General features: G+C 32.2%; 46 protein-coding genes. 22 read left to right on the top strand and 24 right to left on the bottom strand.

Going from position 1 to position 57,671, the window contains the following annotated elements:
- Window positions 1–117: 117 nt before the first annotated feature.
- Entirely contained in the window at window positions 118–1,362 is a 1,245-nt protein-coding gene (locus tag B4A23_RS01210) for a GTP-binding protein (RefSeq protein ID WP_291115901.1), read from the bottom strand.
- A 266-nt stretch (window positions 1,363–1,628) separates the two neighbouring features.
- Here B4A23_RS01210 and B4A23_RS01205 point away from each other — a divergent pair, with 266 nt between their 5' ends.
- Window positions 1,629–2,750 carry a metallophosphoesterase gene (locus tag B4A23_RS01205; RefSeq protein ID WP_349679931.1) on the top strand — a complete coding sequence of 374 codons (1,122 nt, stop codon included), beginning with the start codon at window positions 1,629–1,631 and terminating at the stop codon, window positions 2,748–2,750.
- Between the two features lie 102 nt (window positions 2,751–2,852).
- Complete coding sequence (locus B4A23_RS01200) at window positions 2,853–3,170, top strand: GNAT family N-acetyltransferase (RefSeq protein ID WP_125350400.1); 318 nt, start codon at window positions 2,853–2,855, stop codon at window positions 3,168–3,170.
- Between the two features lie 82 nt (window positions 3,171–3,252).
- On the opposite strand, the gene B4A23_RS01195 is transcribed toward B4A23_RS01200, so the two are convergent.
- The 4 genes from B4A23_RS01195 to kbl all read right to left on the bottom strand — a co-directional run bounded on the left by B4A23_RS01195 (window position 3,253) and on the right by kbl (window position 9,171).
- A complete protein-coding gene (locus B4A23_RS01195; RefSeq protein WP_286500825.1) occupies window positions 3,253–4,521 on the bottom strand; it encodes a dicarboxylate/amino acid:cation symporter in 1,269 nt (422 codons plus the stop codon).
- A 138-nt stretch (window positions 4,522–4,659) separates the two neighbouring features.
- Window positions 4,660–7,347 (bottom strand): PD-(D/E)XK nuclease family protein, encoded by a 2,688-nt coding sequence (locus B4A23_RS01190; RefSeq protein WP_291115897.1) that lies wholly within the window; start codon window positions 7,345–7,347, stop codon window positions 4,660–4,662.
- 67 nt (window positions 7,348–7,414) lie between these two features.
- The gene (locus tag B4A23_RS01185) at window positions 7,415–7,903 is read right to left on the bottom strand and encodes a hypothetical protein (protein ID WP_291115895.1); all 489 of its coding nucleotides are present in this window, start codon (window positions 7,901–7,903) and stop codon (window positions 7,415–7,417) included.
- Between the two features lie 68 nt (window positions 7,904–7,971).
- A complete protein-coding gene (kbl, locus tag B4A23_RS01180) occupies window positions 7,972–9,171 on the bottom strand; it encodes a glycine C-acetyltransferase (RefSeq protein WP_286477768.1) in 1,200 nt (399 codons plus the stop codon).
- Between the two features lie 95 nt (window positions 9,172–9,266).
- Here kbl and B4A23_RS01175 point away from each other — a divergent pair, with 95 nt between their 5' ends.
- Window positions 9,267–10,178, top strand: a complete 912-nt coding sequence (locus B4A23_RS01175; RefSeq protein WP_291115892.1) for a GNAT family N-acetyltransferase — start codon at window positions 9,267–9,269, stop codon at window positions 10,176–10,178.
- Between the two features lie 323 nt (window positions 10,179–10,501).
- Here B4A23_RS01175 and B4A23_RS01170 read toward each other — a convergent pair whose 3' ends face one another.
- Genes B4A23_RS01170 through queA form a run of 4 tightly spaced genes read right to left on the bottom strand, consistent with a single transcriptional unit; the run spans window position 10,502 to window position 14,563 of the window.
- On the bottom strand, window positions 10,502–11,434 hold the full coding sequence (locus tag B4A23_RS01170) for a polyprenyl synthetase family protein (protein WP_052217896.1): 933 nt from the start codon (window positions 11,432–11,434) through the stop codon (window positions 10,502–10,504).
- Window positions 11,435–11,490: 56 nt separating this feature from the next.
- Window positions 11,491–12,444, bottom strand: coding sequence for a hypothetical protein (locus B4A23_RS01165; RefSeq protein ID WP_291115888.1), 954 nt, complete (start codon window positions 12,442–12,444; stop codon window positions 11,491–11,493).
- A gap of 12 nt (window positions 12,445–12,456) precedes the next feature.
- Window positions 12,457–13,506, bottom strand: a complete 1,050-nt coding sequence (rlmN, locus tag B4A23_RS01160; RefSeq protein ID WP_038336309.1) for a 23S rRNA (adenine(2503)-C(2))-methyltransferase RlmN — start codon at window positions 13,504–13,506, stop codon at window positions 12,457–12,459.
- A 7-nt stretch (window positions 13,507–13,513) separates the two neighbouring features.
- A complete protein-coding gene (gene queA, locus B4A23_RS01155; RefSeq protein WP_038336356.1) occupies window positions 13,514–14,563 on the bottom strand; it encodes a tRNA preQ1(34) S-adenosylmethionine ribosyltransferase-isomerase QueA in 1,050 nt (349 codons plus the stop codon).
- A 158-nt stretch (window positions 14,564–14,721) separates the two neighbouring features.
- Between queA and B4A23_RS01150 the strand changes: the two genes are divergently transcribed.
- Entirely contained in the window at window positions 14,722–15,306 is a 585-nt protein-coding gene (locus tag B4A23_RS01150) for a TlpA family protein disulfide reductase (RefSeq protein WP_291115884.1), read from the top strand.
- Window positions 15,307–15,347: 41 nt separating this feature from the next.
- Here B4A23_RS01150 and B4A23_RS01145 read toward each other — a convergent pair whose 3' ends face one another.
- The 3 genes from B4A23_RS01145 to B4A23_RS01135 are packed head-to-tail and all read right to left on the bottom strand — an operon-like array spanning window position 15,348 to window position 17,671.
- Window positions 15,348–16,430, bottom strand: a complete 1,083-nt coding sequence (locus B4A23_RS01145) for a glucosaminidase domain-containing protein (protein WP_291115881.1) — start codon at window positions 16,428–16,430, stop codon at window positions 15,348–15,350.
- Window positions 16,427–17,344, bottom strand: a complete 918-nt coding sequence (locus tag B4A23_RS01140; RefSeq protein ID WP_291115878.1) for a 1-aminocyclopropane-1-carboxylate deaminase/D-cysteine desulfhydrase — start codon at window positions 17,342–17,344, stop codon at window positions 16,427–16,429. The genes B4A23_RS01145 and B4A23_RS01140 overlap by 4 nt, the downstream gene beginning before the upstream one ends.
- Entirely contained in the window at window positions 17,345–17,671 is a 327-nt protein-coding gene (locus B4A23_RS01135) for a hypothetical protein (RefSeq protein WP_291059533.1), read from the bottom strand.
- A 161-nt stretch (window positions 17,672–17,832) separates the two neighbouring features.
- On the opposite strand from B4A23_RS01135, the gene B4A23_RS01130 reads away from it, so the two are divergent.
- A complete protein-coding gene (locus B4A23_RS01130) occupies window positions 17,833–17,994 on the top strand; it encodes a DUF5522 domain-containing protein (protein ID WP_180906370.1) in 162 nt (53 codons plus the stop codon).
- Window positions 17,995–17,998: 4 nt separating this feature from the next.
- Window positions 17,999–18,733, top strand: a complete 735-nt coding sequence (locus B4A23_RS01125) for a DUF2911 domain-containing protein (protein WP_291115876.1) — start codon at window positions 17,999–18,001, stop codon at window positions 18,731–18,733.
- Window positions 18,734–18,769: 36 nt separating this feature from the next.
- Here B4A23_RS01125 and B4A23_RS01120 read toward each other — a convergent pair whose 3' ends face one another.
- Entirely contained in the window at window positions 18,770–19,204 is a 435-nt protein-coding gene (locus tag B4A23_RS01120) for a potassium channel family protein (protein WP_286485474.1), read from the bottom strand.
- A 185-nt stretch (window positions 19,205–19,389) separates the two neighbouring features.
- On the opposite strand from B4A23_RS01120, the gene B4A23_RS01115 reads away from it, so the two are divergent.
- Complete coding sequence (locus B4A23_RS01115; protein WP_291115874.1) at window positions 19,390–21,009, top strand: glycoside hydrolase family 10 protein; 1,620 nt, start codon at window positions 19,390–19,392, stop codon at window positions 21,007–21,009.
- A gap of 359 nt (window positions 21,010–21,368) precedes the next feature.
- Here B4A23_RS01115 and B4A23_RS01110 read toward each other — a convergent pair whose 3' ends face one another.
- The 3 genes from B4A23_RS01110 to tsaD all read right to left on the bottom strand — a co-directional run bounded on the left by B4A23_RS01110 (window position 21,369) and on the right by tsaD (window position 23,548).
- The gene (locus B4A23_RS01110; protein ID WP_291115871.1) at window positions 21,369–21,722 is read right to left on the bottom strand and encodes a hypothetical protein; all 354 of its coding nucleotides are present in this window, start codon (window positions 21,720–21,722) and stop codon (window positions 21,369–21,371) included.
- A gap of 99 nt (window positions 21,723–21,821) precedes the next feature.
- Window positions 21,822–22,529: an RsmE family RNA methyltransferase gene (locus tag B4A23_RS01105; RefSeq protein WP_291115868.1), complete on the bottom strand. Its 708-nt coding sequence runs from the start codon at window positions 22,527–22,529 to the stop codon at window positions 21,822–21,824.
- Complete coding sequence (gene tsaD / locus B4A23_RS01100; RefSeq protein ID WP_291115865.1) at window positions 22,529–23,548, bottom strand: tRNA (adenosine(37)-N6)-threonylcarbamoyltransferase complex transferase subunit TsaD; 1,020 nt, start codon at window positions 23,546–23,548, stop codon at window positions 22,529–22,531. The genes B4A23_RS01105 and tsaD overlap by 1 nt, the downstream gene beginning before the upstream one ends.
- A 63-nt stretch (window positions 23,549–23,611) precedes the next feature.
- On the opposite strand from tsaD, the gene B4A23_RS01095 reads away from it, so the two are divergent.
- The 7 genes from B4A23_RS01095 (at window position 23,612) to B4A23_RS01065 (ending at window position 35,708) form a co-directional block, all read left to right on the top strand.
- Window positions 23,612–28,207, top strand: coding sequence for a translocation/assembly module TamB domain-containing protein (locus B4A23_RS01095; RefSeq protein ID WP_291115862.1), 4,596 nt, complete (start codon window positions 23,612–23,614; stop codon window positions 28,205–28,207).
- Window positions 28,208–28,419: 212 nt separating this feature from the next.
- Window positions 28,420–28,890, top strand: a complete 471-nt coding sequence (locus tag B4A23_RS01090; RefSeq protein WP_038336320.1) for an Lrp/AsnC family transcriptional regulator — start codon at window positions 28,420–28,422, stop codon at window positions 28,888–28,890.
- A gap of 33 nt (window positions 28,891–28,923) precedes the next feature.
- Window positions 28,924–29,625, top strand: a complete 702-nt coding sequence (locus B4A23_RS01085) for an NUDIX hydrolase (protein ID WP_125350221.1) — start codon at window positions 28,924–28,926, stop codon at window positions 29,623–29,625.
- Window positions 29,626–29,634: 9 nt separating this feature from the next.
- Complete coding sequence (locus tag B4A23_RS01080) at window positions 29,635–30,117, top strand: hypothetical protein (protein WP_219034200.1); 483 nt, start codon at window positions 29,635–29,637, stop codon at window positions 30,115–30,117.
- A 207-nt stretch (window positions 30,118–30,324) separates the two neighbouring features.
- Window positions 30,325–31,740 carry an L-serine ammonia-lyase gene (locus B4A23_RS01075; RefSeq protein ID WP_291115858.1) on the top strand — a complete coding sequence of 472 codons (1,416 nt, stop codon included), beginning with the start codon at window positions 30,325–30,327 and terminating at the stop codon, window positions 31,738–31,740.
- A 264-nt stretch (window positions 31,741–32,004) separates the two neighbouring features.
- Complete coding sequence (locus tag B4A23_RS01070) at window positions 32,005–33,894, top strand: DEAD/DEAH box helicase (protein WP_038336326.1); 1,890 nt, start codon at window positions 32,005–32,007, stop codon at window positions 33,892–33,894.
- A gap of 116 nt (window positions 33,895–34,010) precedes the next feature.
- Window positions 34,011–35,708: an AMP-binding protein gene (locus B4A23_RS01065; protein WP_291115855.1), complete on the top strand. Its 1,698-nt coding sequence runs from the start codon at window positions 34,011–34,013 to the stop codon at window positions 35,706–35,708.
- A gap of 66 nt (window positions 35,709–35,774) precedes the next feature.
- On the opposite strand, the gene B4A23_RS01060 is transcribed toward B4A23_RS01065, so the two are convergent.
- The 3 genes from B4A23_RS01060 to B4A23_RS01050 all read right to left on the bottom strand — a co-directional run bounded on the left by B4A23_RS01060 (window position 35,775) and on the right by B4A23_RS01050 (window position 36,864).
- Window positions 35,775–36,101 carry a hypothetical protein gene (locus B4A23_RS01060; protein WP_286500806.1) on the bottom strand — a complete coding sequence of 109 codons (327 nt, stop codon included), beginning with the start codon at window positions 36,099–36,101 and terminating at the stop codon, window positions 35,775–35,777.
- Window positions 36,091–36,441: a phage holin family protein gene (locus B4A23_RS01055; protein ID WP_280045764.1), complete on the bottom strand. Its 351-nt coding sequence runs from the start codon at window positions 36,439–36,441 to the stop codon at window positions 36,091–36,093. Before B4A23_RS01055 ends, B4A23_RS01060 begins: the two co-directional genes overlap by 11 nt.
- A 63-nt stretch (window positions 36,442–36,504) precedes the next feature.
- Complete coding sequence (locus B4A23_RS01050; protein WP_019974497.1) at window positions 36,505–36,864, bottom strand: YtxH domain-containing protein; 360 nt, start codon at window positions 36,862–36,864, stop codon at window positions 36,505–36,507.
- A gap of 100 nt (window positions 36,865–36,964) precedes the next feature.
- Here B4A23_RS01050 and B4A23_RS01045 point away from each other — a divergent pair, with 100 nt between their 5' ends.
- Window positions 36,965–38,167 (top strand): pyridoxal phosphate-dependent aminotransferase, encoded by a 1,203-nt coding sequence (locus B4A23_RS01045; RefSeq protein ID WP_280045765.1) that lies wholly within the window; start codon window positions 36,965–36,967, stop codon window positions 38,165–38,167.
- Window positions 38,168–38,180: 13 nt separating this feature from the next.
- On the top strand, window positions 38,181–39,200 hold the full coding sequence (gene murB / locus B4A23_RS01040; RefSeq protein WP_291115848.1) for a UDP-N-acetylmuramate dehydrogenase: 1,020 nt from the start codon (window positions 38,181–38,183) through the stop codon (window positions 39,198–39,200).
- Window positions 39,201–39,433: 233 nt separating this feature from the next.
- Here the strand turns inward: murB and B4A23_RS01035 are convergent, their stop codons facing one another.
- The 5 genes from B4A23_RS01035 to B4A23_RS01015 form a co-directional block, all read right to left on the bottom strand.
- Window positions 39,434–40,228, bottom strand: a complete 795-nt coding sequence (locus tag B4A23_RS01035; RefSeq protein ID WP_291115845.1) for a cobalamin-binding protein — start codon at window positions 40,226–40,228, stop codon at window positions 39,434–39,436.
- 97 nt (window positions 40,229–40,325) lie between these two features.
- Window positions 40,326–44,393, bottom strand: coding sequence for a glycoside hydrolase family 2 TIM barrel-domain containing protein (locus B4A23_RS01030; protein WP_291115842.1), 4,068 nt, complete (start codon window positions 44,391–44,393; stop codon window positions 40,326–40,328).
- A gap of 263 nt (window positions 44,394–44,656) precedes the next feature.
- On the bottom strand, window positions 44,657–46,147 hold the full coding sequence (locus tag B4A23_RS01025; RefSeq protein WP_291115839.1) for an aminoacyl-histidine dipeptidase: 1,491 nt from the start codon (window positions 46,145–46,147) through the stop codon (window positions 44,657–44,659).
- 648 nt (window positions 46,148–46,795) lie between these two features.
- Complete coding sequence (locus tag B4A23_RS01020) at window positions 46,796–47,284, bottom strand: hypothetical protein (RefSeq protein WP_291115835.1); 489 nt, start codon at window positions 47,282–47,284, stop codon at window positions 46,796–46,798.
- A gap of 175 nt (window positions 47,285–47,459) precedes the next feature.
- Window positions 47,460–48,485: a M28 family peptidase gene (locus B4A23_RS01015; protein ID WP_180906384.1), complete on the bottom strand. Its 1,026-nt coding sequence runs from the start codon at window positions 48,483–48,485 to the stop codon at window positions 47,460–47,462.
- A 140-nt stretch (window positions 48,486–48,625) separates the two neighbouring features.
- Here B4A23_RS01015 and B4A23_RS01010 point away from each other — a divergent pair, with 140 nt between their 5' ends.
- The 6 genes from B4A23_RS01010 (at window position 48,626) to B4A23_RS00985 (ending at window position 57,640) form a co-directional block, all read left to right on the top strand.
- Complete coding sequence (locus B4A23_RS01010) at window positions 48,626–50,527, top strand: amino acid permease (protein WP_291115832.1); 1,902 nt, start codon at window positions 48,626–48,628, stop codon at window positions 50,525–50,527.
- Window positions 50,528–50,618: 91 nt separating this feature from the next.
- Window positions 50,619–52,037: a hypothetical protein gene (locus B4A23_RS01005; RefSeq protein WP_291115828.1), complete on the top strand. Its 1,419-nt coding sequence runs from the start codon at window positions 50,619–50,621 to the stop codon at window positions 52,035–52,037.
- A 118-nt stretch (window positions 52,038–52,155) separates the two neighbouring features.
- Complete coding sequence (gene aspS / locus B4A23_RS01000; protein WP_180906386.1) at window positions 52,156–53,913, top strand: aspartate--tRNA ligase; 1,758 nt, start codon at window positions 52,156–52,158, stop codon at window positions 53,911–53,913.
- 140 nt (window positions 53,914–54,053) lie between these two features.
- Window positions 54,054–55,505: an MATE family efflux transporter gene (locus B4A23_RS00995; RefSeq protein ID WP_291115825.1), complete on the top strand. Its 1,452-nt coding sequence runs from the start codon at window positions 54,054–54,056 to the stop codon at window positions 55,503–55,505.
- 1 nt (window position 55,506) lies between these two features.
- Complete coding sequence (locus tag B4A23_RS00990; protein WP_038336082.1) at window positions 55,507–55,743, top strand: hypothetical protein; 237 nt, start codon at window positions 55,507–55,509, stop codon at window positions 55,741–55,743.
- A gap of 121 nt (window positions 55,744–55,864) precedes the next feature.
- Window positions 55,865–57,640: an AMP-dependent synthetase/ligase gene (locus B4A23_RS00985; RefSeq protein ID WP_291115822.1), complete on the top strand. Its 1,776-nt coding sequence runs from the start codon at window positions 55,865–55,867 to the stop codon at window positions 57,638–57,640.
- Window positions 57,641–57,671: the final 31 nt, after the last annotated feature.

Raw genomic sequence — 57,671 nt, 5'->3', positions numbered from 1 at the left:
CCGAGCCTTAGAAAAGAACAAGTGAATTTGATAAATGAAATAAATCTATTTAAATTTTTAGAACAAGGATGATAAGAAAAAGAGCCTTACTTCAAATCGAAATAAGGCTCTTTTATTTTAATTATGTTTTGCTTGCCATTCTGCAATTTCTTGCTCATTTAGCAAACAAGAATTTAATTCTTGTGTAACTTTTTCTTTATCCAAACCTTGTCCAATAAAAACAAGTTCTATCATTCGATCTCCCCATTCTTTCGACCATTTTGCATCAATCGTTTTTTGATTAAATTGATACGCTGCAAACTGAATTCTTTCGTCATATGGCATCGAGCACCACCAAGCCCCCGCAGGATCAATTCGGATACTACCACCAGCTTGACTCAAGAATATAGCTTCATCAGGACGATTTGCTAACCAAAATAAACCTTTCGAACGGTAAATAGTTGCAGGGAAATTATCATTCAAATACGTTAAAAAACGTTCTGCATGAAATGGAATTTTTTGTCTGTAAACAAAAGAAGTCATTCCATATTTTTCTTCCAAATGATCGTGGTGTTCGTGCGTACAATGTTCACCACATTCGTGATCATGGTCGTGATGATGATGGTGATGTTCCTCTTTTTCTTGCTCTTCTAATAATTTTACCCAAGCATCCATATCCTGAATTTTCTCAAAATCAAATAAATTGGTATTCAAAATTTCAGTTAATTCAACGTGAGAAAAACTTGCAGGAATTATTTTAGCAGAAGGATTTAATTTAGTCACAAACGCTTCAATATTCATCAACGTTTCTTCTTCAACCAAATCCATTTTATTTAGGATAATCACATTCGAAAATTCAATTTGATCGATTAGAAGATTCACTATCGGACGATTATCGTCTCTATTTTCTGTAAAACCACGATCAAAAACATCTTCATCAGTTCCCAAATTTTTGAAGAAATTATAAGCGTCAACTACTGTTACCAACGTATCTAGACGCGCAACTTTTGGCAAATCAATTTTACCATCTGGCGAAACAAAATCCAACGATTGCGCAATAGGACCTGGATCAGAAATACCAGAACTTTCGATAACCAAATAATCATATTTCCCTGATTGAGCTAACTTCTCGATTTCTACAATCAAATCTTCTCGTAATTCACAACAAACACAACCATTACTCAATTCAACCAATTTTTCATCCGTTTGAATTAAATCATTTTCGCGAGAAACCATTTGATAATCAATGTTTACTGCGCCCATATCGTTCACGATAACTGCTACTTTTAGTCCTTTTTTGTTGTGTAATATATGATTAAGAAGTGTCGTTTTTCCGCTTCCAAGAAATCCAGAAAGTACCGTTACAGGTAGTCTATTTTTCATAATTTATGCTTAAAAATATGCTACAAAGTTACGTTTTTATCACGCAAATTTTTGTGCAGAATCATTTATAAATTTTATAATGTTCTGTTAAGAATTTAATAATGAATCACTGTTAAAAAGATTTCTTTTATTTTTGTTCAAAATCAAATAAAATAATGTTTGTTTATAGTGTTATCACGTCAATAATTATTTCAATAATACTTGAAATTTACCTGTATTTTAACTTTAAAAAATTCATTCAAAACAACTATATTCTTTTCGGGAATATGCTTTTGTGGTTACTTGTTTTGGGTAATTTTGGATATAATCTAATCTTTTTTGATCGTAATGTCGGTCAAACACAAACGACAATGTGGGCAACAGGTTTGTTTATGTTGTTTGGTTTTCCTCGAATTATTTTGGTTCTATTTTTCTTGATTCAAGATATTTTTAGAGGATTTGGTTGGCTATTTAATCGTACTACAAATCATTCAACAAAAGAAGATTCTTATTTACCTTCTCGCCGAAAATTCGTAATGATTTCTGGATTAACAGTAGCTTCAATACCTTTTTTTAGTTTGATTTATGGGATGACTTTAGGAAAATATAATTTCAAAGTAATCAAGAAAAAATTGGCGTATCAACGTTTACCAAAATCGTTTGATGGTTTCAAAATCTTACACATTACAGATATTCATTCGGGAAGTTTGGATAATCGTGAAAAGATAGAATATGCAGTCGATTTAATCAATCAACAAGAGTTTGATATATTGTTATTTACGGGAGATATTGTGAATAATTTTCATTGGGAAATGGATAAATGGTACGATGTTTTTTCGAAAATAAAACAAGCGCCACACGGAAATTTTGCAGTGTTAGGAAATCATGATTATGGTGAATATTCGGATTGGAAAACGGAGGAAGAAAAACAAGATAATTTCGAGAAAATCAAAGCGATTTTCCCTAAGATTGGAATGAAATTATTATTGAATGAAAACCGATTTATTACAAAGAATGGTGAAAAAATTGCGTTAATTGGCGTTCAGAATTGGGGAACACGATTTAAGAAATTAGGAGATATTGACGCAGCTTCGAATTATGTAAATACAGAAGATTTTAAGATTGTTATGTCACATGATCCTTCACATTGGAATGAAATTTTGAAGAATCATCCCAAACATTTTGACTTGACTTTGTCTGGACATACGCATGGAATGCAGTTGGGAATTGAAGTTCCGAAAATTGGTTTGCGTTGGAGTCCTGCACAATATGTGTATCCGCAATGGGCAGGATTTTATGATTTTGAAGGAAAGATCATCAATGTGAATAGAGGTTTTGGTTATCATTTTTATCCTGGAAGAGTTGGGATTTGGCCAGAAATCACGTTAATAGAATTGAAATCAGTATAAAATAGTAGGAAAAAGCAATCAAAATTTTTGGTTGCTTTTTTGATGTATATCAATTCTGAAAACAGATTTTTATCGGATTATTGTCATAAAAAAAGAAATAAGATGAATGAAGAATTAATTCCTTTACTGGTTGTAAAAAATGAATCAACTTCGCGCTTTGAATTGAACGTTGACGGATATATCGCTTTTATAGATTATAAACAAGAAGATGATATCATCAAATTGATTCATACCGAAGTTCCTGAAGAATTAGGAGGAAGAGGCGTTGCGGCTGCTTTGGTAGAAAAAACATTGGTTTATTTGGAGGAACATAAAAATCCTTTGTTTCCGTATTGTCCTTATGTGTATGCCTACATCAAAAAGCATCCGGAATGGAAACGAATTGTTCATCCTAAATTTCCGAAATATAACGAATTGTAATCGGTTAACGAATGATATTATAACAAGAAATGCGACCCGATAAAGGTCGCATTTCTTGTTATATTTTTGAAAAGCAATTTATTTAAGCTTTGTGATGATCATCATCGTGTGTATATGTTTGCTCTATTGCTACGTGTCCTTCCCATTTATCAACTGCAACAGTCGATAAAGCATTTCCAAGAACATTCGTCATCGAACGAGCCATATCACAGAAATGGTCGATAGGTAAAATCAATGCGATTCCTTCTGGTGGAATTCCAAACATCGAACAAGTTGCAACCACTACAATTAATGAAGCTCTTGGTACACCTGCAACACCTTTTGAAGTAAGCATTAAGACTAATAACATCAAAATTTGTTTCTCGATTGGCATGTGAATTCCATAAACTTGCGCGATAAATAGCGATGCGAACGTCATGTACATCATTGATCCATCTAAATTGAAGGAGTATCCAAGCGGTAAAGTAAACGAAATAATTTTCTTTTGAGCTCCAAATTTTTCTAATTCTTCAACTAATTTTGGGAATACAGCTTCTGATGAAGTTGTAGAGAAAGCGATTAGTAAAGGTGCTTTGATGTGTCTTAATAAGTCGATTACTCGTTTTCCTAAGATGAAATACCCAACCAATATTAAAACAGCCCAAAGAAGTAAAATACCAATTACAAAGGCGATTAAATATTTAACATAAAGTAAGAATATACCGAATCCGTACGTTGCAATAGCAGCAGAAATAGTTCCTAAAACTCCTAATGGCGCAGTCCACATTATATATCCAACCATGATTAAGACGATATGCGAAATTTTGTCTAACGCTTTCGTAATCATTTCTCCTTCTTTTCCGTAAGCTGCCATCGCGACACCAAAGAAAATAGAGAAAACAACGATTTGTAAGATTTCATTTGTTGCAAATGATTCAAAAACAGATTTAGGAATCATGTGTGTAATGAAATGCTCTAATGTAAGCGAAGCTTGACCTTTTAATAAATCTTGAGCAGAACTTGAATCGATCTCAATATTCAATCCTTCTCCAGGTTTCATTACATTGATAACAATAGCACCAATCACCAAAGAAGTAAGAGAAGCTGTGATAAACCACCCCATTGCACGTCCACCAACGCGTCCAACCATTTTCATATCACCCATTTTAGCAATACCAACTACTAAAGTTGAGAAAACTAAAGGCGCAATAATCATCTGAATAAGACGAATAAAAACAGTACCAAGAAGTTTTATGTTAGTCGAAAATGTTTTAATAAATTCTGGCGAGGTATTATAATGTACATATCCTCCAAGCGCAACCCCGATAAGAAGGGCAATAATAATAGCTATAAAAAGTTTATTGTTTTTCATTATGCGATTTTAAACTTTTCCAAAACTACTATTTTTTAGCAAATTATTAAGAATATAAATTGATTTATACACCAAATTAAATATAAAACCCTTTGTATGTAGTGTTTAAAAAGGGTTTTCTTTATAGTGTATTGAGTACTATTCTGGTTGTTTGAACGGAATTTCTTGATTTAAAATCTCTTCGATTAATGTTGACATAGGTGCTGTAGAATTTTCGACAATCGAATAATCAATAGTTGTGTTTTTATCAACCGAAAGTTTAATTAATTCTTTATTTGGAAATTTGATTGGATAAATACACAATTCAATGTCTTTATTTAGATTTTCTTTGTCTGCATAAAATAAATGTGCGTAGAAAATTAATTGCAATTGTTTCGCTTTATCTTCTTTTTGGTAAACGGTTTCTATTTCTTCGGTTTTCACCGAAATATCTTTCGCATAACCAGTTTTGTAATCAATAATTCGGATTTGATTATTGACAGAATCAATTCGGTCAATTACCCCTTTCAGTTTTACAATTTTGCCATTTGTAAGTGCAAAATCAACTTCGTGCTTGCTTTCCAAAGCTCGAATTACAAATTCATTTTCCTTTGCTGTAGTTGTATCTTTAGACAAAACGCCATCTACAATTCGTTCTGCAATTTTATAAATCAAATAATTTGGACCTTTATCCAAATGTCCATCTTTATATTCTTTGCTAAAATGTTCTTGTAAGGTTTTATCTTTTATTTTTTCGATATTTTTGAAATCATTTTCATGCAAAATATGCCCAATATAAGGCGTGTACAAATCCTCCAAAGCGCCGTGTACAATGTTTCCTAACGTTCTTGCACTTACAATTTCTTCGGCTTCTTCGACTTCATTTACATTAAAAACACGTTGCTCATAAAAATCTAACGGATTGCGTAAATAGGTAGAAAGTGAAGAAGGTGAAATTCCATATTCAGCCCAATTTTGAAGCTTAACCATTGTTTCGTCAGTTTTTGGAACAATGATTTCTTTCAAAGGTTTTGTGACAAAACTTGGTGCAGCAAAAGTTTCTTTCACTTCGTGATTACTTTCAAATTTGATTTGAGCTAAAAAGCGAGATTTTTCTCCAGAGCCCATTCCGTCAGCTTCGGTATCATACACGAAATAAGCATTTTTCGCACGCTGAATCAAACGATAAAAGTGATAAGCATAAATAGAATCATTTTCTGTAAAAGTATTCAATTTCATTTGTTTACGAATATCGTACGGAATAAATGTATTGTTTTGTCGTCCCAAAGGTAAAATTTCATCATTCACAGAAGTCATGATAATATTATCGAAATTCAATAAACGAGTTTCCAATAATCCCATCAATTGTAAACCTTTCAAAGGTTCTCCAATAAAGGAAATTGTCTCAGAAGAAACGATTTTATTGTATAATAAAAACAAGGTTCTATAATCTTTGATATCATCAACACTCAACAAATTTTCGTGCAATTGATTGAAAACTTTTTTGAAAAAAAATAAATATTCTTTCATCAACAAATCGTTCATCGAAGGATGATGCAATAAATCGTCTGTCCAATTTTTTAGATGATGAATAAATTCAGTGATACTTTTCGGAATATGAAAAATAGATTTAAAGATTGATTCTCCTAACGAATTCTGAATCGAATTTTGAGAATTAAATATTCTATTTTGTAATCGAATATCTCCAATTAATTTTCGACTTTCTTCTGTGCTAAAAAGAGATAATGTTTTATTTTCAAGAATTTGTAAGACATTTTTGAAATAAAACATGGTCCCTTTTCCTAACTTCTCCCGATTCATTTGCAACTCAAAAATTGATTTGAAAAACTGCGCTAATGGAACCGAACGCAAGGGAATTCCCATCGAAATATTAAGGTGCGTGATATTTTCGGGCAATGAATTAATAATTGAAGGTAAAATAGATTCATCAGCCAAAATCAAAGCCGTATTTTTTATTTCATCTTCGTTGAGATTTCTAATTAAATCTGCAATATATTTTGCTTGTCCAACTTGCTTTGCAACACCAATTGTTTGCAATTTTTTTGGCTTCGAAAATTCATCAACCACCCAATTTATCGGTTTTATTTTCTCTTTATATTTTCGAAGAAAAGAACCCGCTTCTTGATTAGGATTTTCGTAATAATATTTATCCGCATCAAAATATAAAGTGGCTAGATTCTCTTTTTCTAAACGAAAAATAAGCGCTTGTTCTGCTTTTGTTAAGGCATTAAATCCAGCAAAAACATAATGTGAAGTTCTATTTTCAACAATTTCTTCAACTTTTTCGCTCGCAATTCTGAAAACCATTCCAGCATAACCTTCTTTTGAATCCAACAGATCTTGTTGCAATTGAAAATATAATTTCGAAACAATTCCCCAAAAAGTTAAGTGATTTTGAATGATTTCATTTTTTCCAATCTCAATTTTTCCATCTCCCCATTGACTAATTCGTTCCACTGAAACCAAATAGTCTAAAACTTTATGCGCAGGTTGCAAAGAAGCATCGATATCATCGAAATCTTTCAAAACAGTTGGTCCCCATTTGATAAAATCTTCGAAAGAATCAGGTTTGTCAACGATTTTTTTATAAGCTTGATACGCTTTGAACCATAGATTAATTCCAGAAATAATTTCTAAACCAGAAAGTTCGCTCATTAATTCTTCGATACTTTTCATTTGTGGAAGAATGATATTTTGCGCTTGACGCTGAAATTCTTGTTTGAAGAATAACATCGGACGTTTTCCTGGTAAAACTAAAGTGGTGTTGATAAAGTTTTTTTGATTTTGGACTAAATCTTTTACAACATTTTCTATGAATTGAGCCATTTTGAAATTTTCTTTCGTTGAGTTGTTGTAAAAGTAAGGATTTTGAGAGACAATTTGTGGCGTTGAATTATTTTACTTCTTGAACTTTTTCTTGAAATAATTTTTCAAAAGTTTCAGTGATTTTATCCTCAGACATTTTTGTAGCAATAAAATATAATATGAATCCAAAAAATAACATCGGAATAGAAATTAAAGGTAAAAAATTATGAATTCCATTTATTATAATTTGAAAAAGTGAGATTATAAAAAATAAAGCCACAATACTTATCCAAACAATGAAAAATATTGAAACAAAAGAGTTTAATTCTAAATTGTAAACAATAATGGTTTTGTTGTCGTTGGTATTGAAATGACCAATAATTTGAGGATTAAAACTATTTCGTCCGCTAATCGTTTTCATCAGATTGAAATGATCTTTATAGACTATTCCTTCGAATTCATATTTACTTTTAGAAAAACGAATTCTTTTTTCTTCTGTATTATCATTTAGTATTTTAAAAACTTCTTGTTCAGAAAGATTTGTCGTTATTTGATATGTTTTATTTTTGAAAAGCATAAGTTAAATATATAAAAAAGCGACTAAATATTTTTAGTCGCTAATATAATATTGAAAAAAAGAAATTCTTATTTAATCACTCCTAATTCTTTACCAACTTTTGTAAAAGCAGCAATTGTATGATCTAATTGCTCTTTTGTATGTGCAGCAGATAATTGTACACGAATACGTGCTTTATCACGAGGAACAACAGGGAAAAAGAATCCAATGACATAAACACCTTCATCTAATAATTTGTCTGCCATTACTTGAGATAATTTTGCATCATACAACATAACAGGTACAATTGCAGCATCACCTTCTGGAATATCAAAACCAGCAGCAACCATTTCTTTGCGGAAATATTCAGCATTCCACATTACTTTATCGCGTAAAGTTGTATCATTTTCTAACATTTCTAACACTTGTAAAGCAGCCCCAACAATTCCAGGAGCCAAAGAGTTAGAGAATAAATATGGACGAGATTTTTGACGTAGCATTTCGATTACTTCTTTTTTACCAGAAGTAAATCCACCCATTGCACCACCTAAAGCTTTTCCTAAAGTAGATGTAATGATATCTACACGTCCCATTACTTCGTTGTGCTCATGTGTTCCACGTCCAGTTTTTCCAATAAAACCAGTTGCGTGAGAATCATCAACCATTACTAAAGCATCGTATTTATCAGCTAAATCACAAACACCTTTTAGGTCAGCAACAATACCATCCATAGAGAAAACTCCGTCTGTTACAATAATTTTGAAACGATGATTTTTTTCTGAAGCAGCAATTAATTGAGCCTCTAGATCAGCCATATTATTGTTTTTATAACGATAACGAGCCGCTTTACATAAACGAACACCATCGATAATAGAAGCGTGGTTTAATTCATCAGAAATAATCGCATCTTCTTCTGTAAACAAAGGCTCAAAAACACCACCATTTGCGTCAAAAGCAGCAGCATATAAAATCGTATCTTCCATTCCTAAGAAATCAGCGATTTTTTTCTCTAATTGTTTGTGTACATCTTGCGTTCCGCAGATAAAACGAACCGAAGACATTCCGTATCCGCGGTCATCTAACATTTTTTGAGAAGCTGAGATAACGTCTTTATTATCAGATAATCCTAAATAGTTATTCGCACAAAAATTAAGTAATGTTTTACCATTTTCTAATGTAATTTCTGCACTTTGAGGAGAAGCAATGATACGTTCTTTTTTGAATAATCCTTGTTCTTCTAAATCATTTAATTGCGTTTGTAAGTAGTTTTGAAATTTATCGCTATACATAATAAATCACTTTTTGTTTTGATATGTTTCATACAAATATAAATGTTTACGGTCATATTTTTCGTATTTTTGTAAGACATAAAAAATAATAAACAGTGTTTCTAATCATCATATTTAGTTTTCAGTTCTATTTCTTAGCAAAATTTTTCAAAAAGGATAAATTAAAAACGGTTTTATCAGCAGTAGGATTATACATAGCGGGTGAGATTGCTTTTTCTTTTGTATTTGTTTTATTGTTTGCTTCAGGAATTATTGATATAGGTGTTAATTTTAATAGTTCATCTATGGATAATTTGATGGAAAATAGCCTTAAAATGAATAAATTTTTAGCCGAAAATTATGTGTCAATTGCTGTACAAGTCTTTTTATACATTGGAATTGGAATGTTTTATTACAATTCATTAAAACGTAAATGGACATTGCAAATGTTAGAAGGCGAAATTGATAAACGTAAAGATGAAATTCTACAAAATTTAGAAGTTAATCAAAAAATCAATCCAGTTAAATTAGATGTTTATCCACATTTTCATACAGTTAATGAAAAAAATATTCATTTGGTTCAACCTTTGGCAAATGAGATTTGGAACGAATGTTACAAAGATTTATTATCCCAAGATCAAATCAATTATATGATTGATATGATGTATAATAATGACAAAGTAAACGAAGCAATTGCAAATGGAGACGTTTGGGAAATCCTGAAAATAGATAATGTTCCGTCTGGTTATTTACATTACAAATTAGATGAAAATAATACTGTTTTCTTATCTAAAATTTATCTGAAAGAATCTAATCAAACCAAAGGAATTGGACAATTGATGTTGAATAGAGTTGTAGATTATGCGAGAGAAAAATGTGCAAAAGCTGTTCATTTAACAGTGAATAAACACAATGCGAAAGCAATTCGTTTTTATGAGAAAAATGGTTTCAAGAATATGGAATCAAAAACATTTGACATCGGAAATGGATACATTATGGATGATTATATTTATCAGAAATCCATCTAAAAATAAGAGTTTAAATTATCAAAATAGAAAGTCATTACGGTTTGTAGTGACTTTTTTTATGTTGTAAACAAAGTTATCCAGGTTCGTAAGTAAGCTGGCTTAGTTCGTAACGATGTCAGCTAGGCAAAATAGGAGGGAGATTTAATTTTTAAAGCGATGAGAAACTGAACTGAATTCAACTTGAAATTCTCCGTTAGTTTATTATTGAGAATAGATCTTAATTTATCGAAGTTATATTGAACTTGTTTCAATATCGCATCTAGAGTTTAGAAATGTTAATTCTTAATATAAAACAAAAAGGACTTCAATTAGAAGTCCTTTTGTTATTTTTCTCTTTCAATTACGTATTTCACCATTGTTTCCAATGAATTTCGAAATTCATTTTCGGGAAATTCGTATAGTATATCTAAAGCCTCTTGGCTATATTGTTTCATCATTTTTTGCGTGTACTCAATTCCACCATGATCTTTCACATACTGAATAATTTCTCGTACACGTTTTTTGTCATTGTTGTAACGTTTTACCGAATTAATCAACCATTTTTTGTCTTTTTCATTTGCTGTGTTGATTGAATAAATCAACGGTAATGTCATTTTTTGTTCCTTAATATCAATTCCGACAGGTTTCCCGATAGCGTTGGAAGTGGTATAATCAAACAAATCATCTTTGATCTGAAAAGCAATTCCAACCAATTCACCAAAGCGATGCATTTTCTTCGCAACTTCTTCTGAACAACCAACAGAACGCGCTCCAGCTTCACAACAAGCGGCAATAAGCGTAGCCGTTTTCATTCGGATAATTTCGAAATAGACATCTTCTGTAATATCAAGTTTACGCGCTTTTTCGATTTGTAATAATTCACCCTCCGAAATCTCTTGTATTGCTACAGAAACAACTTCAAGTAAATCGAAATCTTTGTTTTTAGTCGAAATAATTAAGGTCTTTGATAAAAAATAATCTCCAACCAAAATAGCTACTTTGTTCTTCCAAATTGCATTAAGTGAAAAGAAACCACGACGCAATGTACTATCATCTACGACATCATCGTGAACCAAAGTTGCAGTGTGAATAAGCTCGATAAAAGAAGCCGCACGGTAGGTACGTTCTTGTACTTCACCATTTAATTTTGCAGTTAAAAAGACAAACATCGGACGCATTTGTTTTCCTTTTCTGCGCACGATATAATTGGAAATACGGTCAAGAAGCGAAACATTACTCTTCATCGATTCGAAGAATTTCTGTTCAAACAATTTCATTTCCTCCGCGATCGGAGCTTTAATCAAATCTACCGTGTTACCCAAAATTTAGTTTTTTAATTCGTAAAATTATTGATGCAATGTACAACCTGTTTTGCATAGAATCCTTTATAGTTAAATTCCTCTCCGCTAAAACAAATTTTGTTTTCGGTTGGCAAAACTGAAATCCCTTCCAATTGTCCCAACTGTGTCGTGAAGCCCAAAGGTAAACTTATTTTTTTAACTTGAGAAGTGAAGAATAACTGATTGTTATCTTTTGGCAAATCAAACCAATTGATAAAAGTTAACGCTTCTTTTGTATAACCCAACAGATAAATTCCTTTGGTAGAACTATTTACATCAGCGTCGATATAAGCAGCAGTTACAGCGTAATTTGTAGGAAAAGTTTCTAACTTTTTGGCTGCGTGTTTTTTAGAAGAGTCAATTGGAATAACATAATGAGATGTTGCCATATTAGACCATTCTTTTGTAAATATATGCAACTGATTTTGGTAGACAAAAAATGCTTCTGAATCCCAATTTGTTGTCATATTTTTGAATTGAAAAGTTTCTTGTTCAGGATAATAAAATTCTATTTTTTCAGCTTTTAATTGCTGATAAGATTTTGAATAATCGATGTTTGATTTCTCGATAAAGTAAACAGCTAAATCTTTTCGTTTGCCCAAATTATTTCCAAAATCAGCAAAATAGATTCGATTATCATCCGAAGACATTTCTTCCCAATCGATATTTGGAGCATTTGTGATGAAAATTGTATTGATAATTTCACCTGTTTTTGCATCAAAACGATACAATTCTGGTTTGGAATCAGAATCGTTTAAACCCCAAAAAGAAGCCACATTTTTATCTTCTTTTTCATATTCTAAAGTCGAGATTTCGTTCAAAGTAGGAGGTAAGTTGATACTTTCCATTTTATAATCATCAATAGAAATTGTATCGATGTTTTCTACTATTTGTGCGAAAGAGAATTTAGTCAGAATCAAAAATAAAAATATGGCTAAATATTTCATTTGATTATTTTTTTAATCATTTCCAGTTTTATTAGCTAATTGTCCGCAAGCTGCATCAATATCTTTTCCGCGACTACGACGTACATTTACCACAATATTGTTGGATTCTAAAGCTTTGATATAATTGTTTACAGCTTCTTCTGATGCTTGTTTATAGATTCCGTCATCAATCGAATTATATTCGATAATATTCACTTTAGAAGGAATTTTTCGACAGAATTTTACCAATGCATCGATGTCTTCTTTTTTGTCATTCACACCGCCCCAAACAATGTATTCGAACGTAATTCGTAAACCTGTTTGTTGGTACCAATATTGAAGACTATCCATTAAATCCGTCAACGGAAATTTAACAGAAAAAGGCATAATTACATTACGAACTTCTTCGCGAGCTGAATGTAAAGATACCGCAAGGTTAACGCGTAAATCTTCGTCAGCCAATTTTTCAATCATTTTAGGAATTCCCGAAGTAGAAACTGTAATTCTTCTTGGCGCCATTCCTAATCCTTCTGGCAACGTGATTTTTTTGATGGCAGAAATTACTTCGTTATAATTTAACAAAGGTTCTCCCATTCCCATAAATACGATGTTGCTTAATGGACGATTGAAATAACGTTTACTTTCTTCATCGATAATCACAACTTGATCGACGATTTCGGCAGCTGTTAAGTTACGCATACGTTTTAATTGTGCTGTTGCACAAAAAGTACAATCCAAGCTACAACCAACTTGCGAAGAAACGCAGGCAGTTGTGCGAGAATCAGTCGGAATTAAAACAGATTCCACAACGTTACCATCATGAAGCTTAACAGCATTCTTGATGGTTCCGTCGTTAGATTTTTGTAGAAGATCAACTTCAACAGGTTGAATTTGGAAAGATTCTCCCAATTGCTCACGTAGTGCTTTAGAAATATTGGTCATGTCATCAAATTGATGCGCATTCTTTTTCCATAACCATTCGTACACTTGTTTTGCGCGGAATGATTTTTCTCCAATTTCTTTGAAATAATCTTCAATCTCAGCTTGTGAAAGCTTTCGTATGTCTTTTTTTGTTGTACTCAAACTTGTCTTATAAGATTAACATTGCATCTCCGTAAGAGTAGAATTTGTATCCTTCTTTTACAGCTTCGTTGTATGCTTTCATTGTTAAATCGTGTCCAGCAAACGCAGAAATCATCATAATTAATGTAGATTTTGGTGTGTGGAAGTTTGTAATCATACAATTTGCAATAGAGAAATCGTATGGTGGGTGAATAAATTTGTTTGTCCAACCATCAAATGCATTTAAATGACCATCTGCAGAAACAGAAGATTCGATAGAACGCATAGAAGTTGTACCAATAGCACAAACTTTTTTCTTCTCGTCAATTGCACGATTTACTAAATCAGCAGATTCTTGAGGAATAATAACTTGCTCAGACTCCATTTTGTGTTTAGATAAATCTTCAACCTCTACAGCCTGAAAAGTTCCTAAACCAATGTGTAATGTTAATTCAGCAAAATCAACTCCTTTGATTTCTAAACGTTTTAATAAGTGTTTAGAAAAGTGTAAACCAGCTGTCGGTGCAGCAACTGCTCCTTCGTGTTTTGCATAAATTGTTTGGTAACGCTCTGCATCTTCTGGCTCAACGTCACGTAAAATATATTTTGGAAGTGGAGTTTCTCCTAATTCTTTCAATTTTGCACGGAATTCTTCATAAGATCCATCAAATAAGAAACGTAAAGTACGTCCACGAGAAGTCGTATTGTCAACAACCTCTGCAACTAATGTATCATCATTATCGAAGAATAATTTATTTCCGATACGGATTTTACGAGCTGGATCAACCAAAACATCCCATAAACGAGTCTCAGCATCTAATTCTCTTAACAAGAAAACTTCGATTTGAGCACCAGTTTTCTCTTTGTTACCCATTAAACGAGCAGGGAAAACTTTCGTATTGTTACGAATCATTACATCTCCTTCGTCGAAATACTCGATAAGATCTTTAAATTGTCTATGTTCAATTTCTCCGGTGTCACGGTGAACAACCATTAAGCGAGCTTCGTCTCTGTTCTCAGAAGGACGATCTGCTAAAAGTTCTTCAGGTAAAGTAAAGTCGAAATCGGAGGTTTTCATTTTCATAATTGTACAATTTTTTGCAAATATACGATGTCAGCACCCCCTTTGTCAAGTGAAATGAGGTATTTTATGAAATTGCTAACGTTTAAATGTTTATTTTTGACGAAAGACTTATAGATATTATCAAGTTTTTTAATACTTATTTGAAAAATAAAATGAAAACGAAACTACTAATTTTGTCCGCTATTTTTACACTTTTTAGTTGTAATAAATCCGAACAAAAAATTGAAGAATCTGCTGAAATAGAAAAGATTGATTCTGTTGCAAAAAAAGAATCTCCAGAATCTGAAATTCCGAAAGAATTGATAAAAGCTCCTGATTTTTCTTTGGCTGATATTAACGGAAAACGATTTGACTTATCAGATTTCAAAGGAAAATATGTGTATATGGATATTTGGGCGACTTGGTGTGGACCTTGTAAAGTACAAATTCCATTTATGAAAGAGTTGGAAAAACAATTTCATGATGCGCCAATTCATTTTGTAAGCGTTTCTTTGGATAAATTAGAAGATAAGCCAATTTGGGAGAAAATGGTCAGAGAAAATCAGATGGCTGGTGTACAATTATTTGCGGGAAGAGAAGATAATTTTGGCTTTGATTATAAGATAGAATACATCCCGACTTTTATTATTTTAGACAAAGAAGGAAATATTATGATAGATCGCGCGCCTGCACCGATGGATTATCAAACAGGAGAAATCAATCAACAATTGGTTGATATTCTCAAAACGATGAAATAAAAAAAGCTTCCTTCTGGAAGCTTTTTTTATTATTGAGCTTATTATGCTCTAACTTTTGTTTTCAAATTAATTCGTTGTCCAACTCTTGGCTGCTCACCTGGTTCCATACGATTTAGCTTGTATAGATTGTTAACTCTCACACCAAAACGTTGCGAGATCGTGTACATATCGTCACCTTCTTGCACTTTGTACGAATAATCAGAACCTTTTGTTTTCTTTTTTCCGAAGAATACAATTTGTCCATCTTTCAATTTAGAACCCATTTGTATTTCATTGAAATTCGCAATATCCGAAGGAACTTTGTTGTACGTTTTAGAAATTGTCGCAATTGTTTCTCCTGCTTGTGCAACGATATAAGGAATATTATTTTTATGATTTTTGATGCGCGTTGTCGGAGTTTGCGTACGAGTTTCGTAGGTAATCGTTTTAGTATTATTTACGATTGGCTCACTTTCTATAACATTATTTTTTGGTTGATAAGACGCTAATGCAACTTCTTCTTTGATGGTTTTTGGCTCTTTTTTCGTTTTAGATTTTGACGAATTATTTGCCAGCATCATATCATCTTGATTGTTGTATAACGTGTACAATTTTGCATAAACTTCTTCTGGAGAAATCTTATCAAATTGATCTAAATTATATTTCTCAATTCTTGAAATTAATTTCGACGCATATTTTGGATCAGTTGCATAACCAGATTTTTTCAAACCATTTGCCCAAGCATTATAATCTGTTGGATCTAAAATAAACAAAGTTTTGTAATATGGTCTTAACGCTAAAAATTTAGAATGATCTCGGTAACTTTCTTCAACCGAAGAATATTTTCTGAAACATTCGCCTTTTGCATCATCATCGTGATAAATACGAGGTTTATCCAACGACCATTCTTCAGGACCTTTACATTTTATTCCAAAATGATTATTGGCTTGATCGGCTAATTTACTTTGTCCGCCGCCAGTTTCTAATAAACCTTGAGCCAACGTAATACTTGCCGGAACTTTGTAAAGTTGCATTTCTTCAACAGCTAAAATAGCGTGTTTTCGAATGTAAGTTATGTCTCTACTTTCTTGTGCTTGTGCCGAAATCGTCAACACTAAGCTAAAAACGTATAACAATTTTTTCATTCTATAATATTTTTGTTCTTTTTCTTTAAAAGTTTGTTCATTCCTTCAATTCCTTGCAATCCGCCTGTATGAACCAAAAGAATTTTGGAATTATCACTAAAATAATGATTTTTAATTAATTGAAAAATTCCAAAAACCATTTTTCCAGTGTAAATAGGATCCAATTGAACATGGTTAATTCGCTTGAAATCATTTACAAAAGTAATTAATTCATCCGAAACTTTCCCATATCCGCCAAAATGATAATCATTAAAAATAGTGAAATTCGTTTTATTTGTCAATTTTTCGATTTCATTTTGGATAAAATTTCCCTTTAAACTCGGAAAACCTAAAACTTTTTGATGAGGTTTCGAACTTTCAATCAATCCAGCAATTGTTCCGCAAGTTCCGATTGCCGAAGCAATAAAATCATATTCGAAACAATCATCGTACAGAATTTCTTCACAACCTTTTATCGCAAAATCATTTGTGCCTCCTTCTGGAATAACGTAAGTATTTGGATATTTAGTATTTAAATGATGAAGAAATTCTACTTCATCCTTTTTTCGGTATTCTTCCCTCGAAATAAAATGCAATTGCATTCCACATTTTTTTGCAAAACATAAGGTAGGATTTTCATCGATTTTATCCTTCAATTCTTCTCCACGAATAATACCGATCGTTTCGAAATGATGTAATAGCCCAGCTGCTGCCGTTGCCGCAATATGATTGGAGAAAGCGCCACCAAACGTTATCAATTTTTTGAAACCAAGTTTTTCAGCTTCAATAAAATTATATTTCAGTTTTCGGTATTTATTTCCAGAAATTTCGGGATGAATCAAATCTTCTCTTAATATAGAAAGTTGAATATTTTGAGAAGTTAAATGTTTGATGTCAATATTTTGAATTTGAGCTTTATAATCGTTCCAAATCATTTAGATATATTTTAGAAAACTATAAAATTTTCGTTTTTTCAAATAATTCAAATTGTTTTCGTTTGCATAAGCTTCACGCTCAAAACTAATATTGCGATATGCTTTATGTTGATCGCGATATTGAATTAATCGAATCGCATATTCAATCAAGTAAAAAGGATAAAAGAAAACGACTAAAAGTTCGAGTTGCTGAATGATATGAATGGTTTCGTGATTGATTAAAACTTCATCATTTTTCAGTTTTTTATCTCTCAAAAAAATGAAAGGAAAAATGGTAATTCCAATAAAATTCTTTCGGAATAAATGACTCAAAACAACTACAAACATGATTTAGGTAATTCGATTTTGTTGCAAAATTAATCAATCTGAAAAGATATTGATTTAAAAAGCATTAAAAATCGTAAATTTAAAGGAAGTTTCACAAATAATTATCATACCAAAATTAATGATAGTTTATAGATAAAAGTTGTAATTTCACAGCATTAGAAATGAAAAAATTTGAAGAAGGAGATTATTATTTATCTCCAGAAGGTTTCAGAATATTTACTGAACAATATCTAAAAAGAAGAGGATATTGTTGCAAAAGTGGATGTAAACATTGTCCGTATGGATACGACAAAAAAACAGATAAAATAAAGAATAAGAAATAATTATATGAAAATAACATCAACAGTTTTAGCTTTGTTAATAGGAAGTTGTGCTTTTGCGCAAATGAAATTTCCTGCGGTAAGTTCTCATGCCGAAATTGAGCAAAAAGTAGGTTTGACAGAATTTGAAATTGAATACAATCGACCAAATGTAAACGGAAGAAAAGTATTTGGAAAATTAGTTCCAAATGGAGAAGTTTGGCGTACTGGAGCGAATGAAAATACGGTCATCAAATTTGATAAACCAATCAAAGTGAATGGACAAGAGTTGGCTGCTGGAGAATATGCGTTGTATAGCATTCCGAACAAAGAGGAGTGGGAGGTAATTTTTTACAAAGACACAAAAAACTGGGGGAATCCGAAAGAGTGGAAGGAGTCGAATATCGCATTGAAAGTGAAAGCTTCGTCAACAAAATCGATGAACAATAAGACAGAAACGTTTGAGATTCGTTTTACAAATGTGACGCAAAAATCGGCGAATTTGGTTTTGGCTTGGGATAATACAACGGTTGTTTTGGATATTGAAACGAATACAATTAACGAAGTTTTAAAAATGATTGGAGATCAATTGAATGAAAATTCTTCTGCAAGAGATTTTTACAATTCAGCAAACTTCTATTATTCGAATAAATTGGATCGAAATCAAGCGTTGAAATGGGTTAATACAGCTTTAGAAAAAGATGCAAATGCGCCAGATTATTACAAAGAATTGAAAGTTAATTTGGAAAAAAATAAATATTAATTAAAAATCCCTTCAAAAATTTTTGAAGGGATTTTTTTATTGAGTAATATTCTTCTTTAAGATAATTTGTAGGTAAGAAAACATCAACGCAGTTGACCAGCCTACCATCATAATTCCGTTTATAGCTTCTAATCCAGCCATAATTTTCCATTCGCTATCAATCACAACATCACCGTAACCAACGGTTGTAAAAGTGATTAATGAAAAATAGATTGCTTCTTGAAAACTATACAAATTGTCAATATTTGGATTGAAATAAAAAGTAGCCGCCCAAATTGTACATTGCGCACCGTGCAATAAAGTCAAGAAAGATACTGAAATTGCCATTTGCCAAAGCACTTCACTAAACGTTAATCGTTGTTTTTTGAGATTAAATTTATGTAGATATTTTAGCGAATAAACTGTAACAGTTGATTGTAAAATAACATTTACACAAATAATCAATACGCCAAAACATATAATTAGAAACATATTTTTATCAATTATAGATGAATGCAAAAATGTAAAGAATAAAATTTATAAAACACTTTTTGAAGCGAAAAATTTTGTAAATTTAATAGAGAAGGAAAATCTAGATATCCTAAATATTTGATAAAATCTGGATTAATAAAGCTTTATTACTAATTTTGTAACGCTAAAAATACATATTTCAACGAATGAAAATTAATTTTAAATATATTTTGATGTGTTTCGGAGTAGCTACAATTGGCTTGACTTCGTGTGCTTCAAATAAAAGTTCGAAAAAAATAGTTTATAAAAAAGTGGAATCTAAACAGCCTACAAAACCTGTAGAATCTACGCAAACAACTATTCCTACTACACCAAAAACTGAAATTCCGAATAAGAAAGATGAGGTTTTTACGGTAAAACTACCAGAAGTAAATCGTGAATTCCGCGCGGCTTGGGTAGCTTCTGTTGCAAATATTAATTGGCCTTCTAAAAAAGATTTAACGACAACGCAACAAAAAGATGAAGCGATAAAATTGTTGGATATGTTAGAAGCCAATAATTTCAATGCAGTTATTTTTCAGGTTCGTCCAGCGGCAGATGCTTTGTACAAAAGTAATTTCGAACCTTGGTCTTACTTCTTAACTGGAGAAGAAGGAAAAGCACCTTCTCCATATTATGACCCGTTAGAGTTTTGGGTGGAAGAAGCGCACAAACGTGGAATTGAGTTGCATGTTTGGTTAAATCCTTACAGAGCGCATCACAGTAGTGGAGGTCCGGTGACAAGCGAGTCGATGGTAAAAAGATCGCCAAGTAATGTGGTGAGATTGAAGAACGGTATGTATTGGTTTGATCCTGCTGACAAAAAAACGCAAGATCACGTTTCGGAAGTTGTTCGTGATATCGTTTCGCGTTATGATATTGATGGTGTTCATTTTGATGATTATTTCTATCCATACGCGTCATACAATGGTGGAGCAGATTTTCCAGATAATTCAACTTGGAATGTTTACAAAAACAATGGAGGGACATTATCGAGAGCTGATTGGCGTCGTCAAAATGTGAATACAATTATCGAAAGAATTTATAAAGAAATCAAAACAGAAAAGCCTTTCGTTAAATTTGGAATTAGTCCTTTTGGAATTTGGAAACCAGGTTATCCTTCTGGAATTAAAGGTTCTTCGCAATATGATGAATTGTATGCAGATGCAAAATTATGGTTGAACAAAGGTTGGGTTGATTATTTTTCGCCACAATTATATTGGCCAATTAATTCGACAGGACAAAGTTTTCCTAAATTATTAGAATGGTGGAAATCAGAAAATACACATAACCGTCATCTTTGGCCAGGTTTGAATACTGTAGAAGTTAAGGTTTCGGATAGAACAACTGAGATTACAAATCAAGTAAAAATGGCTGGAGAGATTTTGCAAAATAATGTGGGTGTTATTCACTGGAGTATTGCTGGATTAACGAAAAATCCTTCGATGTTAAGTTATCTAAAAGAAGGTCCATACAAAGCTAAAGCTTTAGTGCCAACTATGAATTGGATTAAGGCAGATCGTTTGGCAAAACCAAGTTTGTCTGTAAATGCAAAAGCATCAGAAGTTGTGATGAATTGGAATGACTATAAAATGAATTCGAATGTATCGAAATGGATTTTGTACACACGTTACAACAACGATTGGGAAACGTCTATTTTAGATAAAACCAAAACAAACCAAACAATTTTGAAACATAAAGATGGTAAAAGCTTAACGGCAGTTGCACTAAAAGCTGTCGATCGTTTAGGAAACGAGAGTGATTATGTTGCTCAAAAAATTAATTAAAAACAGAATTTCTTTAAATATAAATCCTCAACGAAAGTTGGGGATTTTTTTGTTTTTACAACTTTGTTGTTTTTGTATATTTGATTATTCACTCATAGTTTAACACATATTTAAATAACCATAATTATATGAAAAATAAAATAGGTTTCAATATTATTTTTGCGCTTATTGCATTTCCAATAGGACTAGCTTTGTTAAGAGAGTTTAATTTTCAAGATTTTACGTTTAGAAATACAGCATTAGGTATTATTTATTTAGTAACCTTTATATTCTGCATATTTTTTATGTTGAAGAAAAAGAAAGTTGAAAATTAGAATTTAATATAAAACATAAATCCTCAACATAAGTTGAGGATTTTTTTATTTTTTTCTCTTTAAAATATAATAAAGCGCATCGTCGTCATTTTCTTTCGATGTATAGGCAAATTGAAATTCATATCCATTTGCAGACATAAAATTTAACGCATCAATCATCGAATTAAATTTCACAGCAATTCCGCGTTCATCTTTTATTTTCAAACTATTTTTAAAGGAAATTGATTTAGTTTCTTGTCCAAAATCTAAGCGAATATTCATTTTTGTACTCAAACCTCGCCCAGTTCCAATAATCTGTACATAGTCGACATTAATATCTTTAATCGGAATATCATTTACAGTTTGAGCAAACGAAAAACTTTCGATGAATAATCCCAAAATAAGTGCTAATTTTTTCATAAGTTTTTAATTTTGATAAAGATATTTATTTTCAGATAAAAAGAAAAAAAACCGATTCAACAGAATCGGTTTTTGTATGAAGTAATAGTTTTAATCGATTTATTTCAATCCCCAATCAACAGCAAAAACAGCTTGTAAAGCGGCAGTTTCAGTACGGAAACGTTGATGTCCAAGACTAATTCCTGTAAAATTATGATCTTCTGCAGTGAAAATTTCATCTCGCGAAAAATCACCTTCAGGACCAATCATAATTAAAATTTTCTGCGGATTATTTTCCAAAACTGTTCGTAAAGGCGTGCGTTCAATATCTGCTTCGCAATGCGCAATACATTTCGTGAAACCTTCAAAATCTTGTTTGATAAACTCGTTGAATTTTGTCAGATTATTTACTTTTGGCAAATACGCTTTCAACGATTGTTTTGTTGCAGACTGAACAATTTTTTCAATTCGTTCAATCTTAATATTTTTTCGTTCAGAATGAAAAGTTTGTAAAAACGTAATTTCATCAATACCAATTTCGGTTGCTTTTTCCAAGAAAAACTCCAAACGTTCCATTGTTTTTGTTGGCGCAATAGCAACATGTAAATAGTAATTTTTCTGCTCGAAATTTGTTTTTAAATTAATTACTTTTCCTTCAACTGCTTTTTTAGAAATCGATGTAATTTCAACTTCAGCCAAATTTCCTTTTCCATCTGTCACATGAACCAAATCGCCTTCATTTCCGCGCAAAACTTTTGCGAAATGATGACTTTCTTCTTCGTTCAGAATAGCTGTTTCGTGATGAATTTCTCCAAAAAATAATTTCATTAAATATGGTATTTAGCCACAGACTTCGCTGTGTTTTCTGTAAATAACTCTTGATCAAATTTTAAACTTCCAACCATTGCAATCATCGCTGCATTATCTGTTGTATAAGCAAATTTTGGAATAAAAGTTTTCCAACCAAATTTGGTTTCTCCATCTTTTAATCGTTGACGAATTTCAGAATTTGCCGAAACTCCACCTGCAATCGCAATTTGTTTAATTCCAGTTTCGTCAGATGCTTTTTTTACTTTTTCTATCAAAATATTAACGATAGAATGCTGAATAGAGGCGCACAAATCGTCAATATTTTCTTCGATAAAATTTGGATTCGCTTTGACTTCTTTCTGAATAAAATATAAAATTGACGTTTTGAAACCGCTAAAACTAAAGTTTAAACCTTCAATCTTTGGTTTTGCAAATTTGAATTTTGTAGGATCTCCAATCTTAGATTTTTTATCTATAATTGGACCTGCGGGATAAGGTAAATTCAATATTTTACCAGCTTTATCAAACGCTTCACCAGCTGCATCATCAATCGTTTCTCCTAAAATTTCCATCTCAAAATAATTATTGATTTTCACGATTTGAGTATGTCCTCCAGAAACCGTCAAACATAAAAATGGGAAAGTTGGTTTTTCGTCATTGGCATCTTCAATAAAATTTGCCAAAATATGTGCTTGCATATGATTAACTTCAATCAAAGGAATATCCAATGATTGACTGAAAGATTTTGCAAAACTTCCGCCAACCAAAAGCGATCCCATCAATCCTGGACCACGTGTATACGCAATTGCTTTAAGTTCTTCTTTGTTAATATTTGCCTGTTTTAGGGCTTGATCTACGACGGGAACAATATTTTGTTGATGTGCTCTCGAAGCTAATTCTGGTACTACGCCACCATATATTTCGTGAATTTTTTGGCTTGCCACAACATTAGAAATAATTTTATTTCCGTCAATAATTGCTGCGCCTGTATCATCACAAGAAGATTCTATGGCTAAAATGTAGTTTTTATCGCTCATAATTCCTTGTAGAATAAAATTTATAACTTATTTTTACCCTGCAAATATCGTAAATTTAAACCATTGAAAATAGTCAGACGAATAGGAAGATTTTTATTGTCGTTGATTATACTCGTTTTAACCGTTGTTTTAACAGTAGCAATCGCAATACAAATCCCTGCGGTACAGACAAAAATAGCTCACTTTGCCTTAGAAAAATTAAATAAATCGTTGAACACGCAAATGTATGTGGATTCTGTGGATATTGATTTTTTTGGAACAATATATTTCCATGGCGTTAAGATAAAAGATGATCATAAATATGATTTTATTAAATCGAAAACTTTAGAAACAACGATAAATGTCTGGTCACTTATACCAGGAATCAAAAAAGATCACATTGATTTGAGTGAAGTGAAATTGATTCAGCCCGAAATTCGTGTGATTACGTACAAAGGCGATTCGATTTCCAATTTTATCAAATTTGTGAACGGTTTTAGTTCTGATAAACCAAAAGATCCGAAAAAGATTTTCAAATTGGATGGAGATTTTATTTTGGAAGACGGTAAAGTTTCAATTGTTAATCAAAATTCTGGGAATATCTGGTTGGATTCAAAACAGTTGAACATGACTGTAAAAAAGTTTCGATTAGTTGATTCTGATATTACGGCTGATTTAGAAAACTTCTGCTTTGTTGCGACAAAAAATAAAGAAACGTATAACGTACAAAACTTTACAGGAAAAGTTCATTATTCGAAAAAAGAAATTCGAGTTGGGAATTTGAATTTGAGAACGGATACGTCTGTTTTGAATGGGAATTTATTGTTGAGTTATGACGAGCCTTCGGATATGAGTGACTTTGAAAATAAAGTTCGTTGGGATGTTTTCTTTGATCGAGGTTCTAAGATTAACTTTAAAGAAATTCGTTATTTTACTCCTTTATTTGATAAAAATTCGTCTGTAGATTTATATGGAAAAGTAAATGGAACGCTGAATAATTTGACTTTTTCTGATTTCGAATTAAAAGGTGAAGATAATTATGTTGGAGCTTCTCGCTTACAATTGCAAGATGTTTTGCATGGTTCTTTGTTAAATTTTTCGACAAGAAATGTAAAAATTAATACATCATATCAAAAAATAACAAAATTACTTCCAACCTTTGTTTCAAAGAAAATTCCAAATATGTTGACTCGTTTTGGAAATTTAAATTATCGTGGAGATATTTCATTAAATCCAAATGAAATTCATGCGAATGGTTACGCCATTTCTGGACTTGGAGATGCTGATATTAAAGCGCAAATCAAGAATTATAAAAATGTAAAAGCCTTAATTTATAAAGGTACTTTAGATGCGAAAAACTTAAATCTTCGTCAATTAACTAATGCAAAAGATTTGGGTTATGTAAGCGGGAAGTTTAGATTTGATGGAAGAGGAACAGATTTGAAAAATATCAATTTAAATCTGGATGGAACACTTCGTTATATGGATTTGATGGGCAAACGTTACCAAAATATTACGGTTGATGGTTTGGTTAAAAATTATCAATTCAATGGTTTGTTCGATATCAAAGATCCAAATCTAAATGCGCAATTGAAAGGTAAAATTAACTTTAGTGGAAAACCTTATGATTTTGATTTTACTTCGAATATTCGTCAAATTAATTTAGATTTTCTTGGCGTTACAAAAAATCTAAATGCAATTGTACGTGGCGATGTTGAAGGGAATTTTAAGTTGACAAATATTAATGATTTCAGAGGAAATATTGATGTCAAAAATCTTTACTTCCGTTCGAAAAAAGATACGTTAGAATTGTCACATGTCATGTTGAATTCTCAAATAGATGGTTCGCATAAAATCATGACTTTGGATGTTCCTAATTATATGCGCGCTACAGTAGATGGTCGCTATAATATTACGGAAGTTGCCAATGTCATCAATAATTCGCTTGTAGATTTAGTTCCATCTTTCCGTCATAAAAAAGTTTCACCAAATCAGGCTTTTTCGTTTGATGTTTATGTGCAAGAAAATTTATTACAATATATCGATTCATCGATTTCGATTGAGCCTGATACGCATGTAAAAGGTTATATTGATGGTACGAAAAATCAGTTGGAAGCGACTTTGGATACGCCTGGAATTAAATATGCAGGAATTCAATTGTTCCAATCTAATGTTAATCTAAATACTATTGCGGAGTTGCCAACGTTGAATGCGAAGATTGATAGTTTGAAAGTAAGTGGTGTAACGATTAATGCGATTAACGTAAATTCGATTCCGAAGAATGATACGATGATTGTGAAAACAGATTTTAATATTGGTCGAAAAAATCCAATTTTATTTAATCTAAATCTTTTTCATACAGTTCAGAATAATAATGATTTGATTTTTGGATTTTCTCCTTCAACAATACAAATTGATTCGACACAATGGACAATTAATCATTTGAATGATGCAAATTCGAATCGTGTAATTTTTAATCGAATCAATAAATCATTAAAAGTTGAAGATTTATCATTAGAATCAGAAGAACAATATTTAAAAGTAAGTGGTTTATTTAATAACAATGTAGATTACAATTTCAATGCTGATTTTAAAGATTTGCATTTAGAAAAAATTATACCTAAAACATTATTGAATAACCTAAAAATTGTTGGTATAGCAAACGGTAAAGTAGATATTATTCGTACAAAAGAAAAGTTAGAACCAACGCTTGAAGCTAAAATTGATAAGTTAGGTTTAAATGATTTTGAGCTTGGTAATTTGACTTTACAAGGAGGTTATAATGTAGCGGATAAACAATTTAATTTTGAAACAAGTTTACAGAAAGAACAAATTCAATCGTTGGTTGCTTATGGTAATATTATTAACAAACCAACAGGTCCTGAGGTTGATGTAGATGCCAATTTTGATGAGTTTCACATCGATTTCTTAGAAGGATTCTTAAAATCTGTTTTCTCTAATATGCGTGGAACGTTATCTGGTGATTTAAAAATTACTGGACCAATTGATTTGCCAAATCTTAGCGGAAATATGATAGCAAAAGATCTTGGTTTGAAAGTGAATTTCTTAGGGACAGATTATTTATTTGAAGGAGAAAATGAATTGCTTGTTTCGAAACAAGGAAAAGGTCAAGGGATTATCATGTTGAATGATATTGCGTTCAAAGACACAACATTCAATACAAAAGGAAAAGTTGATGGAGCAATTCTTTTCCGAAACTTGTCTAAATGGGGTCTCAACTTAGATTTTGATACCGATAATTTATTGGTGATGAACACGTCAATTAAAGACAATGAATTGTTTTATGGAAAAGTATTTGCGAAAGGAAATGTAACCATGTTTGGTGCGGTAGAAGAGTTGGAGATTGCTGGAGATGCGACAGTTGTTGGAAATTCTGAGTTAACGATAAATACAGGTAGTACAACAATTGAGTCAGAAAATAATTTGGTACGTTTTGTTCCTAATCAACATCTGGACGAAAAATCTAAAAATAATGAACCGCATGCGCCAAAAGGAATGTCGATAGATGTCAACATTAATGCGTATCCAAATGCAATGGTTAATTTGATTTTTGATGCAGCTACAAACGATAAAGCGACAGCGCGTGGTACAGCAGAAAATCTTAGATTCTTAATGAATAAAGCAGGATTGAGTATTACAGGTGTATATAATATAGAAAGTGGAACGTATGAGTTTAGACAATTTCCGCTGATTCCGAAAGATTTTAAAATCAAAAAAGGATCTTCGGTACAATTTGCAGGAAATCCACTTGATGCAACGCTTAATATTACAGCTGAATATCAACGTTCGGTGTCAAATGTTGGGGATTATTTAGGTGTAGGATATTCGCAAATTTATGATGCTCTCCTATCAATTAATATTTCCGAAACGTTGAAGAAACCTATTATCGATTTTGGATTAACAATTCCTAATGCAGGTTCGGATATCAATTCGCAGTTACAATCAAAATTCCGTTCAAATACAGAAGAACAGATGCTTCAGTTTAGTTATATCTTATTGACAGGTAAATTTGGTGATGCTTCGGCTGTTCAATCTGGTGTAACGAGTACAGCTGCTGATATTGGTTTATCTACAATTGCAGGGATGTTATCATCTATTGCGAATAATGTAGATATACAAATGGAGTACGTTGGTGGTAGTGCACAATCAGAAACAAATGATAAAATTAGAACTTCGGTTTCATATCGCGTTAATAATCGTTTAAGTTTGCGTGGTTCGTATGGAATTGCGGTTACAAATAATAGAAATGTACAAGAGAACTTCGATGGGAATTTTGATGTTTCTTATGATATCTCGAAATTGAATAATGGATCTTTGGTCATAAAAGCATTTACAAAACCTACAACTTTCGGTTTATTGCCAGGAATGGAAAATAACTTGAATCAAAGTTTTGGAGTTGGAATTCAGTACAACAAAAGTTTCGATACTTTTAGAGGTTTCTTAGGTTTAGATGAAAATAAACGAAAAGCAAAAGCTAAAAAAGAAGAGCAATCGCAAGAAAGATTTGATTCGATTGTCCTTCCAAAACAGTTTAAAACTGAGGAAAGAAGAATAGATTCTACTCGTCAAACTACAAAAGATACGGTCAAAGTTACGTATCAAAAAACTACTCAACCAAAGTTGGAGCAAAAGCGCCGTGGTTTAGTCAAAATTAAATAAAAAAAAATGAGTTTATTGTGGTTAGACAATAAACTCGCGCAAACAAACAAAAGTGATTAGTTCTTTCTTTTTTGAACTATTATTATAACAAAAGTAAAATATTAAATAAATCATTAAAAAATATTTTGAAGTTTGTTTGTTTTATTTATAATTTTGCTAAAAATTAATTCGATTTTTTATTAAAATAATAATAATAATCAAAAATTAGGAAAATGAATTACATAATTGATGATGTTGATAAGAAAATTTTGATGTATTTGATTGACAATACAAGAATGCCATTTACAGAAATTGCAAAGAAAATGAATGTTTCTGCTGGTACTATTCACGTACGTGTCAAGAAATTAGAGGAGGCTGGAATCATCAAAGGAACTACACTAATTACAGATTATGATAAAATGGGTTATCAGTTTGTTGCGTATGTAGGATTGTTACTTACAAAAACAAACAAAACTCAGAAAGTGATAGATGAATTATATAAAATTCCTAACGTAACAGTGGTTCACGTTGTTTCTGGGAAATATAATATTTTCTGTAAAATTCGTGCAAGAGATACTTCTGATGCGAAAGATGTTATCTACAAAATTGATCAAATTGATGATGTATTGAGAACAGAATCTATGATTTCTTTAGAAGAATCTTTCAACGATAAAAATAGATTGATGCATTCAATTTTTCATTAAAAATAAATTTCAATTTATTAATCATCCCACAAAATGACAGACGAAGAAAAAGAAAAATATTTTCAGGTCGCTCTATGTTCAAGTCTCGTACTTTTCGGGTTTGATGGAGAAGATCTCAAAATATTGGTGTACAAAAAACTAAATGATCCTTTCAAAGGAGCATTGGTTTTGCCAGGAAAATATATTGCGCCAACGGTAAGTAACGATCAAGCAATTCACGAATTGTTGATTGAGAAAATTGCTTACGATGAGCATCAAACATATATTGAACAATTGAAAGCCTTTACAAAAGTTTTTCGTAATCCATTAGGACGAGTTGTAAATGTTGCTTACTATGCTTTGGTTAAATTGACACCTCAAATAGAGGAAAAAGTGAAAACACAAGGTGGAGAATGGTTTCCTTACGATCGCGTTCCGGATTTAGCTTTTGATCACAATGAGATTGTAAAATATGCAAAAGAGCGTGTAAAACGTCGTGTAAAGCGTCGTCCAGTAGGCTTTAACTTACTTGGTGATGAGTTTACAATTGCGCAATTACAAAGTTTGTATGAAAAAGCCTTGAATCGTGAGTTGGATAAACGTAACTTTAGAAAGAAAATCTTTAACTCAAATTTAATTATCGAAACAGGTAATACAACAGATCCTAAACAACATCGTAAAGTATCTAAATTGTATCGTTTTGATGAAGAAAAATACGAAAAATTGAGTTTGAAAGGATATGATTTCTTATTTTAAAATAAAGCTATGACAGATCAAAAAGTAGAACAAAATCAAGAACGTGACGATATTTTTGACACAAAAGTTTTAATGTCGGATAATACCAAAACAAAAGATTTGAAACACGAAGGAAACAAAACATCATTCCTTTTCAAGTCAATGATCTTTATAATGGTTTTCTTGATTTTGAGTATTCTTTATCGTGGTTACCAATTATTGGTGACAAATGATTATTTGTTCCGCCAAATGATGAACGAAGATGCGCCAGAAATGCCAAAATGGTATCCAATTTCGACTCTTGTTTTAGGAGTTATTGCATTGATAGGTATCTTTTTAGTGAAATCTTACAAAAGAATTGGTGTGTATATGGTTGTGACATCATTATTTGTGTCAGCAGCAATGCAGCCCGAATTTATGGCAGATGGGACACTTTTTACCATGTTTACATTGTTTGTGTTTATAGGTTATGGTTTAGCGATTATCTATCCATATTGGCACAAGTTTAAATAAAAACTTAATAAAGTATAGAAAAGAGGTTACAATTAATTGTAACCTCTTTTTTTGATACTGAATTATTTGTGTTAATATCATTCAATATGAATATTTTAAGCATGTTAATTGTTTAAGTTGATAAAAAAACTGCTTAAATAAAGCGAATATGAGAATTTAACGGCTATATTTGTCTTGTGTGGAAAAAATATAAATTAAAAGTACAAAATGGATTGTATTTCAGTATTTGATATGCTCAAAATTGGCGTTGGTCCTTCAAGTTCGCATACTTTAGGTCCTTGGCGCGCAGCAGAAGCTTTTCTGAAAGAATTGGATGCTGCATCTATCTTTAATAAAATTACAAAAGTTCGTGTAGATTTGTATGGCTCTTTATCACTTACGGGTAAAGGACATGCAACTGATTATGCAGTAATGCTAGGGCTAAGCGGTGCTGATCCTGAATATATTCCTGTGGATGATATTTCGAATATTATTAATACGATCAATACGAATAAACAATTAAATTTTGGAAACAAATTTTTAATTGATTTTAATCCCGAAACTGATATCGTTTTCAATCGTGAGTTTTTACCTTTTCACGCTAATGGAATGATGTTTACAGCTTTCTATGAGAACAAAGAATTATCTTCTACGTTTTATTCGATAGGAGGAGGATTTATTACAAAAGAGGATGATAGTGCTACCAATACAGATGTTACTTGTGCTTTTCCATATTTATTTAATACATCAACAGAGTTATTAGAATTTTGTTCGAAAGAAAATAAATCGATTTCTGAAATCATGTTTGAGAATGAAAAAACAATCCGAACAGAAGATGAAATTCACCACGAATTAATGCGTGTTTGGAATACCATGTTAGAGTGTATGTACATTGGTTGTCATACAGAAGGTATTTTACCAGGCGGATTGAACGTGAAACGTCGTGCTTACGATATGCATAAGAATTTGGTTGGAGCAACACCTTATTCTAATCCACAAGAATGGATTGCTTCAATCCGAAAAACCAAAGTATATTTTCGTCAAATCTTGAAATGGGTAAGTTGTTTTGCTCTTGCTGTTAATGAAGTAAATGCTTCGTTAGGTAGAGTTGTAACAGCGCCTACAAACGGAAGTGCAGGAGTTATTCCAGCAGTTTTGATGTATTATTTGGTGATCGAAAATCATAAAGCTGGTCAAAAAGAGATTGAACAATTCTTAACAACAGCAGGAGTTATTGGTTCTATTTTTAAGAAAGGAGCAACTATTTCTGCGGCAATGGGAGGTTGTCAAGCTGAGATCGGTGTATCTTCGGCTATGGCTGCAGCTGCATTATGCGAATTAATGGGAGGAACTCCTGCGCAAGTAACGATGGCTGCCGAAATTGCAATGGAACATCATTTAGGTTTAACGTGTGATCCGATTGGAGGTTTGGTTCAAATTCCTTGTATCGAGCGTAACACAATGGGAGCGATTAAAGCGATTAATGCGGCAGAATTAGCACTGGATACAGATCCATTGACTGCGAAAGTTCCGTTAGATAAAGTTGTGAATACGATGTGGGAAACTGCAAAAGATATGAATAATAAATACAAAGAAACTTCCGAAGGAGGTTTGGCAGTTGCTGTAAATATTGCAGACTGTTAGTAATTTATTCATTATCAATAAAATAATATTATGTGTATTAATTGTAAGGATTATGAATGTGTGTTGTGTATTTCAAAAATAATCCTTACATTTGCACAGCCTTTTAGAGTTAAGGTACGGATGTTAAAGAATATTCATTTAGGGATTTTTTAGGCTGCTCAGCCATTTAATTTTATTCTTTCATATCTGTTGGTTAAATAATTTAAAATAAAACCGGTGATATGGAATATAAATGAATTTCATTATCTCGGTATCGTATCTAACATGATTACATTCAAAGAATTAGGACTTCAAGAAGAAATCCTAACTGCAATTGAGAAAATGGGCTTCGTTAACCCATCTCCAATTCAAGAAAAAGCTATTCCTCAAATCCTTTCATCAGATCAAGATGTTATTGCATTGGCGCAAACAGGTACAGGAAAAACTGCAGCATTCGGGCTTCCGGTTTTAAATCAATTAGACAGCAATTCAAAATCAGTACAAGCAATTATTTTGTGTCCTACTCGTGAATTATGTTTACAAATTGCAAAAGAATTAGAATCTTTTTCTGCAGATATGCGTGGAGTACGTGTACAGGCAGTTTACGGTGGTGCTGACATCGTTAAACAAATTAGAGGATTAAAAGATAATCCACAAATCGTTGTAGGAACACCAGGTCGTACAATGGACTTAATCAAACGTGGCGCATTAAAAATTAATGACATCACTTGGACAGTTTTAGATGAGGCAGATGAGATGTTGAACATGGGATTCCGTGACGAAATCGATTCTATCTTAGAAACAACTCCAGAAGAAAAACAAACTTTATTATTCTCAGCTACAATGCCTTCAGAGGTTCGTCGCATCGCTTCAGAATATATGCACAATCCAGTTGAGATTGCTGTAAGTAAAGTAAATACTGCATCAAAAAATATCGAGCACCACGTTTATTTAGTACGTTCTTCTGATCGTTACTTAGCTTTAAAACGTTTGGCCGATTATTACCCAAATATTTATGGTATCGTTTTCTGTAGAACTCGTCGCGAAGCGAAAGATGTAGCAGATAAATTGATGCAAGATGGTTACAATGCAGACGCATTACACGGAGATTTATCACAATCACAACGTGATCACGTGATGGAGAAATTCCGTAACCAAAACATTCAAATCCTTGTTGCAACAGACGTTGCTGCTCGTGGTATCGACGTAAATGAATTGACTCATGTAATCAACTTCAATTTACCAGATGATCCAGAAGTTTATGTACACCGTTCAGGACGTACAGGACGTGCAGGTAACAAAGGAATTTCTATCATTATTTCAGGAGGTCGTGAAGCGCGTAAAATTAGAGATTTAGAAAAATTAATTGCTTCTAAAATCGAGCCTAAAAACGTACCAACTGGGGCAGAAATCTGTGAAAAACGTTTAATTTCTTTAATCGATAAAATCGAAAACATCGAGGTTGATGAAGAATTAATCGAGCCTTACATGGAAACTGTAAACGAAAAATTGGCAAACTTAGATCGTGACGATTTATTAAAACGTTTCATGACAGTTGAGTTCAATTCTTTCTTAGAATATTACAAAAACACGAAAGATATTTCTTCTGAAGGAGATCGTGGTGATAGAGGAGATCGTTCTTCTAACCGTCGTGGAGGTCGTGATTTCTCTCGTTTCTTTATCAATATTGGTCAAAAACACAACTTACGTGTTCCAAACTTAATTGGTTTAATCAACGAGCAAACTCGTAACCGTAACATCGAAATAGGAAAAATTGAAATTTTACGTAATTTCTCTTTCTTCGAAGTTGATACACAATTCGAATCATTAGTGTTAGAATCTTTCAAAGATGCACAACGTGATGGAGTAGATTTAGATGTTCAAATCTCTAAACCAGAACCAAGACGTGGTGATGGTGAGCGTCGTGGAGGAGATCGTCGTCGTAATGACAGAGGAGGAGATTCTCGTGGACGTGGTTTCAATAGTCGTCGTGATAATGACCGCGAAAGAAGTGGAGGTTATCGTGGTGGAGATCGTGATCGCGGAGGAGACAGAGGTGGATTCCGTGGAGGAGATCGTGACCGTGATTCAAGAGATTCAAGAGGTGGAGATCGTGGTGGTTACCGCGGTGGAGATCGTAACAGAACAGGAAATTCAAGAAGAGGTAGAGATTAATATATTCTCAACAAATAATAACAAAAAGGATGATTTTATTAAATCATCCTTTTTTTATTCATAAAACTTCTGTTTGAATAAATAATTTTTCTATATTTATTCAAAACCACAAATAAATGACAGTACAAGAATTGTTTAACTCTATTCGATTATCCATCGAAGAAGAGAATTATGCGCAATTAAAAGAAATTAAAATTTTTAAGCCAGAAAAATTCAATTGGGTAAATGATATTTTCGAACCATATAATGTTGCTCAATTAGGAACTCAAAAAGGTTTAATTTGGAAGTATAATGAACAACGAGAAGATTATACTTTTCAGGATTTAGCAGATAAATACAATCAATTCTTAAACTATTTAAGAAACAAAGGAATTGTACAAGGAGACAAAATGTTTTCTCAAGTTCCATTATTACCGATTACTTGGATTGGTTATTTGGCTTCTATCAAAGGTGGATTAATTATTATTCCAGCCGCAACAACCTTAGAAGCAAGAGATTTAACATTTAGATTCGAGTCTTCTTTTCCAGAAGTTGCTTTAGCAGATCAAGCAAATGCATCGAAAATAGATGAAGCAGAAGCAAAGTTAGATAAAAAGATTAAGGTAAAATTAATTACAGAAGGCGAGAGAGAAGGTTGGACAAATATCAATGAGTTATGGAAAGAATCTACACAAGCTGAGGCTGCAGATACAAAACCTGACGATGATTTATTCTACTTTTTTACATCGGGAACGACAGGAATGCCGAAAGTAGTTGTGCATACGCATTACACTTATCCGCTTGGAGGTTTTACGACTTCTTCTTGGGTAGGAATAAAAAAAGGCGATTTGCATTACAATATTTCTCAACCAGGTTGGGCGAAATTCTTTTGGAGTAGTTTCTTTGCTCCGTGGAATATGGGTGCGACAATTTTGGGTTATCATGCAGATAAATTTGTTCCGAAAGAACAATTACAAACTATTCAAGATTTGGGTGTAACAACCTTTTGCGCGCCGCCAACAGCTTTGCGTGTATTGATTTTAGAAGATTTGAAAAGTTATGATTTCAAACTTCGTCAATGTGTTGCAGCTGGTGAACCTCTTAATCCCGAAATTATTGATGTCTGGAAAGAAGGTACAGGAATTACGATTCGTGATGGTTACGGACAATCAGAGTCTACTGCCATGATAGTGAATTTGCCAAATGAGAAGATTAAATACGGATCGATGGGTAAACCTGCATTTTTGTATGATATTGTGATTGCAGATGATGATGGAAATATTGTGCAAGATTGCGAAGAAGGAAATATTTGTGTTGTGCATAATGAAGAAACCATCAATGGAATTTTCAAAACTTATTTGATTCAGAAAGATAAAATGATGAAAGTTTTCAAACATGGATTATATTATACTGGAGACAAAGCTTATAAGGACGAAGACGGCTATGTTTGGTTTGTTGGGCGTGATGATGACGTGATAAAAGCGTCTGATTTCCGTGTAGGACCATTCGAGGTAGAAAGTGCTTTGTTGGAGCATGATGCAATTATGGAAGCTGCTGTTGTGGCAAGTCCGCACGATTTACGCAGTAATGCCGTAAAAGCTTTTGTTATTTTAGCGCCTGGACATGATGCGTCGGAAGAATTAGCAAAAGATATTTTTAGATATACAGAAGAGCATTTAGCACGTTATAAAATTCCGCGTATTGTGCAGTTTGTAGAGAGTTTACCAAAAACAATTTCAGGAAAAATACGTCGAGTGGAATTGAGAAACCAAGAAGCTGTAGATAAAAAGAACAAAACGATTATACCAAACGAATATTTTCACGAAAAATATTAGTCGAGCTTAAAATTAACACACAAAAAAACCACTTCGTTTGAAGTGGTTTTTTAATATCAAATAATTTTATAATTTTTCTTCTATATATTCCTGAATTTTACTCGTAATAATTGGAACCGCTATCATAATCAATCCAGAAATTACAATTTTTGTGACTCCCTTCATCGGATATTTTTTTGAAGCTTTATCTCCAGCCCAATTTAATGCGCTTTCAACTTTAGAAGAAGTGAAACTTGTATCAGATTTTAAATTTGTTACAAGATTAACTGCTTTGTTTACAAATGAATTTTCGTGCTTATTTTCAGCAACTTTCATTTGTAATTTTAATTTACGTTTTGCCATTCGCAAATCGTCTAAATTTTTTATCGCAGACATTTGTTCTTTATTCTTCATCGTCGTCTTCGTCGTCATCGTGGTTAGACATGGCTTCCATAGCATTTTCTACGGCAATATTTGTCAAGAAAAGTTTTAATTTCTTTCTAAATAAAATAGAAAGAACCATCATCAAGAAATAAATTCCAGTTACAGCAAGAAAACCTAATCCTGTATCATTAAAATAACCTCCTAAAATAAATCCTAATGCTAAACTTCCTAATAATAATAGAAATAATGAAAATACGGCAATAATTAATACATAAATTCCACTCGCTAACATATTACTCAGTGAATCTACAAGATCGTATTTAGCTAAGGTTATTCTATTATTAATATAAACTTTTAGTTCATTAAACATAAAAATGATTTATTTCAGACAAAGTTAATTATAAATTTTAAGGAATATTGTGTTTTGAAGAAATTAAACTCCTACGTTTTCTTGAAATTCGTCTTTTAAATCTTCTTTAGTTTGGTTTGCTTTAGATTTTAAATCTTTTCCAGCTTCTTTTGCTTTTGCTACAAATTCATCTTTTTGTTCAGCTAATTTAGCTTTAACTTCTTCTAATTTAGCTTCTAATTCTTTTTTAGTTTTTTTTGCTTTATCAGAAAAATCGTTCGCATATTTATCTAACTCTTTTTTGTATTTGTCAGCTTCTTTTTTTAATTTTTTACGCGTGTCTTTTCCTGATTCTGGTGCATATAATAAACCTACTACTGCTCCGATTGCTGTTCCGATTGCTAAACCTGCCAATAATTTAGTTGCATTATTTAATTTACTCATAATAAAGTTTTTTTTGAGATTAAACGTTTTTTATATTTACACTTTAAAATTACAAAAACAATACCAAAGAATTCAAATCAAATTTAAAAAATTACAATAAATGTTAATATTATCTGAAAAATCCCAAAATATGCCAGCTTCTCCAATTAGAAAGTTGGTACCTTACGCAGATGCAGCGAAAAAAAGAGGAACTAAAGTATATCATTTAAATATTGGTCAACCAGATATTGAGTCGCCAAAAGCTGTTTTAGAAGGATTGAAAAATTTTCCTTCAAACATTATTTCTTATACGCACTCAGAAGGTACGTTGGAATATCGTCAAGCTTTGGCAGATTATTTTACAAATCGTGGAATTGAATTAACGCCAGAAAATTTTATTGCAACATTAGGAGGTTCGGAAGCTTTATTATTTATTTTCGGAATTATTGCAAATCCAGGTGATGAAATTATTATTCCAGAACCTTTTTATGCAAATTATAACGGATTTACATGTGAAAATGATGTAAATATTGTTCCTGTTCCATCTACAATCGAAAATAATTTTGCTTTACCATCTGTTGAGGAGTTTGCGAAAAAAATTACAGATAAAACACGTGCAATTTTAATTTGTAATCCTGGAAATCCAACTGGATATGTATATTCGAAAGAAGAATTAAATCAATTGAAAGAATTAGTTCTTAAACATGATATTTATTTAATTGCGGATGAAGTTTATGCAGAATATTTATATACAGAAGAAGAATTTACATCTGTTTTAAGTTTCCCAGAACTGAAAGATAATGCAATTGTAATTGATTCAGAATCGAAACGTTTTTCTTTATGTGGAGCACGTTCTGGAGCTTTGATTACACGTAACGAGAAATTCTTAAAAGCTGCAATGTTATATGCACAAGCGCGTTTAAGTCCTGTTGAGATTTCTCAATACATTGCAACTTTAGCCCACAGAAATGTTGGAACTTATTTCGAAGATTGTCGTACAGAATATTTAAAACGTCGCAATACATTAGTTGCAGGTTTACAGCAAATTCCGGGAGTGGTTTGCCCAAATCCAAAAGGAGCTTTCTATTGTATGATTCAATTACCAGTTGATAGCGCAGAGAAATTTGCAATTTGGTTATTAGAATCTTTCTCGTCAAATGGAGAAACAGTAATGTTGGCGCCAGGAGCAGGATTTTATTCAACTCCAAATTCAGGAATTCAAGAAGTTCGTTTGGCTTATGTTCTGAAAGAAGAAGATTTGGTTCGTTCTGTTGAAATCTTGAAAGAAGCTTTAGAACAATATCCAGGAACAATTAGATCATAAGAAAAATAAGAAGATGGAAATCATCGAAAATTATTCATTAAAATTATATAACACATTTGGAATAGAAGCAAAAGCAAAATATTTTGCTGATGTTGCGACTATTCAAGATTTGCGAAAAGTGTTGGTCTTTCGTCGTCAAAAAGATTTACCGATTTTATTTATTGGTGGAGGAAGTAATATGCTTTTTGTAGATGATTTTCCAGGAATTGTGTTAAAATTGAATTTGAAAGGAATCGAAATTATCAATGAAGATGATGATTTTGTGTACGTAAAAGCGCAAGGAAGCGAGAATTGGCACAATTTTGTTGAATGGACGTTGCAAAATGATTTTGGAGGATTAGAAAATCTTTCGTTGATTCCTGGAAATGTTGGTACGGCGCCGATGCAAAATATTGGTGCGTATGGCGTAGAGGTCAAAGATTATATCGAAGAAGTTCAAACATTAGTTTTGGAAACGGGTGATGAACGTACTTTTACAAATGAAGAATGTCATTTTGGTTACCGCGAATCTGTTTTCAAAAATGAATTGAGAGGACAATATGTTTTGGTAGCGGTTACATTTAAGTTGACGAAGAAGAATCACAAACTTCATGTGGAATATGGCGCAATAAAATCTGAATTGGAAAAGGAACAAATTTTTGATCCAACGATTCAAGAAATTAGTGCAGCTGTAATCAAAATTCGTCAAAGTAAATTACCAGATCCTTCGCAGATAGGAAATTCAGGAAGTTTCTTTAAAAATCCTGTAATTTCGAATGAAGAATTTGCTGAAATAGAAAAACTTCACCCAGAAATTTCTCATTACAAAACTGATTCTGGTATTAAATTAGCCGCAGGTTGGTTGATAGAACACGCAGGTTGGAAAGGAAAACGTTTTGGTGATGCGGGAGTTCATGATAAACAAGCTTTGGTTTTGGTGAATTATGGCAATGCAACTGGACGTGAAATATATGATTTATCTGAGCGAATTATAGAAGATGTGAAAGCTAAATATAGCGTAACATTGGTTCGAGAAGTCAATATTATACAATAAATTAAATCCCGCTGAAAGCGGGATTTTTTTATTTTAAAAACGAACATTTCTTTTCATTTTTTTAGCGAAAAAAACGAAACAAAAAACGCTTTGCTGTAAATCTATTTGACTAAAAATGTTTTCATTCCACTAAAGAATTTAAAAACCCTACGGGCTAAATTCTTTTACGTTTCATTCATCCATTTTCTTAACGTCATAGATTTAAGGCATTTTTTCTACTTAAAACTTATTACTTAAAACGTATAACTTTTTATAATCTCCACAATTTTATCCAAACCATCTGTTAAGGCAGCAGGACCAGGTTGTAAAATCAATTCAGATTTTATTTCGTGTAACTGATTTTGTTGAACAGCTTTTACATTTTCAAAACCGATTCGTTGTTTTACTTTTTCGGGTTTAAACATTTTACCACACCAAGAACCGATAATAATCTCAGGATTTCGTTCAATTACTTGTTCGTCTAACAAAATTCTATCTTTTGCCAAAGCTTTATTTTTGAGTTCTGGAAAAGCTAATTTTCCACCAGCAATTTCTATCAAATCATTTACCCAAGCACTTCCCGAAATAATTGGTTCGTCCCATTCTTCAAAAAAAACAGTTGGATGATAGGGAAGGAGAGCAGCTTGTTGTTTAACTTCTTCAAGTTTCTTTTCGTAAGATTCGACTAATTTTAATCCTTTTTCTTGGCAACCAATCAATGACGTAAATTGCAAAATCATATTTAAAATTTCGTCAACTGTTCGGTGATTAAAAATAAAAACATTAATTCCTCTTCTGATTAATTCTGCAGCAATTTCAGCTTGTAAATCCGAATATCCTACAACCAAATCTGGCTTCAAATTGATAATATCTTCAAATTTTGCATCTAAAAAAGTCGAAACTTTAGGTTTTTCTTTTCGTGCTTGTGGCGGACGATACGTAAAACCACTAATTCCTACTAAACGATGTTGTTCGTTAATGTTATACAGAATTTCAGTTCCTTCTTCGGTTAAGCAAACAATGCGTTGAGGATATCGATTTGATGACATTTTGGTCTGATATTAATTTGATGTGAGGTATAAAAATAAGAAATTCATACCATTTGCATGATACGAATTCCTTTTGAAAATACTATGAGTAAAAATGTTAGTTAACTAAAACTCCAAATTCTGATCCAGCAGCGTAATCTTGTCCATTTTGAGAACTTAAAGCGGTGAAACGGATATATCTTCCGCGAATTGGTTTGTCGAACAAAATTGTTTGTAGTTTAGTGTTTTTCTCGAAAGAACCTTCTTTGATAGGGTTACTCCAACTTTTACCATCTAAACTAATCTGAATTCTATAATCTTTTATATTTCCATTTGCTCCATCTTGACGAGGCAAATATGTAAATCCTTTAATCATCTTGAATTCTCCTGCATCAAAATCAACCCAATGAGGATATTGAGCAACAGTTACAGAATACATCGTATGCCAAATAGAGCTTGGATTACCATCTACAAGATTTGCAGCATCTCCTTCTCCAGTTTCTTGACTTGATGCAAAAACAACTTGCAACGGAATTGTTTCTATTTTAGTAAATTTCGAAGAAACTTTAATGTTCGGATTATTTTTATCCCATGTCAAAATTGTATTCGCATCTCTCAATTTGAAAGGTTCTGTATACTTCGTTTCTTTTCCATTTCCGATTTTGTAATACAAATCTGCATTTTGATTTTGGCTCAAAATTGTAACTTCTCCAATTTTGTTTCGTGTAATTAGAAGTGGCGAATCTCCAGCTCCTTTTACTTTTGTTTGCGTTGTATAATTGTTATTTTGAATAGGACGAATAATAAACCCGAAAGTCGTTGCATTTGGTTTTACACGATCTTGCTCCAATGGTGGTCCTTGTCCACAACTATTTCCTCCAAGTCCCGTAACACCAGCATCTAAATGCATATGAGTTCCATTACTTTTTGGCAATTTGTGCGGATGCGAAGCTAAGGTCAATTCTAATTCGCTCCAAGGCAAAACAGAAGTCGACATTACATCTTTGCTAACAAAAACAACTCCATTTCCTGAAGCGTCTGTCAAAGAACTCCATCTTACTTCTTCGTTATTACTCATACTTTGCGGATTTGGCCAATTTACATATTGGTCTTTCACCGTACTTTTATGTAATTCGATGTTTTGAGCAGTTTTACGATCCGCATAATTATTAATTGGACCACGACCATAATAATTGTAATTACTTAAATTTTCTGGTAATTTCAATTCATAACCCAAACGCGCTAAAGCAAGCGATTCGTCATTTGAAGTGATGCTTGAAGATAATTCGATTGAACCGTCAGAATAAATCGTCCAAACTTGATTTGAAGTAAATTTGAAATCATTTTCTCCAAATACTTGGTCTTTGTGCTCTTCTATTTTAAATGTTCCGGAAGTTCCTCCTAAAAGCGATGCGCTGTTTGGTGCTTGTGATTCTACAACATACGATAATACAATTGCGCCATCTTTTCTTGTGTAAGAAGTTGACGATAAAACTTTGTGTTTTAAATTATGTAAACCTTTTTGAAACCATTGCTGATACGCCCAGTTGTCATTGTCAGTTGGAGCACGGTAAGCGTCTAATTTTGGACCTTCTCCATCTTTAATAATCGTTTGATTATTGTAATTTAAACCATAAATTGTTCCCGTTTGATTATCAAATTTTACATTGAAACCATTTCCACTAATCGTTTTAATTTTTTCTGTATCTGTTACGGTAACTTGATTTGATTTTTGAACTTCTTCGATTGATGGAATTTGTTCTGCAGCTTTTACAAAAATTTGTTCTTCCATCTGAACATAATCTTTCTTCGCCCACAATTGATCTTTATTTAGCTTGAATTGAATCTTCACAAAATACTCTGATGTAGGTTTTAATTTCGCTTGATTAATTGGTAAACGAACGATTTGTTTTTCGCGTGGACCAATTACTTTTTTCGGTCCAATAAACGCTGTGCTTCTTTCAATTTCGATTCCATCTTCGTACAAAGCCCATTCTGGTGCGTAATCTTCTAACGAAATAAAATAATTTTTATTAAAAATCTCGATTTCACCATTTAAGATATTAGCAGGTTTTACACCAACATTTTGATAGACTTTTTTAACTTCCCAATACGAAGGTTTTTCTTTTAAATCAGCGAAAACTAATCCATTGTTTACAAACGTTCCGTCATTTGGTTTGTCACCAAAATCACCTCCGTAAGCGAAGAATTTTTCGCCTGTTTTTTTGTCATAATAATACATCGCTTGGTCAACCCAATCCCAAATCGCACCTCCCATAAAGAAGTTTGTAGATTCCATTGCTTCCCAATAATCAATTAGATTTCCAGCTGCATTTCCCATTCCATGCGCATATTCTGAGATATGGAAAGGATATTTTAACTTATAATTTCCTTGTACCGCTCCACGAACCCAATTAATAGACGGATATTGATTAGATCCCATATCCACAATCGCATTATTTCGTTCATATTGCACAGGACGAGAAGTATCTATTTTCTTGATTGCATTATACGCTTCAACGAAATTATTTCCTGGTCCAGCTTCGTTTCCTAAAGACCAAATTACGATAGAAGGATGATTGATGGTTGCATGAACCATTTCTACATTACGCGCTACGTGCGCATCTTTCCATTCTTTTGGATGAGATAAAGAAGCTTCTCCATAATAATATTGATGACTTTCTACATTTGCTTCATCCTCCAAATAAATTCCGTATTTGTCGCACAAATAGTACCAATACGGATCGTCTGGATAATGCGAATTACGAACATGATTAATATTCGCGCGTTTCATCATCTTGATTTCTTCTTCCATTTGCTGACGCGAAATAACTTTTCCTTTTTCAGGATTTGTTTCGTGTCGGTTAACACCTTTTAGTTTTACTGTTTTTCCATTCACATAAAAATAACGTCCAGCTAAACCAAATTCATCATCTTCGGCTTTAGTATCTTTAATTTCAACTTTTCGAAATCCAACATTTGTCGAAATAGTTTCGATTGTTTTGTTCTTCGCATCTTTTAATTCTCCAACCAACGTATAACGATAAGGACGCTCTGCTGACCAAAGATTTGCATTTTTAAGTTTTAGCGTTTGCTTATAAATTGATGAAGAATTTGGATTAATTGTAACTGCATCAGAATTGATAACATATTCAGTCGTTGCAACTTTTTCAGTTTCGTCGCTGTACAATTTATTTTGATAAAGTGTGTAAGCGATTTTATATCCTTTTGCAGCTTTATTTGATAAATTTCGGATATCAGCCGAAATATTTAGTTCTCCATCTTTGTAATTGTTCGTTACATCAGGAATCACAACCAAATCTCTAATCTGAACTTTTGGTTTTGAAGTCAATGAAACCGTACGGAAAATTCCTGGTAATCGAAACATATCTTGCGTTTCTAAGAACGAAGCGTCAGAATTTCTATAGACCTCAACGGCAACAGAATTTTCTCCTTTTTTGTTAAGATAAGGTGTGATATTAAACGATGCTAAATTGCGTGAATTCTTAGAAAAACCTACATATTTACCATTAATCCATAAAAAAAAGAACGAATCTACACCATCAAAATTGATGTAAATATCTCGTCCGTCCCAATTTTTCGGAACATCAAAAGAACGTTTGTACGAACCAACTTCGTTTCTATAAATATATGTTGTCCAATCTTTATTTGGTTCGCGCATTACACCGCCTTTCCAATCGTCTACTTTTACAGAATGATGAAAAATCGCTTTTTGATTCACATAAATAGGAACACCATATTTTAAATCTCCATTTTTCTGAATTCCAAAAATATTCCAACTCATCGGAACAGGAACATCAGCCCAAGAAGATGTGTCAAAATTGTTTTCGTAAAAATTTTTCGGTCTTTCGTTTGGAGTTTTTACCCAATTAAATTTCCAAGTCCCATTCAAATTCATCCAATATGGACTATTTTCTGGTAAAAGTTTTACAGCTTGATTTTGATTCTCAAAAGAGAAAAAATAGCTTTTAGGTAATTCTTTATTAAAGGATAAATTCATTGGCGATTCCCATTCGTTTCCGTCTGGAGCATCTTTCGTTCCGTAATTGAAACCTCCTAAATTATGTGTAAAAGGATTTTCAATTGGTGGATTTGTTTGCGCAAAAGTTGCCTGAACAACAAGGGCAGAAACAATAACTTTACTGTACTTTGTTATAAGATTCATTTTTCAATAAGCATTTTTTAATCACGTGTTTAACAAATATAGTCTAGATTATTAAATGATTATGCTTATTTGAAGAAGTAAAAACAAGGCGATGAAATTGTAAATAATTGTTTTTTAATCTTATGGTTGATTTATGAAATTTTTTCTAAAAAAGATAGAATAAAAGAAAATTTTTAATTTGATTAAAAGAATTGTTTAAAAAGTATTATTGTAAAAAAAGACCACTTGAAAAGTGGTCTTTGAATTAAGTTTTTCAACTTAAATTATATATTTTTTGAATTTGCACAGCTGTAATCAACTGGACCATCATTTGGAATATCTTTTAAAATATCTAATAAATAATCCCAGAATTTTTGAACTGAAGCAATTTCAACTTTTTCGTCAGGAGAGTGAGCGCCAGAGATGTTTGGACCAAAAGAAATCATATCCAAACCAGGATAATTTGTTCCAATAATTCCACATTCTAAACCAGCGTGACATGCCACAACTTTTGGTTCTTCTCCGAATTTTGAAACATAAATACCTTTCATCAATTCTAAAATTTCTGAATGTGTATTTGCTTTCCAACCAGGGTAAGATCCAGAGAATTTAACCTCAAAACCACCTAATTCGAATCCAGCTTTTAATGTTTGTGTTAATGCTTCTTTACCTGATTCTATAGAAGAACGAGTTAAGCATAAAACACGAGCATTACCATCAATAACTTCTACGCGAGCTACATTATTAGACGTTTCTACTAAACCTTCAACATCTGGACTCATTCTGTAAACACCATTGAAAGCCGCCATAATTGTTTGAACAAAAACTTTAGAATCTTGTGCTGACATTGCTGAAGTCGTATCAGTTGGTTCTAATGTAATCACCATTTTAGGTTCTTTTGTTTCGTATTCTTCAATGATTTCGGCGCGTAAAGTTTCGTAAGAAGCTTTGAAAGCGTCCACTTTATCTGTAGGAATTACAATTTTAGCCCAAGACTCGCGAGGAATAGCGTTGCGTAAACTTCCACCTTCCATATGCACGATTTGTAAACCAAATTCAGTTGCAGCATTTAACAAACGAGCAATCAATTTGTTCGAATTTCCTAAACCTTCGTGAATTTGCATTCCAGAGTGTCCACCGTTCAAACCTTTTAATGTTAAGGTAAAAGCAGTTCCGTTATTAGCTTCTGCCGTGTAAGATTTTGTAGCCGTAACATCAACTCCACCAGCACAACCAATGTCTAATTCATCATCTTCTTCTGTATCTAAATTCAACAAAATTTTACCAGATAAAAATCCTGCTTTCAAACCTAAAGCACCAGTCATTCCAGTTTCTTCATCAATCGTGAAAAACGCTTCAATAGCTGGATGAGGAATATCTTTCGATTCTAAAATTGACATAATTGTTGCAACGCCAATTCCGTTATCAGCACCTAAAGTTGTTCCATTTGCCGTAACAAATTTTCCATCTTCAATCAACATTTCAATTCCTTGTGTCTCAAAATCGAATGTAACATCATTATTTTTTTGACAAACCATATCCAAATGCGATTGCATCACCACTTTTTTACGGTCTTCCATTCCTGGATACGCAGCTTTTTTGATCAAAACATTTCCTACTTCGTCTGTTTCGACAGGTAAACCTAAGTCTTCACCAAATTTGATGATAAACTGACGAACTTTTTCTTCTTTTTTAGAAGGTCTTGGAACTGAGTTCAATGCTGAGAAGTTTTTCCAGATTGCTTTTGGTTCCAAATTAAGAATATCGTTATTCATTGTTTGTTTTTTTATTGTTCCTCAAAGTTACGGAATTGCGACAATATAGTTTTTAAAAAAATGATGATATTAAACTGACCTATATAAGTAACTAAAGTTAATTACTTTTACTTTTCTCATTTTATAATAGATAAATCCGTTGTGCATTTTGAATTAAAATTCATCAATTCGAGTGATTTTTAGAAATGAAATGAATAAAAATTGTATCGAGAATAGAATTTTATTTTCTAAAACCTTATTCTCAATGCAAAATTCTTACAGAATTTCACTCGAATTGACGGTTTAATTGCTAAAATTATCAAAATGCATGACGGGTATATAGATTACATATTTCTAATTAGATAAAAGATATTAAATAATACCTAATTTCAGGTAAAAGACTACTTTCTTTAGGTTCAGGAGTCAATTATTTTATTATTTAAGCCTATTAGTTTAGTCAAGAACTTAAAATTTGTGGTTAAAAACCTAACAAAATAAGTAATAAAGCTAAAAATTTAAGTTTAGAACTATGAATTTATATTTCATAACCTAAATGAAGGAGTAAATAACTAAAAAATAGAAGTGAAAAATACAAATAATATAGTCTCTAAATCAAAAAGAAGAGTAAATCAATACAATTTACTCTTCTTTATTAAATAATAGATATTATTACATAGTATCTGGTGATGTTGAAGCAGAACCTCCTTTTTTCTTTGCAAAAAATTGACTTATTTCATTCCGTTTTGTTTCGTAACCAGAGACAGAAGTGCTTGCTTTATAGGTCGTATAAGCATAATCTGTAAGTGCAGCTTGATAATTATCAAAATCGTGCAAAATTTTAGCATTACGTAGTTGAGTCGTAATATTTTCTAACTGAGAAATTAAAACTTCTAGATTTTGTCGACTTGTATAATCTTTTGCAAATTCTATCCAATTTACTTCTGGAGAAGATAATTGTGGTTGATTTTGAAAATAATCATATACTTTATGAACGATTAATTTATTTTTCTCATTAATACTTCCATATTTTTGGCGTTCGTTTGACGTTAGGTTAATATCAATTTCTTTGACGGTTAAAGCGAGTTGTTCTATTGCTGTTTGTGCTTGTTTTATTTTATCAGTAGATAAGTGTTTGTTGTTTAAGTTTGTGATTGGCATAGTTTTTAGATTTATATTAATACCTAAATATATAAAACGAAATTTATTTTATCCGTTTATAATCAATTAATTACGTTAGTTGATTGTCTGCAAATAATTCGATATAAAAATTAACAATAAAAAAAGCATTTACTTAAATGTAAATGCTTTTAGGAATGTATTATAATTCTCTCAACTATCTTGTAGAAGGCATTGGAGATTCTTTGTCTACAACTGGTCTATTTTCGGCATTTGCTAAAATCCAAATTGTATTAAAAGCTAATTTTGTACGACGCGTCAATAAATCATATTCAATTTTATCTGGCGTATCTCCTGGTTTGTGGTAATCATCGTGCACTCCATTAAAGAAGAAAACTGATGGAATATTATGTTTTGCAAAGTTGTAGTGGTCAGAACGATAATAAAAACGATTTGGATCATCTGGCGTGTTGTAACGCATATCCAAATTAATTCCCAATCCATTGTTTGCAGCTAAAACAGCTTTGTGCAAGTCAGAAGACAACATTTCAGATCCAATAACATACACAAAATCTCTTGTTTTTTCGTTGTGCTCATAATCTACGCGCCCAATCATATCAATATTAACATTTGCAATTGTATTTGCTAAAGGAAAAATTGGATGCTCCGAATAATATTTAGAACCTAATAAACCTTTTTCTTCACCAGAAACATGTAACAATAAAACCGAACGTTTTGGACGGATTCCTTTCTTCTCAGCTTCGCGGAAAATACGACCAATTTCCATTACTGCAACAGTTCCAGAACCATCATCATCAGCACCAGGATACAATTTTCCATCTTTGATTCCGTCATGATCATAATGAGCAGAAATAACTACAATTTCTTCTGGTTTTTCTGAACCTTTGATGAATCCCATTACATTTCTCATTTGACCTTTTACTCGACTAAAAGTAGCAGCAGGAATAATTTGGAAATAATTATTATTTGGACCATTAATTCCTAATTCTTTGTAATAATTTGAAATGTAATTCCCCGCTTTTATTTCTCCTTCCGTACCAGCATTTCTACCTTCCATATCAGGCGCAGCAATAATATAAAGCTGTTTTTTTAATTCCGCTTCAGAAATTTTATCTGTATATTTTACAAGACTCTTTTGATATTTCTCCTGAGAAATTGGTTTTGTAGAATCACAACTTACTAAAGTAGCAGCTAAAGCAATTGCAAATAAAAATTGTTTCATGTTAATTTTTTGAATTAAATTTAAAATTAATCTAACCAAGCAGAATAAAAAAGAAAATTTGAATAAAAAACCAATATTTATACGGATTCTATCCGATTTTGGGATTGTCTTTTTTATATTTGCCCGTTTTTAAATAAATTATGTCACAATTATTCAGAAAAAAATCTGTCGAATCCATTTTAGCAGAGTCTGCAAAGAACACGTCTACAATGAAAAGAACCTTAGGTGTTCGAGATTTAACAGGTTTTGGTATCGCCGCAATTGTTGGAGCTGGTATTTTTAGTACCATTGGTCGAGCAAGTTTCGAGGGCGGTCCAGCAGTTATCTTCCTTTTTATTTTTACGGCAATTGCCTGTGGTTTTACAGCTTTTGCTTATGCAGAATTTGCTTCGTTAGTGCCTGTTTCGGGTAGTGCGTATACCTATAGCTATGTTGCATTTGGAGAATTATTTGCTTGGGTAATTGGTTGGGCATTGATTATGGAATATGCGATTGGAAATATTGTGCTTGCGATTTCGTGGAGTGATTATTTTACCACCTTGCTCTCCGGAATGGGATTACATCTGCCAGAATGGATGACAATGGATTATTTTACGGCGAGAGAAGGTTTTGAATTTGTTTCGAATGAATTAGCGAAAGGTAAAACATTAGAAGGAATTGCGAATTCGCCTTATGCACAAGAAATCCCAAAATATTTAGCTTTTAAAGATGCACCATATTTAGGATTTAATTTAGTGGTGGATATTCCTGCATTAATCATTACTTTTTTGATTACAGCTTTGGTTTATCGCGGTATTAATGAATCAAGAAAAGCAAGTAACGCAATGGTTGTGTTAAAATTAGCAGTGGTGCTTTTGGTAATTGTGGTTGGTGCTTTTTATGTGAATCCAGATAATTGGAATCCTTTTGCTCCGAATGGAGTAGGAGGTGTTTTGGCTGGAGTTTCGTCTGTTTTTTACGCTTATATTGGGTTTGATGCGATTAGCACAACTGCGGAAGAATGTAAAGATCCGAAGCGAGATTTGCCTCGCGGAATTTTTGCATCTATTATTATTTGTACTGTTTTATATGTGCTGATTGCTTTGGTAATTACGGGAATGGTTCATTATTCTGAATTGAATGTTGGAGATCCTTTGGCGTATGTTTTTGATAAAATTCAAGATTTAAAGTGGTTGGCAGGAATTATTGCTTTTTCGGCTGTAGTAGCGATGGCGAGTGTATTTATTGTTTTTCAAATTGGGCAACCTCGTATTTGGATGACAATGTCTCGCGATGGTTTATTACCAAAGAAATTTTCTACTATTCACCCAAAATTTAAAACACCATCTTTTGCGACTATTTTTACTGGATTTGTTGTAGGTATTCCTATTTTATTTACAGATTTAGAATTGGTTGTTGATGCTTGTTCTATCGGAACTTTGTTTGCTTTTGTGTTAGTTTGTGCGGCTGTACTTCGTATGGATGCCGATCCAAATGCAAAAAGAGGAAATTTTAAAACGCCTTTTATCAATGCAAAATACATTATGCCAATTGTAACTGCGGTGATTGTATTTTTATGCGCAACAACGTTTAAAGATGATTCGATTGATTTCTTTACGAATAAACCGCAACCTATGCCAGTTGAACATTTTGTAAGTTCGTTAACGCCAAAAGAACTAAAAGATTCTTATGCAACAATTAATGAATTAACAGGATCTGAAATTGAATTTTTGGATGATTATTTGGCTCAACTATCACCAGAACAATACAAATCTACTTTGAGCAAATTGCCAGTTTATGAGGATAAGAAGATGGAAAAAGGTTGGGATGTTTTCAAACACAAAATTCCAATGATTCTATTCTTAATGATTTATGTTTTTATGGTTGTTAGAACGTTTTTCAAAAGAACTTCTATTATTCCACTTGCAGGTATGTTATGTTGTTTTTATATGATGGCGCAATTAGGATTGAAAAACTGGATGATTTTTTTGATTTGGATCGCAATTGGTCTAACGATTTATTTTACATACGGTTATAAACATAGTAAGTTGAAAAATATTTAAACTTACAATAAACAATAAAAGATCCGATTATAATCATTTATAACCGGATCTTTTTGTTTCTATCAGTTATATTTGAAAGAAAAATAATCCTATGAAAAAAATTCTATTATTTGTATCAATCTTAGCGGTAATTTATACATCTGCTCAGGATATAGATATAAAAAAAGGAAAAGTTCTATTTGATAAAAAAGAAGTTGCATTAGTTGAAGGAAAAAAACGTGTTTACACGTTGTCAGATCTGCAAAATAAACCAATTTTATCAATAGAGGTTAAAGATAATATTTTGCCAAATGGTGAAAGTATAGATTATTATACTCTTACAGATTTGGCTACTAATGAAACTAATGATGTTGTCGCAAGACAATCAAAATTTAGTTTTAGTTTAGAAAAAGGAACAATAAGAACTTTTTCTGAAGGTGATTATCGGTTACTAAATGAAAATGGATTTGATAAGACTTTAATAAATAAAGTTATAACAACTAATAAAAAAAATTATCAAGAAGTTTATAATACAAAAAAAGATTCTATTAATAAAGTTTTGAATGAGGCAACTACTCTTGTGAAAAAAAATAATATAATTTTTAATGCTTCAAATGGAACTATAGTGAATCAAGAAACTTATCCTGCAAAAAAAATTATCATAGGTAGTTTAAAACAAGTTGATAATAAATTTTATCTAAAGGAAAATGAATTAACTGTAGGTATTTGGGAAAATAAGAGATTTACGTTAGAAAATGGAAATTCTTATTACATTCAAGGTCCTTTAATGTCATCGGCTAAAGTTCAAATTGACGAAAAATTTGCAAATCATCTTATAGGTTTCGCATTATTAGAGGGATATGGATTAGAAAATCAACTTTATTATAAAAAAGAAGAAGAAAAGAAGCAAATGATGGCTGAAAACTACCTTGATTATCAGAATAAAGTAGCTGATGCCAAGAGTAATTCTTCAAACTTATATGATGTTCCTGGTTATTTAATTGATGAAAAAGGAAATAAAGTTGAAGGAAAATTATCAATAAATTTTGAAGATATATCACAAAACATACAAAAAAGTAATGTAGGATCTATTCCAGAAAATTATGGAAAATCTGTTTTTGTAAAAGCATTGAATGAGAAAGGTAAAGAAAAATCAACACGATACAAATCGAATACAGGAGCTAAATTTTGTACAGATTCTGGAGATTGTTATATTGGATTGAAAACAGTTGGGAATGTTTTTAATTCGATTGGAAATGTAATGAGTTTAAGCACTGATTTTTCATATTTCTATAAAATTTTAAATGAAGATAACGGATTTCTTATTTTAGAAGAACCGTCAAATAATAAACTTTATATAAAAATACCTAATCAAGAAAAAGCGCTTTATTTAGGAAATAATAATGATGATAAATTAGAAAAAAATTTCAACGAATACATAAAATGTAGTTTAAATGCGACGGATTTTGACTTAAAATCTGTAGATGGAATTAAAATCTTTTTTGAAAAATATAAAACGACTTGTAAATAGTATGAAAAGCGATTCAATTTTGAATCGCTTTTTTCTTAAAATTATTTCATCAAAAAAGTTATATAACTTCTTTATTTCACCTCAAAACTCTACCTTTGTCTTATAAATTTGACGACAAATGTTTAGAACTCATACTTGTGGTGAATTAACACAAGCCAACATTAATGAAAAAGTAACGTTAAGCGGTTGGGTATCAACGCTACGTGACAAAGGTTTTATGATGTGGATCGATTTACGTGATCGCTACGGAATCACACAAATCATCTTAGATGAAGAACGTTCTTCGAAAGAATTATTTGAAACTGCTCGTCATTTAGGACGTGAGTTCGTAATTCAAGTTACAGGAACTGTAATCGAAAGAGCTTCAAAAAATCCAAACATTCCAACAGGAGATATCGAAATCTTAGCAGAAAACATTACAATTTTGAATGAATCTGCATTGCCTCCATTTACAATCGAAGATAATACAGATGGTGGAGAAGATATTCGTATGAAATATCGTTATTTAGATATTCGTCGTAATCCAGTAAAAGAAAAATTAATCTTCCGCTCTAAAGTTGCGCAGGAAGTTCGTAAATATTTAGATGCACAAGAATTTGTAGAAGTTGAAACTCCAGTTTTAATCAAATCTACACCAGAAGGTGCGCGTGATTTCGTGGTTCCATCTCGTATGAATCCAGGTGAATTTTATGCATTACCACAATCGCCACAAACATTCAAACAATTGTTAATGGTAGGAGGTTTAGACCGCTATTTTCAAATTGTAAAATGTTTCCGTGACGAAGATTTACGTGCAGACCGTCAACCAGAATTTACACAAATTGACTGTGAAATGTCGTTTGTTGAACAAGAAGATATTATGAATGTTTTCGAAGGTTTAGCAAAACATTTATTACATACTTTTAAAGGTTTAGAATTTGATCAATTTCCAAGGATGACATTTGCAGAAGCAATGCGTCGTTATGGAAATGATAAACCAGATATCCGTTTTGGAATGGAATTCGGTGAAATTACAGACTTAGCGAAAGGAAAAGATTTTAAAATATTTGATGAGCAAGAATTAATCGTCGGTATTGCTGCTGAAGGATGTAATTCTTACACGCGCAAAGATATTGATAAATTAATTGAATGGGTTCAACGTCCACAAATTGGTGCGACTGGTTTAGTTTGGGCTCGTTACAACGAAGACGGAACGTTCAAATCATCTGTAGATAAATTCTATTCTCAAGAAGATTTAGCAGCTTGGGCTGAGCGTATGGATGCAAAACCAGGTGACTTAATGTTAGTGATGTCAGGCAATACAAACAAAGTTCGTGCGCAATTATCGGCTTTACGTATGGAAATTGCAGAGCGTTTAGGATTACGTAATCCAGAAGTTTTTGCTCCATTATGGGTTGTCGATTTTCCATTATTAGAATGGGACGAAGAATCTGAAAGATATCACGCAATGCACCATCCATTTACTTCTCCAAAACCAGAAGATATGGAATTAATTGCAACTAATCCAGGTGAAGTTCGTGCAAATGCTTACGATTTAGTTTTAAATGGTAATGAAATCGGTGGAGGTTCTATTCGTATTTTCGATAAAGAAGTTCAAGCAAGAATGTTCGAATTATTAGGATTTACGCCAGAACAAGCAGAAGCGCAATTTGGTTTCTTAATGAACGCTTTCAAATACGGAGCGCCACCTCACGGAGGTTTAGCATTCGGTTTTGACCGTTTTGTATCGATTTTAGATGGTTCTGAAACAATTCGTGATTACATCGCGTTCCCTAAAAATAATTCAGGTCGTGATGTCATGATTGATGCGCCATCTCCGATTGACCAAACTCAAATGGATGAGTTGAATATTGCGTCAACATTTGTTGCAAAATAAAAAGAAAAAATTTCTATAAATATTAAAGACTACTTAGATAAGTAGTCTTTTTTTATTGATTAATTTTAAATTACATCACAATTTCTAAATGTAGAAGCAAAACCTTTGCTGTATCTTTGCAATCGTAAATAGAGAATAAATTGGAATTAAAAGAGCATTTAAGGCGTAATATCAAATTAGCATTTCCTGTAATGATTACTCAAATGGGGCAAATTTCTGTCAACATTATTGATAACATTATGGTCGGTGGTTTAGGTGGAAAATATGATAATATAGAAGATGAGGTTTTGGGTAAAACAGCTCTAGCAGCAGCTTCTTTAGGAAATTCATTGTTTTTTGCAGTTTTAGTATTTGCTTTCGGATTTAGTTTTGCGTTGTCACCATTGATTGCGGCAGAAGATTCGAAAGGCGATAAAAAAATGGCTGCAAATTATTTTTCGCATAGTTTGGTCTTGAATATTACTTTATCAATCGGTTTATTCTTATTGATTACATTCCTAAAACCGCTGATGTTCTATATGGGACAACCCGCTGATGTAGTAGAAAAATGTATTCCGTATCTAACGATTATGACATTTTCGATGATTCCATTGATGATTTTCCAAACATTTCGTCAATTATCAGAAGGTTTATCTTTAACGATTCCCGTTACAATTGCAACTATTTTGAGTAACGTGATTAATATTACGTTAAACTATGGTTGGATTTATGGAAACTGGGGATTCCCACGTTTAGAAGTTGCTGGTGCAGCTTGGGGAACATTCGTTGCACGTTCAGTAATGATGATTTTCTTGATTATAGTTTTATTTAATTTCAAGAAAACGAAATCTGTTTTACAAGAAGTTCAATTTAAAGCAAGTAATTTCCAGAAAGTAATTTTTAGAAAAATTGCTGGAATTGGAATTCCAACCGCATTAACATCTTTCTTCGAAATGAGTGCATTCTCTCTGGCAGCCTTTGTTTGCGGTTATACATTTACAAATTCTATCGCAGATCAAGAATTAGCAAAAGTAAATTTAGCAGCGCATCAAATTGCGATAAATTTAGCTTCCACAACTTTTATGATGTGTACAGGAATTGGAGTTGCAGCAACAGTTCGTATCGGAAATCAATTAGGTTTAAAAGATTACAAAACCTTAAGAGAAGCAGGTTGGTCTTGTATTTTGATGGTTTTATCATTTATGATTTTGTGCGGAATTTTATTCATTATTTTCCGTTATCAATTACCTACAATTTATTTAGATAATCCAGATGTTATCAATTTAGCTGCATCATTATTAATCATAGCCTCGCTTTTCCAAATGTCTGATGGCGTACAATTGGTATTATTAGGTGCTTTGAGAGGAATGACCGATGTTAAAATCCCTTCTATTCTAACGTTTATATCATATTGGTTAATCGCAATTCCGATCGGTGTAGTCTTGGCAATTGTTTTCGAAATGCGCGCGTTTGGAATGTGGATTGGTTTAGGAACTGGTTTAACGGCTTCGGCAGTGTTTTTGATGATTCGTTACAATCGTCAAACGAAGAAAATGATTAGGGAAAATCCTAATGCAGAAATAATTTTAGAAGATAAATTAAAAAACATATAAAATGGAATTACCAAAATTTTTATTGGCTGATAACTCAACAATGCCAGACAAAATCTTTATTTTACATACAGATTATCCTCGTTTTTTATTAGACGTTGAAACTGACGATATCGAGTGGTTTGAAGATATTTCTGAAGAAGAAGATAACGAAGAATTTAATACTGAAATTGCTAATTTAATCGAAGACGCTTTAGATTTTTATGATCAAGAAATGTCTTTGTTAGATGACGAAGAATAAGTCTTAAATTAATAAAATTTCTATGTTTTTATTGGTGTAAGATTTACACTAAAATAATTTTATATGCTTGCATTATAATTTTTTTATTAGTATTTTGCAACTAAGAAAATTATTCAAAACCATGGAAATAAAAAGATTATTTGATTTTCCGCAAAATCAATTAGAAAATAATCCTCGAGAAGATGCATTGGTGTCTAAAGTGAACGGAACTTGGGTGAAAACATCTACACAAGAATACGTTGGCAAAGCAAATGCATTTAGTCGAGGATTATTACAATTAGGAATCAAGCCACAAGATAAAATTGCAATAGTTACTTCAACTAATCGTACCGAATGGAACATCTGTGATATCGGTATTCAGCAAGTTGGCGCGATTTCCGTTCCATTATATCCAACACTTTCCGAAGACGATTTTGATTATATCTTAAACAATGCTGAATGTAAATTTATCATTGTTTCTGATAAAGGTTTATATGATACAGTTGTAGCTGTAAAAGATAAAGTGTCAACATTGGTTGGGATTTATAGTTTTGATGAAATTGCTGGAGTTCCAAATTATAAAGAAATTTTAGATTTGGGTGAAGATAATTCAACGCAACATGAAGTTGATAGTATCAAAGAGATGATAAAACCATCTGATATGGCGACTTTGATTTATACTTCAGGAACAACAGGTCGTCCGAAAGGTGTTGTATTAACGCACGAAAATATCGTTTCTGATGTTTTAATGTCCGTTGATCGCATTCCAGATTTTCCAAATCATGCGATTGCATTGAGTTTTCTTCCGATTAATCACGTTTTCGAACGTATGTTGATTTATTTGTATCAACATTTGAGTATAGGAATTTGGTATGCAGAAAGCATTGATAAATTAGGAGACAATATGAAAGAGGTGAAACCGCATGTAATGACGGTTGTACCACGATTAGTAGAAAAAGTTTATGATAAAATTTACAATACAGGTGCTTCTGCAGGAGGTCTTAAAACGAAAATTTTTATGTGGGCTTTAAGCCTTGTTGAAGATTACGATCCTTACAATCCAAAAGGTGGATTATTTGGGTTGAAACATTCTATCGCAAAAAGTTTGGTTTTCAGTAAATGGAAAGAAGGAGTTGGTGGTAATTTAGTATGTATGGTTTCGGGATCTGCGCCTTTAGCAGCACGTTTGAATCATATTTTCTGGGGTGCTGGAATTCCTATTTTAGAAGGTTATGGCTTGACGGAAACTTCTCCAGTAATTTCGGTGAATTGTATGAAGAAAGACGGTTTCGGAATTGGAACTGTTGGTGCTCCATTAAAAGGAATCGAGGTTAAAATTGCAGAAGACGGAGAGATTTTAGTCAAAGGTTCTAATGTGACACAAGGTTACTACAAAGATCCTGAAAAAACTGCTGAAGCATTTACGCCAGATGGTTATTTCAAAACGGGTGATATTGGAGTTCTTGAAAGAGGTTTACTTAAAATTACTGATCGTAAAAAAGAGATGTTCAAAACTTCTGGAGGTAAATATATTGCGCCGCAAATCATCGAAAATAAATTCAAACAATCTCGTTTTATTGAGCAAGTAATGGTTGTTGGGGAAGGAGAAAAAATGCCTTGTGCGATTATTCAACCTAATTTTCAAGTGTTGAAAGATTATTTACGTATCAAAGGAATTGCTGAGCCTGCTACAAATGCAGATTTAATTAAAGAACCTGCAATTTTAGATATTATTGGTCGAGAAATTGAAAAAATGAATAAAGGTTTGGGACATTGGGAACAAATCAAAAAGTTTGAATTAACACCTGATGAATGGACAATTGATGATGGATTATTAACGCCAACATTAAAATTAAAACGTAAAAATGTTTTAGCTAAATATCAAGATTTATACAATAAATTATACGATAAGAAATAAATAAAAAAAAAATTAAAAAATCCCTTCAAAA

It is taken from the genome of Empedobacter sp. UBA7248, from assembly GCF_002472945.1.
GTDB lineage: Bacteria > Bacteroidota > Bacteroidia > Flavobacteriales > Weeksellaceae > Empedobacter > Empedobacter falsenii_C.
Note: the sequence above shows the minus strand (reverse complement) of the source record. Positions and strands in the feature narration are given on the sequence as shown.

Coding starts and splice junctions, on each gene's coding strand:
- B4A23_RS01210 (WP_291115901.1), bottom strand. CDS start 1,362: ATGAAAAATAGACTACCTGTAACGGTACTTTCTGGATTTCTTGGAAGC.
- B4A23_RS01205 (WP_349679931.1), top strand. CDS start 1,629: ATGCTTTTGTGGTTACTTGTTTTGGGTAATTTTGGATATAATCTAATC.
- B4A23_RS01200 (WP_125350400.1), top strand. CDS start 2,853: ATGAATGAAGAATTAATTCCTTTACTGGTTGTAAAAAATGAATCAACT.
- B4A23_RS01195 (WP_286500825.1), bottom strand. CDS start 4,521: ATGAAAAACAATAAACTTTTTATAGCTATTATTATTGCCCTTCTTATC.
- B4A23_RS01190 (WP_291115897.1), bottom strand. CDS start 7,347: ATGGCTCAATTCATAGAAAATGTTGTAAAAGATTTAGTCCAAAATCAA.
- B4A23_RS01185 (WP_291115895.1), bottom strand. CDS start 7,903: ATGCTTTTCAAAAATAAAACATATCAAATAACGACAAATCTTTCTGAA.
- kbl (WP_286477768.1), bottom strand. CDS start 9,171: ATGTATAGCGATAAATTTCAAAACTACTTACAAACGCAATTAAATGAT.
- B4A23_RS01170 (WP_052217896.1), bottom strand. CDS start 11,434: ATGAAATTGTTTGAACAGAAATTCTTCGAATCGATGAAGAGTAATGTT.
- B4A23_RS01165 (WP_291115888.1), bottom strand. CDS start 12,444: ATGAAATATTTAGCCATATTTTTATTTTTGATTCTGACTAAATTCTCT.
- queA (WP_038336356.1), bottom strand. CDS start 14,563: ATGAAAACCTCCGATTTCGACTTTACTTTACCTGAAGAACTTTTAGCA.
- B4A23_RS01150 (WP_291115884.1), top strand. CDS start 14,722: ATGAAAACGAAACTACTAATTTTGTCCGCTATTTTTACACTTTTTAGT.
- B4A23_RS01145 (WP_291115881.1), bottom strand. CDS start 16,430: ATGAAAAAATTGTTATACGTTTTTAGCTTAGTGTTGACGATTTCGGCA.
- B4A23_RS01140 (WP_291115878.1), bottom strand. CDS start 17,344: ATGATTTGGAACGATTATAAAGCTCAAATTCAAAATATTGACATCAAA.
- B4A23_RS01135 (WP_291059533.1), bottom strand. CDS start 17,671: ATGTTTGTAGTTGTTTTGAGTCATTTATTCCGAAAGAATTTTATTGGA.
- B4A23_RS01130 (WP_180906370.1), top strand. CDS start 17,833: ATGAAAAAATTTGAAGAAGGAGATTATTATTTATCTCCAGAAGGTTTC.
- B4A23_RS01125 (WP_291115876.1), top strand. CDS start 17,999: ATGAAAATAACATCAACAGTTTTAGCTTTGTTAATAGGAAGTTGTGCT.
- B4A23_RS01120 (WP_286485474.1), bottom strand. CDS start 19,204: ATGTTTCTAATTATATGTTTTGGCGTATTGATTATTTGTGTAAATGTT.
- B4A23_RS01115 (WP_291115874.1), top strand. CDS start 19,390: ATGAAAATTAATTTTAAATATATTTTGATGTGTTTCGGAGTAGCTACA.
- B4A23_RS01110 (WP_291115871.1), bottom strand. CDS start 21,722: ATGAAAAAATTAGCACTTATTTTGGGATTATTCATCGAAAGTTTTTCG.
- B4A23_RS01105 (WP_291115868.1), bottom strand. CDS start 22,529: ATGAAATTATTTTTTGGAGAAATTCATCACGAAACAGCTATTCTGAAC.
- tsaD (WP_291115865.1), bottom strand. CDS start 23,548: ATGAGCGATAAAAACTACATTTTAGCCATAGAATCTTCTTGTGATGAT.
- B4A23_RS01090 (WP_038336320.1), top strand. CDS start 28,420: ATGAATTACATAATTGATGATGTTGATAAGAAAATTTTGATGTATTTG.
- B4A23_RS01085 (WP_125350221.1), top strand. CDS start 28,924: ATGACAGACGAAGAAAAAGAAAAATATTTTCAGGTCGCTCTATGTTCA.
- B4A23_RS01080 (WP_219034200.1), top strand. CDS start 29,635: ATGACAGATCAAAAAGTAGAACAAAATCAAGAACGTGACGATATTTTT.
- B4A23_RS01075 (WP_291115858.1), top strand. CDS start 30,325: ATGGATTGTATTTCAGTATTTGATATGCTCAAAATTGGCGTTGGTCCT.
- B4A23_RS01070 (WP_038336326.1), top strand. CDS start 32,005: ATGATTACATTCAAAGAATTAGGACTTCAAGAAGAAATCCTAACTGCA.
- B4A23_RS01065 (WP_291115855.1), top strand. CDS start 34,011: ATGACAGTACAAGAATTGTTTAACTCTATTCGATTATCCATCGAAGAA.
- B4A23_RS01060 (WP_286500806.1), bottom strand. CDS start 36,101: ATGAAGAATAAAGAACAAATGTCTGCGATAAAAAATTTAGACGATTTG.
- B4A23_RS01055 (WP_280045764.1), bottom strand. CDS start 36,441: ATGTTTAATGAACTAAAAGTTTATATTAATAATAGAATAACCTTAGCT.
- B4A23_RS01050 (WP_019974497.1), bottom strand. CDS start 36,864: ATGAGTAAATTAAATAATGCAACTAAATTATTGGCAGGTTTAGCAATC.
- B4A23_RS01045 (WP_280045765.1), top strand. CDS start 36,965: ATGTTAATATTATCTGAAAAATCCCAAAATATGCCAGCTTCTCCAATT.
- murB (WP_291115848.1), top strand. CDS start 38,181: ATGGAAATCATCGAAAATTATTCATTAAAATTATATAACACATTTGGA.
- B4A23_RS01035 (WP_291115845.1), bottom strand. CDS start 40,228: ATGTCATCAAATCGATATCCTCAACGCATTGTTTGCTTAACCGAAGAA.
- B4A23_RS01030 (WP_291115842.1), bottom strand. CDS start 44,393: ATGAATCTTATAACAAAGTACAGTAAAGTTATTGTTTCTGCCCTTGTT.
- B4A23_RS01025 (WP_291115839.1), bottom strand. CDS start 46,147: ATGAATAACGATATTCTTAATTTGGAACCAAAAGCAATCTGGAAAAAC.
- B4A23_RS01020 (WP_291115835.1), bottom strand. CDS start 47,284: ATGCCAATCACAAACTTAAACAACAAACACTTATCTACTGATAAAATA.
- B4A23_RS01015 (WP_180906384.1), bottom strand. CDS start 48,485: ATGAAACAATTTTTATTTGCAATTGCTTTAGCTGCTACTTTAGTAAGT.
- B4A23_RS01010 (WP_291115832.1), top strand. CDS start 48,626: ATGTCACAATTATTCAGAAAAAAATCTGTCGAATCCATTTTAGCAGAG.
- B4A23_RS01005 (WP_291115828.1), top strand. CDS start 50,619: ATGAAAAAAATTCTATTATTTGTATCAATCTTAGCGGTAATTTATACA.
- aspS (WP_180906386.1), top strand. CDS start 52,156: ATGTTTAGAACTCATACTTGTGGTGAATTAACACAAGCCAACATTAAT.
- B4A23_RS00990 (WP_038336082.1), top strand. CDS start 55,507: ATGGAATTACCAAAATTTTTATTGGCTGATAACTCAACAATGCCAGAC.
- B4A23_RS00985 (WP_291115822.1), top strand. CDS start 55,865: ATGGAAATAAAAAGATTATTTGATTTTCCGCAAAATCAATTAGAAAAT.